The sequence below is a fragment of the Streptomyces sp. NPDC093260 genome (genome assembly GCF_040683715.1).
GTDB classification, from domain to species: Bacteria; Actinomycetota; Actinomycetes; order Streptomycetales; family Streptomycetaceae; genus Streptomyces; species Streptomyces sennicomposti.
Window position 1 is genome coordinate 55809 of record NZ_JBFBEK010000019.1, and the last position, 57076, is coordinate 112884.

The following is a 57076-nucleotide window of genomic DNA, read 5'->3' on the forward strand; positions in this document are numbered from 1 at the left end:
TGGAGCCCCTGCTGCGCCGGATCCGCAACGAGATGGGCGAGGCCGGTCTGACGGTGGAGTCCGCCAAGGGCGAGTGCAACCTCGGCCAGCACGAGATCGCCTTCCGCTACGACGAGGCGCTCACCACCTGCGACCAGCACTCCGTCTACAAGACCGGCGCCAAGCAGATCGCGGCGCAGGAGGGCGTCTCCCTCACCTTCATGGCGAAGTGGGACGAGCGCGAGGGCAACTCCTGCCACATCCACCTCTCGCTGCGCGACGAACTCGGCGGCCCCGTGTTCGCCGACGACACGGACGAGTACGGGATGTCCCGCCTGATGCGGCACTTCCTGGCAGGCCAGATCGCCGCGATGCGCGACTTCACACTGCTGTACGCGCCGAACATCAACTCCTACAAGCGGTTCCGCCCCGGTTCGTTCGCGCCGACGGCGGTCGCGTGGGGGCCGGACAACCGCACCTGCGCGCTGCGCGTCATCGGGCACGGCCTCTCCCACCGGTTCGAGAACCGTCTGCCCGGCGGCGATGTGAACCCCTACCTCGCGGTCGCCGGCATGGTCGCCGCCGGGTTGTACGGCGTGGACCACGAGCTGGAGCTGCCCGGGCCGTGCACCGGCAACGCCTACGCGGGCGACGCCCCCCACGTGCCGACGACCCTGCGGGAGGCCGCGGAGCTGTGGGAGAGGAGCCCTCTCGCCCGGGCCGCCTTCGGCGAGGAGGTCGTCGCGCACTACGCCAACATGGCGCGCGTCGAGCTGGACGCGTTCGACTCCGCCGTGACGGACTGGGAACGGTTCCGGTCCTTCGAGCGGATGTAGTCCCCGGTGCGCCGAGCCGGCGCAGGTCCCGCTCACCACGAACTCCCCTTGTCCGCGACCGCGTTCTCTTCCGGCACACCTGGAGACCCACACCTTGAGCGAGCACCACGTCCTCAACCCCGCCACCGAGGAGATCCTCGCCACCGTCCCCGCGTCGAGCGCGTCCGACGTGGACGCCGCGGTCCGGCGGGCGGTCGAGGCGCAGGAGAGCTGGGCGGGCGCCGCCCCCGGCGACCGGGCCCGGCTGCTGCACCGCTGCGCCGCCGTCATCGACGGCCATCTGGAGGAACTGGCGCGGCTGGAAGTGGCCGAAGCGGGCCACCCGATCGGGAACGCCCGCTGGGAGGCGGGCAACGCCCGTGACCTCTTCGCGTACGCGGCCGGAGGCGTCGAGCGGCTGACCGGCCTCCAGATCCCGGTCGCGGGCGGTGTGAACATCACGATGCACGAGCCGCTCGGCGTGGTCGCGGTGATCGCGCCGTGGAACTTCCCGCTGCCGATCTCCTGTTGGGGCGCGGCGCCCGCGCTCGCCGCGGGCAACGCCGTGCTGCTCAAACCCGCCGAGACGACGCCGCTGACGGCGCTCCGGCTCGCCGAACTGTGCCTGGAGGCGGGGCTGCCCGAGGGCCTGTTCCAGGTGCTGCCGGGCGCCGGGCCGGTGGCGGGCGCCGCCCTGGTCGAGCATCCCGGCGTGGCCAAGGTCGTCTTCACCGGCTCCACGGCCGTCGGCAAGCAGATCATGACCGCGTGCGCGGACCGGGTGAAGCGGGTGACGCTCGAACTCGGTGGCAAGAGCCCCAACATCGTCTTCGCCGACGCCGACCTGGACCAGGCGGCCGCCGCGGCTCCCGCATCCTTCCTCGACAACACCGGCCAGGACTGCTGCGCCCGCAGCCGCATCCTCGTCCAGCGCAGCGTGTACGACCGCTTCCTGGAACTGCTGGAGCCGGCCGTCAGGTCCTGGCGCGTCGGCGACCCGGGCGATCCGGACACCCAGATGGGCCCGCTGATCTCGGCGGCGCAGCGCGAGCGGGTGCGGTCCTACGTCCCCGACGACGCGCCGGTCGTCGTCCGCGGGGACGCGCCGAGCGGGAAGGGGTTCTGGTACCCGGCGACGGTGCTCGCCCCCGCTTCCCCCGATGTGCCGGCGGCCGTCGAGGAGATCTTCGGCCCCGTCGCCGTGGTGCTGCCGTTCGAGGACGAGGCCGACGCCGTACGGCTGGCCAACGCCACCGCGTACGGGTTGTCGGGCTCCCTCTGGACGCGTGACGTGGGGCGGGCGCTGCGCGTCTCCCGCGCCGTCGCGGCGGGGAACCTGTCGGTCAACTCGCACAGCAGCGTGCGGTACTGGACCCCGTTCGGGGGCTACAAACAGTCCGGTCTCGGCCGGGAGTTGGGCCCTGACGCGCTCACCGCCTTCACGGAGACCAAGAACGTGTTCATCAGCACCGGGGGCTGAGTCCGCAAAAGGCGCCGTCCCGGCGACGGTCGCCGTCGGTGGGCGCGTGACGTCCCAGACCCGAAGTCCCCCGCGGGAAGTCCGAACCGCGCACCCGCGTTCCGCACCTGAGAGAAAGGCCCTCGCCGTGACCGAGTCCCCCGTCTGCCGCCGCCTGGTCGGCCGCACCGCCGTCGTCACCGGAGCCGGCAGCGGCATCGGCCTCGCCACCGTCCGCCGGCTCGCCTCCGAGGGCGCCCACGTCGTCTGCGCCGACATCGACGAGGCGACGGGCAAGGCCGCGGCCGCCGAGGTCGACGGACTGTTCGTCCGGGTCGACGTCACCGACCCGGAGCAGGTCGAGGCGCTGTTCAGGACCGCCTACGACACCTACGGCTCCGTGGACGTCGCCTTCAACAACGCCGGCATCTCCCCGCCCGACGACGACTCCATCCTGGAGACCGGCCTGGAGGCCTGGAAGCGGGTCCAGGAGGTCAACCTCACCTCCGTCTACCTGTGCTGCAAGGCCGCCCTCCCCTACATGCGGCGCCAGTGCAAGGGCTCCATCGTCAACACGGCGTCCTTCGTGGCGGTGATGGGCGCCGCCACCTCGCAGATCAGCTACACCGCCTCCAAGGGCGGCGTGCTCGCGATGTCGCGCGAGCTGGGCGTGCAGTTCGCCCGCGAGGGGATCCGGGTCAACGCACTGTGCCCGGGGCCGGTCAACACCCCGCTGCTGAAGGAGCTGTTCGCCAAGGACCCCGAGCGGGCCGCGCGCCGGCTCGTGCACGTCCCGGTGGGGCGGTTCGCGGAACCGGAGGAGATCGCGGCCGCGGTCGCGTTCCTCGCCAGCGACGACTCCTCCTTCGTGAACGCCGCCGAGTTCCTCGTCGACGGCGGCATCGCCGGCGCCTACGTCACCCCGCTGTAGGCCCGCCGGCGGACCCGGGACGGACGGCGACGGGTCCGGTGTCTGCCGGGCCGAAGGCCGGGCATACGGGCTTCATCCCTTCCGGAAGGAGCCCCTCATGCTCGGTATGGTCGCGGCGGTGCTGTTCTTCGTGTCGTTCCTGATCAACGCGGCGGACCTCAGCACCAACGACGTGTTCTCCTCGACCAATGTCATGCTGCTCGGGCTGACCGCGCTGGCCCTGCACCTGGCCGGGGTCGGCACGGGCTGGTCGCCTCGCAGACGGTGAATCGCACGCCGGCGCAGGGGAATCGACCTACCGTGATTCCCCTGCGCCAGCGTGCTGCTTCCGCCCGGCGGGGGCTCAGCCGACGGCCCGCTTGACGAGCGCGCTGATGCGCTCCTCGTCGGCCGGGGTCAGTTCCCTCAGGGCGTAGGCGGTCGGCCACATGGCGCCGTCGTCCAGTGCCGCCTGGTCGCTGAAACCGAGCGTGGCGTACCGCGTCTTGAACTTGTGCGCGCTCTGGAAGTGGCAGACGACCTTGCCGTCCCTGGCGTACGCGGGCATCCCGTACCAGAGCTTGGGCGTGAGGTCCGGAGCGGCGGCCCTGACGATGTGGTGGACGCGCTCGGCGAGGACACGGTCCGCCTCCGGCAGCTCGGCGATCTTCGCGAGCACGTCCTGCTCCGCGGCCGCCTCCTTCTCCGCCCGGGACAGACCGCGCCGCGCGGCCGCCTTCTTCTGCTCCTGCGCGTGGGCCTTCATCGCGGCCCGCTCCTCGGCGGTGAACGCCTCCTGCCGCTCGGCGGTCGTGTCGGCGGTCTCGGGGGACGGCTGCGTGGGCATGGCGGGTTTCCTCTCGGACGGTGACGGTGCTGGGGCGGGTGCGAAGAGGGGTGGTGGTGCCGGAGGTCAGGAGGACACGGGAGTGTGCGAGGCGGCGGCCTCCCAGACGAATCCGTCCGGGTCGGTGAAGGGGGCGCCGGTGCTGCCGAGGACGACGCGGTGCGAGCCGGCGCCCTCGGCGGGGACGCCGAGGTCCTTGGCCAGACCGCCGCGCTTGTACAGCGCCAGCTTGACCGCGCCGGCCCCGTCGGAGGCGAACTCGGCGTACTTGCCGCCGAAGCTCCTGGCCACGGTCAGGCCCCGGTCGGCGTAGAACCGCTTGGCGGCCTTCACGTCCTGGACGCCGAGCAGGAGGACGACCTCGTCGATCTCTCCGGTGGCCGGGCCGGTGTCCTTCTTCGCCGAGGTCGCGACCTTCCAGACCGTCCCGTCGGGGGCCTGGACGACGCCGCCGTAGCCCCACAGGGACTTCGCGGCGGGCTTGAGCGGCGTGGCGCCGGCGGCCACCGCGGCGTCCACGAAGCCGTCGACCGTGGCGGGTCCGGACACCGTGAGGGCCAGGGTGAAGCCCCGGAATCCGGTGGAGTGCGCGTCGGACGCCCGCAGGCCTACGCGGTCGTCGACGCCGAAGGCCGTGTAGAAGCGGCGGGCCGCCTCGGGATCGGTCACCTCCAGCGTGACGGAGGCGAGGGACGTGGTGGACGCGGTGGACGTGGTGAGTGCCATGACCCTCACGCTAGGGGCTGCCCGGGGCCGGGGCTTCTCGATTCCTGACCGGTCTGGTGACCTGCTTGGCCACGCACGCCGGCATGCCGTCCACCGTGATCGCGACACCCGCCTCGCGCCCCGGACCCGCGGGCCCGGCGTCGTCCGCGGCCTGCGCCGCCTGACGCCGGAAGGCCCCGGGCGGCATGCCGACCAGCTCGGTGAAGCGGGTGGTGAACGTGCCCAGCGAGGCGCAGCCGACGGCGAAGCAGACGTCGGTGACGCTGAGGTCGCCGCGCCGCAGCAGCGCCGTCGCGCGCTCGATGCGCCGCGTCATCAGGTACGAGTACGGCGACTCACCGTAGGCGGCCCGGAACTGCCGGCTCAGGTGCCCGGCGGACATGTTCACGTCGCGGGCCAGCGCCTCCACGTTCAGCGGTTGCGCGTACTCCCGGTCGATCCGGTCGCGGACGCGGCGCAGCCGCGCGAGATCGGCCAGGCGCTGCGCCTGGACGCGGGCCTGGCGCCACTCGGGCCGGCACATGGGACCACTCTCCCCCTTCATCGGCTCCCTGTTCACCGGCTCTGCGCCGGCTGTTCGCTGCCGGGGCCCGGGCCCTGGAACCCGCGGCTCGGGCGTCGTACGGTTCAGCGCAGCTCCTGGATGCGCACCAGGTTGCCCGCCGGGTCCCGGAAGGCGCAGTCGCGGATGCCGTACGGCTGCTCGGTCGGCTCCTGGACGACCTCGACGTCCCCGGCCTGCACCTTCTCGAAGGTGGCGTCGAGATCGCGGGTGGCCAGCAGGATCCAGCCGTAGGTGCCCTTGGCCATCATCTCGGTGATGGTGCGGCGCTCGTCCTCGGTGATTCCGGGGTCGGCGGCCGGCGGCGCCAGGAGGATCGACGTGTCGGGCTGGCCGGCCGGTCCGACCGTGATCCAGCGCATCCTGCCCTGGCCGACGTCGCTGCGGACCTCGAAGCCGAGGACGTCGCGGTAGAAGGCGAGGGAGGCGTCCGGGTCGTCGTGCGGAAGGAAACTGGTGTGGATGGTGATGTCCATAGGAGGCAGGTTAGAGCCGGTGGCGGGGACCGCGCTTCTCGATTCGTGATCGATCGCCGCGCCGCCCCGAGCCCGTCCCGCCACGGGGCGACCGTGCCGTGCACTCAACCGGGCGGCCTCACTTCCACAAGTCGGTGAACGACCTGCCGGCACCGGCCCGGCGATCAGCGCCACGGGGACAGAGAAGCCGGCCTGGCCGACAGCGGACATCGGCGTGGCGAGCGCCTTGGCCCGTCGTACCCGGCCACGCCCGCGTCCAGCTCGTCCGGGACCCGCTCCCCGTCCGTGGCCGGCCATAGGACGGCCTTCAGATCGTGATCGTGCTGTCACCGCCCTGACGGAGGGCGAGGGAGCAATGTGACGGGGGCGGTGGTCGGCCCCGGGCCTGCCTCTCCCCTTCCCTGAGAGGCGTGTTCATGACACTGTCGTGCTTCCGCAGTACCGCCGAGAGGACGAAGATGGACTCTTCCCGCGCTCTCCACCGCCGTACCTTCATCCGCCGCGCGCTGGCCGTCGGCGCCGGCACCGTACTCGTCCCCACGCTGCTGACGGGCACCGCCCGGGCCTACGGCTGGTCGCGCACGCTGAGCCAGGGGACCAGTGGCGCGGACGTGACCGAACTGCAGATCAGGGTCGCGGGCTGGGCAGCGGACAGCCCGAGCCACAGCTTCGTCGGCGTCGACGGAAGCTTCGGCCCGGCCACCACCGCCGCGGTACGCCGGTTCCAGGCGGCCTACGGCCTGGGCGTCGACGGCGTGGCGGGCCCCGCGACACAGGCGCAGCTCAACGCCCTCGAACAGGCGGACGGCTCGACCGCGCACTTCGACTTCTCCGAGTTCACCGACCGGGTCAGCGGCACCTTCGCCGGCGGCAAGCTGAGCACCTCCGCCACCAAGGAGAACGTCCGGCGCGCGATGTACAAGCTCGAGGCGCTGCGCAAGAAGCTGGGCAACGTGCCCATCACCGTCAACTCCGGCTTCCGCAGCATCGCCCACAACGCCGAGGTCGGCGGGGCGAGTGACAGCATGCACCTCTACGGCACCGCGGCCGACCTCGACGTCCCCGGCGTGTCCAACCGGACGGTCTACCAGAAGGCCGAGACCTGCGGCTTCTCCGGCCTGGAGACGTACACGGCCGATCACCAGCACGTCGACAGCCGCGCCGACCTGGGGCGGGCCTGGTGGTGGCAGGACGGCACGATCTGACGCCCGCGCGCCGCCCACGCCCCGCCGACCCCGGCTTCCACCTGCTCCTGGACCGGAGCCCCTGGTCCGGGCCGGACCCGAGCGGCGCACCCCAGGGCGCGCCGCCGGCGCACCCCAGGGCGCGCCGGCGCTGCTCGCGGGTCCATGCGTCCCAGTCGTCCGGCGGGTGCGTCGCCTCCGAGTCGGCGAGGCCGGCCGGACCGGCCGTGGTTCACGGGTGGGCGGTGGCAGGGTCCGCGCGGGTGGGGCGGTCCCTCGTCGGGCCGCACCCCGGCCTGCGCACAGCCTGGTTCAAGCGTCGGTCAGCGTACGGCCGGAGGCCGTCCGGGGGCCGCTCCCGCCCTCCGCCGTATCGCCTGCCCGGACGCTGCCCCCGCCCCCGGCCCCGCCCGTCCGCCGTCCCGGAGTGAGCGTGGTCAGCGCCACTCCGCCCACCAGCAGCACGGCCGCGCACCACCGCAGCGGGCTCACCGCCTCGCCGAGGAAGCAGGCCGCCGAGGACATCCCGAAGACGGGCACGAGCAGCGAGAACGGCGCCACCGTGGACGCCGGATGGCGGCGCAGCAGCCAGCCCCAGGCGCCGAAGCCGAACACGGTCGCGCCCCAGGCGACGTAGAGGAGCGTGCCCGCGCCCGCCCAGTCGAAGGCGCGCAGCGCGGCGAGGTCGGCGGACGGGCCCTCGGTGAGCAGGGAGAGGAGCAGCAGCGGCAGGACCGGCACCGTCGACACCCACACCATCCAGTTCAGGGCGTCGGGCGGGGCCGCCTTGCGGGTCAGGACGTTGGACAGGCCCCAGCAGGCCGCCGCGGCGATGACGACCAGGAAGGCGCCCATCGGGCCCGACGCGCCCTCGTCGACGGCCGCCACCCCGATGCCCGAGAGCGCGATCAGCATGCCGAGGAGCCGTACGCCGGTGGGGCGTTCGCCGAGGGCGACGGCGGCGAACAGGGCGGTGAACACGGCCTGGATCTGCAGCACCAGCGAGGACAGACCGGCCGGCATCCCCGCGTCCATGCCGATGAACAGCAGCCCGAACTTGGCGACGCCGAGCGCCAGTCCCACCGACACGATCCACTTCCACGCCACCCTGGGGCGGCCCACGAAGAACACGGCGGGCAGCGCCGCCACCAGGAAGCGCAGCGCGGAGAAGAGCAGCGGCGGGAAGTGGTCGAGGCCGATGTCGATGACGGTGAAGTTCACGCCCCAGACGGCCGCGACGAGCACCGCGAGGAAGAGGTGGGAAGGTCGCATGGGTCGAGGATCACCTGTGCCGACCATGTAGCACCAGCGATGATTGCTGCATGGTTGGATGAAGCATCGCTAACTGCTGCAACCGGTGAGGAGCCCCCGTGCTCGATCTCCAGCGCCTGCGCGCCCTGCACGCCGTCTCCGTGCACGGCACCGTCGCCGCGGCCGCCGCCGCTCTGGGCTTCACGCCCTCCGCCGTGTCCCAGCAGATCGCCAAGCTGGAGCGGGAGACCCGCACCGTGCTGCTGGAGCGGGAGGGGCGCGGGGTGCGGCTCACCGACGAGGCGCACCAACTGGTGGAGACGGCGGCCGAGTTGCTGGCCCTCGTGGAGCGGGCGGAGACACGTCTGGAGGAGCGGCGCGGGGTGCCGGCGGGCCGGCTGACGGTCGCCGCCTTCGCGTCGGCGGCGCGCGGGCTGATGCCGTCCGCACTGGCGGACCTCGCGGTGCGCCACCCGGCCCTGGACACCCGGCTCAGCGAGGTCGACCCGCATCTGTCGGTGGACCTGGTGGCCAAGGGCGCCGTCGACCTGGTCGTCGCGCACGACTGGGACATCGCCCCGCTGCCCGCCCCGGCGGGTGTGGAGCAGGCCGTGATCGGCGAGGACCCGTGCGATCTGATCGTCCCCGAGGGGCATCCCTTCGCGGGGCGGACGGCCGTGCGGCGGGAGGAGCTGGGCGGGCAGCGGTGGGTGTGCCAGCCGCCCGGGCGGGTGTGCCACGACTGGCTGGTGCGCACCCTGCGCTCCGCCGGGCACGAACCGGAGATCGTCCACCAGGCCGAGGAGAATCCGACGCTCGTCGCCCTGGTCGCCGCCGGACTCGGCATCTCCCTCATCCCCCGCCTGGGCCGGGGCCCGCTGCCGCCCGGGGTGGTGGAGGTGCCGCTCGACCCGATGCCGGTGCGCCGCCTGTACGCCCTGTGGCGCGCGGGCGCGGCCCGCCGTCCGGCCATCGCCGAGACGGTCCGCACCCTGCGTGCGCACTGGCCGCGGGTCTCGCCGTACCCGGGCCCGCTCCGCGCCGTGGATCCGTGGGGCGCGTAAGGCCCTGCCGTCGTAGAGCACGCCCCCTCACCCGTACGGCCCTCCGGAGGCCGGGCGACCTCGGCGCAGCCGTGCTGCTGATCCGTCCCGACGGCTACGTCCGCTGGGCCGCGGACCGCCTCGCCGACGGCGAGAAGGACGCCCTGCTCGCCGCTGTCGCCGAGGGTCTTGCGAGGATGCCCTGAGCCCGGTGCCGGGGGCCGGGTGCCCTTGCCGGTCCGGGCAGGTCGGCCCGGTCAGGCCGAGCGGGAGATCTCCTCCGGCCGGACGGCGTGCGCGAAGGGCAGGCCGGCCGTGTAGCGGGCGAGTTCGTCGGCCGCGGCGACGGCCATCCGGTGCAGTTCCCCGCCGAGCGAGCCGGCGATGTGCGGAGTGACCAGCACGTTGGGCAGGTCGTACAACGGCGACTCGGGCGGCAGGACTTCGGGGACGGTGACGTCGAGCACCGCGTTCAACCGCCCTGTGGTCACCTCCGCGAGCAGCGCGTCCTGGTCGAGGAGGGAGCCCCGGGCGGTGTTGACCAGGGTCGCCCCGTCCCGCATCAGGGCGAGCCGCCGCCGGTCCAACAGGTGGTGGGTAGCGGGCAGTTCGGGGGCGTGGATGCTCACCACGTCGCTGGCCGCGCACAGTTCGTCCAGGCCGACCGGGCGGGCGCCGAGGCCGCGCGCCTCCTCCGGGCCGACGTAAGGGTCGTGCAGCAGCAGTTCCAGGTCGTGCGGGCGCAGCAGCTCCAGGACGCGTCGGCCGATGCGGGAGGCGCCGACGATGCCCACCGTGCGCCGGTAGTTGCCGGCGTGCGGGTAGGCGGCCTGCCAGTCGTGCGGGAGGCCGCGGCGGGTGCGGTAGTCCTCCCGGATGCGCAGCAGTTGCTTGTTCGCGAGGAGGATCACGGCCACCGTGTACTCGGCGACGGGCAGCGCGTTGGCCCAGGCCGCCGAGGTGACCTGGATGCCGCGCCGCCAGCAGGCGTCGGTGATGTGGTGCTTGACCGATCCGGCGGCGTGGATGACGGCGCGCAGCGCGGGCGCCCGGGCGAGCACGTCCTCGTCCAGGGGCGGGCAGCCCCAGCTGCTGACGATGACCTCGGTGTCGCGCAGCGCCTCGATCGCCCGCGGGTCGGTGAAGTCGTCCACGACGAGGCCCGGATCGAGGTCGGCGAGCGCGGTGAGCCGGTCCAGGGTGGCGGGGTCGATCAGCCGGGCGGCGAGATCGGCGTGCATGGCCAGCAGGGTGCGGGGCCGCCGCCGCGCGGAGGGACCCGGGTCCGGCTGCGGGGAAGGAGCCGGTTCCGGCTGGGCGGCGGGGGCGGTCGGGGGGTTGGTCACTCGGTTCTCCGGTGCGGGTGCGGCAGGGGCGGACGTCATTTGACGCTCCCTGCGGTGAGGCCGGCCTTCCAGTGGCGTTGCAGCGCGACGAAGGCGACGACCAGCGGGACGATGCCGAGCAGGGAGCCGGTGACGACCAGCGGGTAGTACTCGGGGAAGGCGTGGGTCTGGGTGTTCCAGCTGTACAGGCCGAGGCTGAGGGGGAACAGGCGGTTGTCGGACAGCATCACCAGCGGGAGGAAGAAGTTGTTCCAGATGGCGGTGAACTGGAACAGGAACACCGTGACGAATCCGGGCATCACCATCGGCAGGCCCACCGACCAGAAGGTCCGCAGCTCGCCGGCGCCGTCCATCCGGGCGGCCTCCAGGACCTCGCCGGGCACGTATCCGGCGCAGAAGACCCGCGCCAGATAGACCCCGAAGGGGTTGACGAGACTGGGGACGAACACGGCCCAGAAGGTGTTGACGACGCCCAGCTTGGAGGCCAGCAGGTACATCGGCAGGGCGAGCGCGGTGGTGGGCACCAGCACGCCGAGGAGCACCAGCCCGAAGAGCTGTTCCTTGCCGGGGAAGCGGTAGACGTGGAAGGCGTACCCGGCGCAGACGCACACCAGCGCGCACAGCAGGGCGCCGATCCCGGCGTACAGCAGGGAGTTGACGTACCAGCGGACGTAGACGCCGTCGCCGGCGGTGAACAGGGCGTGCAGATTGGCGCCGAGGTGCCAGGTCGAGGGGGTGAGGGTTCGGCCGCCGAGCAGGTCGCCGGTGTTCTTGGCGGCGGCGGTGAGCAGCCAGCCCAGCGGCAGCAGGGTGTAGGCGGTGGCCAGCACCAGGACGCCGTTGACGGCGGCCCTGGACAGTGACCAGGGGCGGCCCGCGGCGCGGCGGGAGCCGGGCCGTGCGGTGGCGGTGGTCATACGGCGCTCTCCGTTCCGGGCTTCGTCCGGCTCCCGCCCCGGCCGCGGGTGGCCCGGGTGACGACGAAGGAGAGCACGGCGGCGGCCAGCGCGAGCAGCACCGAGGAGGCGGCGGCGAGCCCGTAGTCGTGCCGTTCGAAGGCCGCGGTGTAGGCGTACATGTTCGGGGACCAGGCGGAGACGACGCTCGGCGTGGTGCCGTGCAGGATCATCGGCTCGGTGAACAGCTGGAGTGAGCCGATGACGGTGAACAGGCCCACGACCGCGAGCGAGGAGCGGATCAGGGGGATCTTGATGCTGAGCGCGGTGCGCAGCGGCCCGGCGCCGTCGACGACGGCGGCCTCCAGCACCTCGCGCGGGACGGCCTGGAGCGCGGCGAAGAAGATGACCATGTTGTAGCCGGTCCACTCCCACACCGCCATGTTGACCACGGCGGCCAGCGGATGGCCCAGCAGGTCGGACGGCGCGCCCGTCGAGTCGAGCGCGCCGATCACCGGGCTGATGCCGGGCGTGTAGAGGTACACCCAGATCAGGGCGGCGATGGTGCCGGGCACCGCGTGCGGCAGGAACAGCGCGAGCTGGAAGAAGCGGCGGGCCTTGACCAGGGCGGAGTCCAGCAGGAGGGCCAGTGCCAGGGCCAGGAGCGTCATCAGCGGGATGTACAGCAGGCAGTACTCGGCGAGGTTGACGAAGCCGCCGCGGAAGGCGGCGTCGCCCAGCGCCCTGGTGTAGTTGCCGAGTCCGGTGAAGACGGTCTCGCCGCCGCCGAAGCCGAGGCCGGAGCGGTGCTCGGCGTAGAGACTCAGGTAGACGGCGTAGCCGATCGGGACCAGTGTGGCGCCGGTGAACAGGACGAGGAACGGGGCGAGCAGTGCGGCGGGCGCCCCGTACCGCCGCCGCCGGTGCGGGGCGGTGGCGGGGCGGGCGGACGCGGCGTCCACCGGGCGGGCTGCCGTGGGGGCGGTCGGGGTCACCACGCGGAGACCTTCAGACCGCGGTTCTTGAGCTCGGCGAGGGTGTCCTTCTGCGCGGCGGCGAGGGCCTGCGCGATGGTGCCGGAGTGGTCGGCGAGCTTGCCGAAGGCGTCCTTGAGGGTGGTGTTGGTGACGCCCATGGCCGGGCCCCAGGTCCACCTCTGCCCGATGGTCCGCGCGGCGCCCTGGTAGACGGCGTAGACGTCCTGGCCGCCGTAGAACTCGGCCTTGAACGCCTTCGCGGCGACCGGCACCAGGTCGGGATCGGCCGGGTAGGTGGAGGAGTCGCCGGAGGAGATCCGGGCCCGGATGCCCTCGGCGGTGGTGGTGGCCCAGGTGGCGAACTCGACGGCGGCCTCCGCCTTGCCGCTGCCCTTGGAGACGGCGAAGGTGCTGCCGCCGAGCATGCCGCTGGCGGCGCCGTTCCAGCCGGGCAGTGGGGCGACGGCCCACTTTCCGCCCTGGTCCTCGGGCAGGGTGCCCTTGAGCACGCCGCCGCCCCAGGACGCGCCGAGGTAGCCGGCGGTCTGGCCCTTCTGGAGCGAGGCGGTCCACTGCTGGCTGAACGACGGTTCGACCCGGACCAGGTCGTCGTCGATCATCTTCTGCCAGTAGTCGGCGACCTTCCTGGTCTCGGCGCTCTGGAGGCCCACCTGCCAGGTGTCGCCGGAGGTGCCGAACCACTGCGCGTCGGCCTGCCAGGCCATCGCTTCGAAAGTGGTCGGGTCGTCGGGGAAGAAGGTGGCGATCCGGCTGCCGGGCTCCGCCTTCTTCACCTTCACGGCGTCAGTGCGGAACTCCTCCCAGGTGCTGGGGGCCGCCGTGATGCCGGCCTTGGCGAACAGGTCCTTGCGGTAGTAGAAGACCTGCGGCGCGGCGTCCAGCGGCAGCGCGTACGTGGCGCCGCCGAGCGTGGTCAGCTGCACCGCCTGCGGGAGGTACTTGGCTTTCAGGTCGGCGTCGACGTACTCGCTGACGTCCTTCACGGCGCCCTGGCTGACGAAGTCCGGCAGCTGCGGGTACTCGACGTTGAACACGTCGGGGGCGTTGCCGGCCTTGGCCGCGTTGGACAGCTTGGCGTAGCCGCCGGCCGCGCCGGAGGGTATCTCCTCGTAGCTGACGTGGATGTTCTTGTGGGAGGCGTTGAAGGCGTCCACCACCTGCCTGGTGCCCTTGGCCCAGCCCCAGAACGTGATGTCGACGGGCTTGCCCGAGCCCGCCGACCCGTTCTTGCCGTCGCTGCCGCAGGCGGTGAGGAGGGTGAGGGACAGGGCGGCGGCGGTGAGCGCGGCGGCGGCGCGCCGGGGTGTGCGACTGCGTGCGGGGGCAGCGGACATGGCTCGGCTCCTGGGGAACGGGACGATCGGATGTGCCCGGTGAGGCGCCGGCGAGGGGGCCGGCCGGACGCCGGGGACCGTGGGCCCCGGCTGGCCCACATCTTGGGAGCACCTCAGGTCGAAGTCAACACTATTGGATCGAACGATCGAACTCGATCAGACCGTAGGAGTCGTAATTACCGCATTTGCAGCACTGTTTCCTACACCCGACCCCGTACTCCGTATCATTCGATCGGATCGTATTGACGAACGATCTGACGGCTCCTAGATTCATGATTCCCTGAGCAAGGAGGCCGCCCGACATGTCGCGCATCCCCTTCCCGCCCGAGGACCGCTCCCTCAGCGCGTACACCGGCTGGGGGCGCGCCCATTGGGAGGCCGCCGCGGACGGGCTGCTCACCGCGGCGCTGCGGCACGCCGGGCCGCGGCACGCCCTGATCGCCCTGCCCGGCCCGCGCCCGAGCTGGTCCGGCGCCCGCTCGGACGGCCTGGAGGGATACGCCCGTACGTTCCTGATGGCCGCCTTCCGCATCGCGGGCGCCGGCGGGCGCGACCCGCTGGGTCTGCTCGACCGGTACGCGGAGGGCCTGGAGGCGGGGACGCGGGCCCCGGTACGGCCGCGGGAGCCGGTCGCCCACGACCCGGTCTCCTGGCCGGCCGTCACCGACCGGGGCCAGGCCATGGTGGAGGCGGCCTCGATCGCGCTCGCCCTCCGGCTGACCCGGCCCTGGCTGTGGGACCGGCTCCCCCGGACCGCCCGGGAGCGGGCCGCCGACTGGCTCGCCGGGGCGCTGGACCACACCCCCGTCGACAACAACTGGTGGCTGTTCCAGGTCGCCGTGGGCGGTTTCCTCACCGAGACGGGCCACCATGTGCGGGCCGCGGAGGAGGCCGTACGCCGCGGGCTGGACCGGATCGAGCGGTGGTACGTGGGCGGCGGCTGGTACACCGACGGCCGCCCGCGCGCCTTCGACCACTACAACGGCTGGGCCTTCCACCTCTATCCCGTCCTGCACGCCCACCTGGCCGACGACCGGCGGGCGCTGGACCGCTACGGCTCGCGCCTGGCGGAGTTCCTGGAGCAGTACGCGCACACCTTCGGCGGCGACGGCGCGCCCCTGCACCAAGGACGGTCGCTCATCTACCGGTTCGCCTCCGCCGTCCCGCTGTGGGCCGGTGCGCTGACCGGCCGCAGTCCGCTCGCGCCGGGGGCCACCCGGCGGCTGGCCTCCGGCGCCCTGCGCTACTTCCTCAACCGCGAGGAGGCGACCGCCGACGGTCTGCTCAGCCTCGGCTGGTTCGGCCCGTGCCCGCCGATGGTGCAGCCGTACTCGGGGCCCGCCTCGCCCTACTGGGCGAGCAAGGGATTCCTCGGTCTGCTGCTGCCGCCCGGACATCCGGTGTGGACCGCGGCGGAGGAGCCCGCCCCGGTCGAACGCGGCGACGCCGTGCGCCCGTTGGCCGGTCCGGGCTGGCTGCTCCAGTCCACCGCGGCGGACGGGCTGGTGCGCGTCCACAACCACGGCAGCGACGACCAGCCCGCGGACGAGGTGCTGGCGGACGATCCGTTGTACGCGAGGCTCGCCTACTCCACGGTCACCGCTCCCGTCTTCGGGGAGATCGCCGACAACCACTTCGCGTTGCTGGCCGACGGCGCGGCGAGCGAGCGCGGCCGGATCACACCGCTGGGCACGGGGGCGGACTGGGCGGCCTCCGCCCACCGGCCCCGGATCGCAGGCGCCGAACTGCCCGAGGTCCGCGTCACCTCACTGGTGTTCGCCGCCGGTGCGCTGGAGGTCCACGCACACCTGGTCACGGGAGCCGCCGTGGGAACGACGGTGCGGCACAGCGGGTGGGCCGTGGCGGGGGACGCGCTGGAGTCGTCGGCGACCGGTGCGTCGGCACGGGCACGAGTCGCCGGAGGCCCGGTCGACGGGCGTTCCACGGTCGCCGAACGCCCGCTGGTCTCCGAGGCGGTGGCCCTGCACGGCTTCTCCGGCGCGACGGTCGTCACGCCGGAGGCGGGGACCGCGTTCGGGCCGGTGGCCGCGGTGCCCGCGCTGACCGGGGCGGTCACGGCCGCGGAGTGCGTGTTCGTCTCCGTACTGCGGCTGAGCGGCGCCGAAGCCGGCACGGGCACAGACACAGAAGCCGACGAGCCGCCCACCGTCCGGGTCGCCGTGCGGCGCACGGAGGCGGGCCACCGGCTGGTCGTACACTGGCCCGGCGGCGGCCGGTCCGAGGCGGTGATCCGCGCGGGGGCGGTGGCCGTGACGGCGGGCGGGAGCTGACGGCGGCGGTGGGCGACAGCTGACCGGTGCGTGGGCGTCGCGGCGGCCCGGGGCCGACGGGCGGCCGCGGGTTCGTTGCCGTACCCGCCTGCCGGGTGTTTGGCTGCGAACAGTCGAGGTGGACGGTGGCGGGTGAGTCGGCGGCGGTCGTCCTCCCTCTTCTGCGGTTGCTCATTCGGTGCCCTCCTGCGTGGGGTCGGGAGGCCAGAAGCTAGGATCGGCACTTCGCCGCGTCAACACATATGAACCACTCGATCGAATTTCGATCACAACGACATCGGGTGACGGGCCGTGTCCGTCGGCCTGCGTGCCGGACGGGCGGCACCGCGGGATGCCCCCTGCCGTTTGGAAACCCCTTGTCCCGTCTGGGAGTTCGAGTCGGGTGGCGAGGGCGGCCGACGGGAGCGGTCGCGGTCGGGCGGGTGTCTGAGCAGTGATCAACGATGTATCGAATGATAAACTCGCGGTGAGTTCGGACCGGCCAGGAAGGGACCGTCATGTCGATCGCGGCTGACGAGCGCAGGACGCGCATCCTCGAGATCGTGCGCAAGCTCGGCACAGTGCGGGTGACCGACCTCGCGGCCCGTCTGGACCTCCCGACGGTCACCGTGCGGCGGGACGTGGCGACCCTCGCCGAGACCGGTCTCGTCCGCCGTTCCCACGGTTCCGTCTCCCGTCCCGACGCGGGCGCCGCCGCCCCGGCGGACGCCCGAACCCTGGGGCTGATCGTGCCCACGGTGAGCCACACCGTAAGCCAGTACTTCGACGAGGTGATCGCCGGGGCGCGCGCCGCGGCCGCCGACGCCGGGGCGCATCTGGTGCTCGGCATCTCCTCCTACACCCCGGGCGCCGACCGGGCCCAGGCGGAGCAACTGCTCAGGTCCGGGGCCGAGGGCCTGATGCTCACCCCCAACTGGATGACCACGAACGAGCCCGAGGACCGGCTCTGGCTCCAGGACCTGCCGGTGCCGACGGTCCTGGTGGAGCGCAGGGCCGCGGCCGGCGACCCCGCCGCGGAACTCGACTCCGTCAGCTCCGACCACCACCACGGCGTGCTGCTCGCCCTGCGCCATCTGGCCGCGCTCGGCCACGACGCCGTCGTCCTCGCCGCCCGCCGCGACACCTGGACGGCGATGAAGGTGCGCAGCGGCTACCCCGAGGCGTGCCGGGCGCTCGGGCTGACCCCGTGGCCGGTGATCGACATCGACGACCCCGCGACGGCTCCCGAATCGGTGGCCCGGCAGCTCGCCGAGGCCGTCGAGGAGGGCGTGCGGGCGGCGCTCGTGCACAACGACCAGGACGCCATCCAGCTCCCGGCGCTGCTGCGCGCGCGGGGCCTGTCCGTGCCCGAGGACCTGGCGCTGATCAGTTACGACGATGTTTTCGCGGCCCTCGGCGCACCGCCGTTGACGGCGGTGGCCCCGCCCAAGCGGGCCGTCGGCTCCGCCGCCGTGGATCTTCTGCTGCGGCGGCTGCGGCACGGTCGCACCCTGCCGGTCCACCGTCTGGAACTCCTCCCCGAGCTGAAGGTGCGCGCCTCCTGCGGCGGGACGGCGTCCGCCTGAGGCGAGCGACGGGCGGAACGCCCGCGGTCCGGCCCGGCGCGCGCCTGCCTGTCGGCCCCGTGTCCGTCGCCTGACGCCTGCCTGTTCCCCGCCCGGAGTCGGGCGTCGGCGCAGCTACCGCCCGCCACGGTGCCGATGCTCCGCCATCTGATCGAATTCCGATCGCTCGAACTCGTCACCGATCTATTGATCGTTGCGATCGGATGGTGCTACAAACGAGTCGCCTTGTCCTGCGCCCGCCGCCCGGGCCCGAGGCCCCACCACTCCTGCGGGGCGCCACCGCCCGCGACTCCCCCTCCCGGGATCGGAGAAACGCATGTCCCGTCCCCTCGACCGCCGTTCCTTCTTCCAGACCTCCGGAGTCTCCGCCGCCGCGCTCGCCCTGGTCGGCGTGCCGGACTCCGCGAAGGCCGCCCCGTCCGCCACCGCCGCCACCTCACAACTCGACAGTGCCGCGGAGGACTTCGCGGCTCTGCGCGCCACCTGGCGCACCCTGCTGCTGGGCACCGGCGTCACCCCCACCCGTGAGCCGTTCGCCACCAAGCTCGCCGCCATCGGCGACACCGCCTCCCGCTACGCGGACACCCTCTCCCCCGCCGACGGCTCCCTGTGGCCGGACGCGGTCTGGGCCGACCCCGACCCCGACACGGACAGCGAGTCCTACGCCTTCTCGGGCGCGATCCAGACCAGCTACCAGCGGCTGTACGCGATGGCCGAGGCGTGGAGCCAGCCCGGCACGGGGGTGACCGCCGACCCCGCGCTCGCGGCCACGGTCGTCGCGGGCCTGGACCACATGTACGCCCGGATCTACAACGAGCGGCAGCCCCGGTACGGCAACTGGTACAGCTGGCAGATCGGCGCCCCGCAACCGCTGCTCGACACGGCGGTGCTGCTGTACGACCGGCTGTCCGCGGAGCAGATCGCCCGCTACTGCGCGGCGGTGGACGCCTTCGTCCCCGACTCGTCGGTCGCCTCCTACAGCGGTACCTCCACCGGCGCCAACCGCATCGACCTGTGCCGGGTGCTGGCCGTCCGGGGCATCCTCGGGGAGAACGCCGCCAAGGTCGCCCTGGCGTCGAGCGCCATCTCTCCCGTCTTCCCGTACGTGACCACCGGCGACGGCCTGTACGCGGACGGCTCGATCATCCAGCACACCTATGTGCCGTACACCGGCTCGTACGGGGCGGTGCTCATCGACGGGCTCAGCAGGCTGCTCGCCCTGCTCAGTGGCTCGCCCTGGGAGGTGACGGACACCGGGAAGCAGGTCGTCCTCGACGCCGTGGAGGCCGCGTACGCGCCGTTCCTGCACAACGGCCTGTGCATGGACGGCGTCGCGGGACGCGCCGTCTCCCGCGGGCTGCCTCCGGGAGCGGCCGCGGGCCAGAACGACGACCACACGCGCGGTCACGCCGTCATGGCCTCCATCGTCGCCCTGGGACAGGCGGCCGGACCGGCCGAGAACGCCCGCTGGCGCGCCCTGGTGAAGGGCTGGATCCAGCGCGCCTCCTACCGGTCGCCGGTCACCGACCCGCAGTTGTCGGTGGCGAAGCTCGCCCTGCTGAACCAGGTCCTCGACGACGACTCGGTGACCGCCGCGGCCCAGCCCCGCGACAGCAGGATCTTCCCGGCCATGGACCGTGTGGTGCACCGCCGCACCGGCTGGGTCGCCTCGGTGTCGATGGCGTCGAAGCGCATCACCTATTACGAGAACGGCAACGGCGAGAACCTGCACGGCTGGCACACGGGTTCCGGGATGCTCTACTGGTGGGGCGAGGACTTCGCCGACGACCAGTACTCCGACCGGTTCTGGGCCACCGTCGACCCGTACCGGCTGCCCGGCACCACCGTCAGCGCCAAGCGGCTCACCGACGGCGAGGGCGGTGCGTGGGGCGCGGCCCGGCCCGACGCGGACTTCGTCGGCGGCGCGGGTGACGGCGTCTACAGCGCGCTCGGGCAGCATCTGAAGGGGCTGTCGTCCACGCTGGAGGCCCGCAAGTCCTGGTTCCTCCTGGAGGATGCGGTCATCTGCCTGGGGTCGGGCATCACCGCGTCGGACGGCGCCGCGATCGAGACGGTCGTGGAGAACCGGCACCTGGGCGCCGACGGCCGCAACACCCTCACCGTGGACGGCCGTCCGCAGCCCACCGTCCATCCGTGGTCGGGCAGCTTCCCGAGGACGCGGTGGGCTCACCTCGCCGGCCACGGCGGCTATGTCTTCCCCGAGCGGCCCACCCTCAGGGCGCTGCGCGAGGAGCGCACCGGGGCCTGGCACGACGTCAACAGCATGACCGGCCTCCCCGACCGGTTCGGCAGCCGCTACGCCGCCCTCTGGCTGGACCACGGCACCGCGCCGGAGGACGCCGGCTACGCCTATGTGCTGCTGCCGGGCGCCTCCGCCGCCGCCACCGCCCGGCGTTCGGCGTCCCTCGGCCGCTGGCTGCGTGCCTGCGTCCGGACGACCGGCGTGCACGGCGTGCACGTGCCCTCGCTGGGTTTCACCGGCGCCGCCTTCTGGTCGCCCGGCCGTTTCGAGCAGGTGAGTGCGGACGCGCCGGTCTCCGTGGTCGTACGGGAACGGCGGGACGGTACGGCGGTCGTGTGCGTCGCCGACCCCACCCGGCTGCGCGACGAGGTCACCGTCACCTGGCACCGGCCGGTGCGCTCCGTGGTCTCCCGTCCCGTGACGGTGGCGCGGGCCGGGACGGGCCGGGTGCTGCGGCTGACGTTCAGTGGTCTGTCCGCGACGGGCGGCGCCACCCAGCGGACCGTCGTCCGGCCCGCCTGAACGCGGACGGCCTCAATCCGTACCTGGGGTCGAGCCACCCGGCAGGCCGGCCACCTCGTCGACCAGGGGCTGGACCCGGTACGGGATGAGCGCGCTCAGGGCGATGACCGTCGAGCTGCGGCGGACGCCCGGCACTTCGAGGACGTGGTCGATCACCCGCTGCACATGCTGGTTGCTCCGGCCCGCGATACGGCACCAGATGTCGCCGGGGCCCGTCACGATGCGGGCCTCCAGGATCTGCGGCACGGCCCGCAGGCGCGCGGCGATGGCCTCGCGGGCCGGCTGGTCCACCTCGAACGTGGTGAACGCCTCGACCACGTGGCCCAGGGCGGCGACGTCCACGTCCGGACCATAGCCGGTCACCACGCCCGCGCCGGTCAACCGGTCGAGCCGGGCCTGCAACGTGCCGCGGGCGACGCCGAGTTGGCGGGCGATCTCCAGCAGGCCCTCCCGTGGGCGCTCCCGGAGCAGACGCAGCATCCGGCCGTCGAGGGGGTCGAGTCCCTTGCGCGCCACCACACCTGCCGATCTGTCACCCCAGAGGCACGCATGTGCCGCATTCTCTGTCAGATTAACAAGCGAGCAGGGAGTCTGTTGCGAATTCGGCTGCTCCGGACCCACGCTGTCGGTCCCCGGCCCCTGAGGAGCAGTCGTGAGACAGCACACCCATCCGTTCGTCCCGTACCGGCCCGAGCGGTACGACGAGGCCGAGACGCTCCGGCGCGGGAAGGACTTCGTGTCATTCCTCGACCGCCGGCGCAGCGTACGGTTCTTCAGCCACGAGCCGGTCCCGCGCGCGTGCGTCGACCTGGCCGTCGCCGCGGCGAACACGGCCCCGTCCGGGGCCCACTTCCAGCCGTGGAAGTTCGCGGTGATCGGCGACGCCGAGACCAAGCACCGGATCCGGGTCGCCGCCGAGGAGGAGGAGAGGGTCAACTACGAGGGCGGGCGGCTGCCGCCCGAGTGGCGTGCCGCGCTGGCGCGCCTGGAGACGACCTCGGACAAGGGCTTCCTCGAAGTGGTGCCGTGGATCGTCGTCTGTTTCGCGGAGAAGAGCACCGCGCTGCCGGACGGTTCACTGCGTAAGAACTACTACGTCAACGAGAGCGTGGGCATCGCATGCGGTTTCTTCATCGCCGCCCTGCACGCGATGGGTCTGAGCACTCTGACGCACACGCCCAACCCGATGGGCTTCCTCACCGAGATCTGCGAACGCCCCGGCAACGAAAGGCCGTACATCCTCTTCCCGGTCGGTTACGCCGCCGCCGACTGCGAGGTCCCTGACCTGACCCGCAAGTCGGTGGCGGAGGCGACCGCCGAGCCGCCGGGTCGGCTCACGATGTGAGCGCGTCGGGCCATGGTGTCCACGACCCACTCGACCCCATGCCCCCACCGGTCTGTCGCTGGAGGAGGACTGCACCCCGGCGCTGCGCCGGGCGCCCGGCGTGTGTCACGCGTGTCTCGAAGCCGTCGGTCCGTGGCAGGCCGCGTCGTGGCCACCGTCATCAGCCCTCGCGCCCTGGCCCGTGCCGGGGTGAACGTCCACGGGCTCCCCCTGGCCGGCCGGGTCGAGGCGGTGGGTCCCTGTCTGTTCCCGGAGGGCCGTGCCGGCCTCGTCGTCCGCGACCCGCCCCGGCTTCCCGCCCGTCCGAGCGGCGTCATCGAGCGTGTCCACGACGCGGACGGCGGCGTGACCGCCGATGGGACTCAGCGGTCCGGCGGGGCGAACGCCCGTCGGCAGTGGACGAGCAGTTCGCGCACCGCGGGCAGGTACGCGCTGCGCCAGATCAGCGCGAGCAGCGCCGGGGTCTCGACGTCCGCGAGGATGTGGGCGGTGAGCCGGTCGCCGTAGCCCACGGCCATCGACTCGCTGAGGACGGCGACGCCGAGGCCGCGGGCGGCGAGGTCGGCGACGGCGTCCGCGGCACTGGCCTGGAGCGCGATCACGGGCTGGAGGTTCTGTGCGGCGCAGGCCTGGTCGAACACCGCACGCAGGCCCGTGCCGGGCGGCATGCACACGATGGGGTGGGCGACGAGATCGCGCAGGGTGACCCGACGCCGCCCCGCCAGGGGGTGGCCGGCCGGGACGGCGGCGACGAGCCGTTCGCTGATGATCGTCAGCGCGTCCAGGTCGTCGGGCGTGGCGGCCGAGGCGCCGATGAGCGCCAGGTCGACGGCGCCGGTGCGCACTTGGTCGACGAGGCGGTCGGAGCTGTCCTCCAGCAGGGTGATCTCGACCCCGGGGTGCGCCTGGTGGAAGGCGGCGAGGGCGTCGAACAGCGGGGTGACGGTGCAGCCGATGACCATCCCGACGGTGAGGCGGCCCCGGATCAGGTCGGTCACCTCGCCCACCGCCTGCCCGATCGCCCCGGCGGCGGCGAGTGCGGCGCGGGCGTGTTCCAGCGCGGCCTTTCCCGCGACGGTGAGGGCGACCGTGCGGGCGGACCGGTCGAAGAGGTCGGCGCCGAGTTCCCGTTCGAGCCGGCGGATCTGGGCGCTGACGCCGGACTGGCTGATGTGCACCCGCTCGGCCGCCCGCGTGAAGTTCCGCTCCTCGGCGACCGCGACGAAGTACTCCAGCTGCCTCAGTTCCATGAGCTGTGATTCTAGTGTGCAGAAGAATCATCTGTTGGACTTCTTAAGGGTGGGCGGCGACGCTGGATACGACGGAGCCCGACGCAGGAGGAAAACCATGCCGGAGCACGAGAAGGCCATGCGGCCCGAGGACATCACCCGCCTGTTCGTCGCGCGGTCCAACGCCGGTGACGCGGCCGGGGTCGCCGCGCTCTACGAGGAGGACGCCGTGCTGGCCTACCCGCCCGGGGAGCTGACGGTGGGCCGCGAGGCGATCCGTGCGTTGTGGGAGAAGGTGCTGGCCAACCGGCCGCACTTCGAGCCGGAACAGCCGCTGCCGACGCTGGTCAGCGGCGACATCGCCCTCACCTCGACCCCGCCGGGGGACGGGGCCGGCGCGCGGGCGCAGGTCGTCAGGCGGCAGAGCGACGGGAGCTGGCTGCGCGTGCTCGACCAGCCCGAGTTCGCCCCGCCCGCCCGCTGACGGCGTGGCGGTCGCCCGGCTCCGCCGGGAGCGGGACGCGGGGCCTCTCCCTTCCTGTAGGCCGGAAGGGAGAGGCCCCGCGTCGTTCCTCACTGATCGTGTGTTACTCGATGTTGATCTTGAACGTGCTGGTCGTGTTGCGGATGTCCTGGGCGTTGCCGCTCATCCGCAGGTTGCGGAAGGTGGCCTCGCCGACGGCGGGTCCCTGACCGGGCTCGGGGAGTTCGTTGGCCCAGATGCCGAACCCGGACTTGGCGTCGAAGGCGTCGCCGCTCTTCTTGGAGTCGGTGATGGAGATGTCGGTGAAGATGGTGTCCTTCACCGGGAACTGGGGCTGGCCGCCGACGTAGTTGGTCTGGAACATCACGCCTCCGTAGGTGGAGTCGGTGATGTCGACGTCGTTGACCCGGATGCCCTGGAAGACCTTGCTGGCGGAGAACGCCCAGATGGCCGGGAAGACCTGGGAGCCCCAGAAGTGGCCGCCCGTCCGCTCCAGGGAGACGTTCTCGATGGTCGTCGGCTCGGTGCCGAAGCCGTTCATCGCGTATCCGAAGTCCAGCGAGGAGATGGTGATGCCGGAGTAGACCAGGGTGTCGGCGACGCGGATGTTGCGGAAGGTGTTGTTGTACCCGCCGTAGACCGCGATGCCGGCGGCCCGCCAGGTGAGGGTGGAGGTCAGGTTCTCGTAGAGGTTGTTCTTCTCGTCGGCCCCGCCCGCGTCGATCGCGGAGAAGAGGGCGAAGCTGTCGTCGCCCGTGGCGCGGGCGTCGTTGTTGACGACGTGGTTGTCCGTGGAGCCGTTCGTCATGTTGATGCCGTCGGCGAACGTGTCACGGATGCGGGAGTTCTTGATGGTCATGTTGTCGGTGTTGGCGCCCCAGTAGAGGCACACCATGTGCTCGACCCAGATGTCGTCGATGGTGATGTCCGAGACGTTGGCGAAGTCGAACACCTTGCCCGGCCCGTCGATACGGGACGTGTAGTTGCCGAAGTAGGCGAATCCGGTGAACGAGGATCCGTTGGCGGTGGCGTCGGCCCGGAAGCCGACGTCGGTGTTCTCCTGCGAGGAGGGCGCGTGGAAGCGGGTGAACCACGGTCCGGCGCCGACGACCTTGACCGCCTTGCCGTAGACCTGGAACTTGCTGGAGGTCTCGTAGTCCCCGGCGGGCAGGTAGACGCCGACGAGCTTGCCGGTGGTGTCCATCCGGACCTTGTCGAGGGCGTTCTGCACGTCCTGGTGGGAGAAGCCGGCCGGGACGGTGTAGGCGGCCGGGTCGGGGTTCGCGACCGCCGTCGCCTGCTCGGTGTTGACGAAGTCGATGGCGTAGGTGGAGGTGTTGGCCGCGTCCTTCTGGAGGCGGATCTTCGAGCCCGCCGGTACGGTCCTGCCGAGGAGCAGGTTCGCCTCGTCGTAGATGTGGCGCGGGGCGCCGGAGCCGGGCGAGTTGCCGGGCGCGGTCTCGTTGCCATACAGCCAGGCGTACTTGGAGGTGAGGTCGATCGCCTTCAGGAACTGGCCGTCGACGTAGACGTTGAGGGTGGTGTCGGTGCCGTCGGGGATCGAGAAGCGGGTCACCAGGGTGTTGGTGGCCGCGCGGGTGGTCCACTCGACGTACTGGCCGGTCGCGCTCAGGGTGACGGCCTTGCGTCCGCTGGCCTCGCCCGCGAGGTCGCCGACGGTCCGGTTCGGGCCGACGACCTTCGCGCCGCCGCCGAGCGTGCCGTCCTCGGCCTCGTACATGTCGTACGGCATGTCGGCGCCGCGGCCGACGAACAGGGGTTGCGTGGTGGTGTTGTTGGCGCGCTTGACGGGGAGTTCGTTGGCGTCGTCGGCGATGACGGTCTTGACGGTGTACTTGCCGTTGACGGCCGTCCACGAGCCGAGGCCGACGGGTGCGGAGGTCTGGCCGGGGGCGAGGGCGCCGCTGTAGGAGCCGGTCAGGTTCTTGACGGTGGTGCCCTTGGAGTCCTGGACCGTCAGCGTCACGCCGTGGGCGCCGGCGGCCGAGGCGGTCGTGCCCTGGTTCTTGATCGCCACGGTGAACTTGACGTCGTCGCCGGCCGACGGGCTGGACGGCGACCAGGCGACCGGTGCGGCGACGAGGTCGGAGCTGGAGACCGGCTTGACGACGAGGGCGTCGGAGCGGGTAAAGGTGTTGTTCGCCTCGTTCTGCTCGATGACCTTGTTCGACGGGTCCACCTCGGCGCCGACGGTGTAACTGCCCGCGTCCCGGGTGCCGATGCTCGCGGTGACCGTCTTCGACTCGCCCGCGGCGAGCGCGGGGACGTCGGCCGTGGCGGTCCTGGTGCCGCCGAGCGTGAAGTTCAGGTCGGTGGCCTTCGCAGCCCTGGTGCCGCTGTTGGTGACGGTCGCGGAGAGGCTGACGGGGTCCGTCTCGACGGGCGCGGCAGGCGAGTTGGTGATGCCGGTGACCTTGAGGTCCGGGTTGGCGGCCGGGGTGCCGATCACCTGGAACTCGGCGACCTGCGCGCCCGGGGCGCCGGAGTTGGCGGTGAACCTCAGCTGGACGTCGGCGGCCGCGCCGGAGACCGGGATCGTCACCGTGTTGCCGGTCGCCGGGTTGAAGGTGTAGTCCTTCGCCGCCGCGAGGCTGGTGAAGGCGGTCGCGTCCTGGTCGCGACCGAGGACCTGGATGTTCTGGGTGCGGGTGGACCAGGCGGCGTCCGGGTTGAGCTTCACGACGACCTGACTCAGGTCGGCGTTGGCGCCCAGCTTGGTGGTGAGGGTGGCCGGATAGGCGCCGCCCGCGCTCTCCCAGTAGGTGCTGGTCTGGCCGTCGTTGGCGTTGGCGGCGACGTAGGTGAAGGTGGTGGAGGACGCCTCGATGGGCTTGCCCTGCGCGAGGTCGGAGCCGGTGCCGGAGCCGGGCCGGGTGACGCTGTTGCTGGCCGCGGACACGTTGCCGGCCGCGTCCTTCGCCTTCACGTAGTAGGTGACGGTGGCCGTCGCCGACGGGGTGTCGGTGTACGTGAGGACATCGCCCGCGACGGACTTGACGAGCCGGTCGTCGGCGTAGACGTCGTAGCCCGTGACCTTGACGTTGTCGGTGGACGCCTGCCAGGTGAGCTTCACGTCGTTGCCGGACTGCGTGTAGGCGAGGTTGCCCGGGGCCGTGGGGGCCTGGGTGTCGCCGCTCGCGCCCTTGCGGGTGACGCTGTTGCTGTCGGCGGAGACGTTGCCCGCCGCATCCTTGGCCCGGACGTAGTAGGTGATGTCGCTGCCGGCAGGCTGGGTGTCGGTGTACGTCAGGACGTTCCCGGCGACGCTCGCCCGCAACTGCCCGTTGGCGTACACGTCGTAGCCGGTGACGCCGGTGTCGTCGGTGGCCGCGCTCCAGGTGAGTCTGATCTGGCCGGTGGCCGGCTCGGTGTAGCTCAGGTTCGTCGGCGCGGTGGGCGCCTGGGTGTCGCCGGTGGCCGGTCCGTAGACCTCCAGCTCGGACAACTGGCCTGCGGGCCACCCGGTGTTGGCGGTGATCAGCACGCGCACGTACCGGGTGGTGGCGGTGTCGAAGCTGATGGTCGCCGACTGGTCGTTGGAGCTGTCGAAGGTGTACGCCTTCGAGGCGGTCAGATCGGTGAAGTTCCTGTTGTCCGTCGAACCCTGGATCTTGAGGGTCTGGCTGCGGCTGGGCCAGCCGCCGGGCAGCCGCAGGGTCACCTGGTTCACCTTGAGCGACGATCCGAGGTCGACCTGGAGCCACTGCGGGAAGGCGTTGTTCGTGCTCTCCCAGTAGGTGTTGCGGTTGCCGTCACCGGCGTTGGCCGCCGGGTAGACGTCGGCGTGGCCGCTCTCCGTGAAGGTCTTGCCCTGGGCGAGGTTCGGGGTGGAGGCGGAGCTGGTGAGGACCTCGAGCTCGCCGAGCTGGGCGGTGTGGGCGGCCGAGTTGGCGCTGAAGTCGGCGCGTATGTAGCGGGCGAGGGTCGCGGGGAAGGAGATCCGGACCGTGTTGCCGTTGCCGGGACTGAAGACGTACTGCGCCGAGGACTTGAGCGTGGCGAAGCTCTTGCCGTCGGCGCTGCCCTGGAGGGCGAGGGTCTGCTTGCGGGTCTGCCAGTCGGCGGGCAGGCGCAGCACGACCTGGCGGACGCGTTCGGTCCGGCCGAGGTCGGTCTCTACCCACTGGGCGGAGGCGTTCTTGGCCTGCCAGTAGGTGGCGGCGTCGCCGTCGGTGACGTTGGCGGCTGTGTGGGCGCCGAGGGCGCTGCCGGATCTGGTCCGGGCGCCGGCGGCGGCGTCGGGACCGCCGGCGGCCTGCGCGCCGACGGCGGGCAGGCCGAGCACCATGACGGTGGAGGCGAGCGCAGCGGTCGCTGCGCGGCGTCTCCAGGATCTCGTCTTGTGTCGAGTCATGCGGGGTCACTCCCTGCGGAGGTTCGCGCGCGCCGGTGAGGCGGCGAGGACGGCTCTTTCCTGGGCAGAGCGGTGGCGTGCATCGCGATGGGGCATCCAGTTTTTGCGCTGTTTCATCGGAATATTGCAGACGCACGGGCAGGCGTCTACGGTCGCGACGACACACTTTTCACCAGGGACACCCGGGACGCGACAGGACACAGGGGTTCCTCATCGCGCAGCAGACCGCTGACCTGCGAAAACTACCCATCGAGGGGATGCGGACGCCGACGAAGGGCGACCTTGACGCAGGCAGCGCAAGCGCTCGCAAAGTACGCAAGTTCTTGCGTGAAAGTGCGTGTTCGACGACGCCGTTTTGCGTAAGTACCGCGGAGGGAGAGAGACGGAGGACGGAAGGGCGGGGGCGGAGGGCAGCGGGCCAGCGCGCGGGCTCGGTCCAGCAAACCGCCTGGTCGGCGGCGGGGCGGTCGTGAGACCATCGCGATGCTGTTTCCCCGCCGTCGTTCGGCCGCAGCGGGTTCCATGTCCTGGGAGGGTCGCCGATGTCCGAGTTCGTCCCGACGCTGCCGCCCGGCTACCGCGCCCGTCCGGCGACGGCCGACGACACCGGCGCCGTCCATGAGCTGGTCTCGGCCTGCGAGCGGGCGCTGTACGGCAGGGTGCGGACCGACCCCGGAGGCGTCGCCGCCGTCCTAGCCCGGCCAGGGCTGGTCCCGGCGCTGGACACCCTGCTGATCCACGACAGGGAGGGGCGGCTCGCCGCGCGGGCCTGGGTCAACCGGCGCTCCGAGATCGACGTCCACCCCCGGCACCGGGGCCGCGGTCTCGGCGCCGCACTCCTGGAGTGGGCGGAAGTCCGGGCCCACCGGGCGGGGAGCGAGCAGATCGTCCAGACCGTGCCGGACGACGACACGGGAGCCGTCTCGCTGCTGCGCTCGCGCGGATACGAGCCGATGGTGACCGAATGGCTGCTGGAGCTCGCCATGACCGACGAACCGGCGGTGCCCGAACCGCCCACGGGCATCACGGTCCGGCCCTTCCTCTCCGGCGACGGGCCCGAGGCGCACCGGCTCGTCCAGGACGCGTTCGACGCCTGGCAGCAGCGGCGCGAGCCCTACGAGGAGTGGGCGAAGCACACCGTCGACCGCCCCGCGTTCGCCCCGGCGATGTCCGCGATGGCGTTCGACGACGGTCGACTCGTCGGGGTCGCGCTCTCGTTGGATCTGCCGGAGGCCGACGAGGGCTACGTGGAGCAGGTCGCGGTGCGCGCCGACCACCGCAACCGCGGCATCGCCCGGCTGCTGCTGCGGCATGCCTTCCACGCCTGCCACCGGCACGGCCGGCGGATGTGCACCCTCGCCACGCACTCCGACACCGGCGCGCTCGACCTGTACCTGCGCGTGGGCATGAGCGTCCGGCACAGTTCCACGGTCCACCGCAAGCGGCTGCCGGGCGCATAGGCCGCCGGACGCGGAGAGCGCTTCCCCGCCCGCTCATCTCCAGAGGTCCTGGCTCTCGCATACGTGTGCGCCCATGTTGCGTTCCATCATGGCCAGGGCCGCCTCGGCGAGGTCCTCGTGGATGTGCGCCACGGTGTCCTTGGGGACGACCACCTCGAAGTGCCGGATATGGGCGTCGAGGGCGGAGTAGAGCACGCACTGCTCGGTGACCTGGCCGCACAGGACGAGCCGCCGGATCCCCTGCTGGTGGAGCAGATACGTCAGCGGCGTCTCGTAGAAGATCGAATGTCGGGCCTTGAGCACGAAGAGGGAGTTCTCGTCGGGTTTCAGCGGGGCGACGAGGTCCGCGTGGGGCCCCGCCAGGGCGTGGTCGAGCAGTTCGCCGTGGTGTGAGCGCCACTCGCCGAAGTTGTCGTTGACGTAGATGACCGGTACCTCGCGCTCCCGTGCGTGGTGCAGCAGGGCGGTCAGCACCGGTACGACCTTCTTCGCTGAGGGGAGCAGCAGCTCGGCGTCCTTGTGGTCGTACGTGTTGATCATGTCGATGACGATCAGCGCGGTCTTGTGCATACTGCCACGGTGACATCTGTCGGCCGGGCGGTGCCGCACGACCCTCTGGTCACGCGGCGTCTTTTCCGGGGAGGGGCGAGCCTCGGGCCGTGGTGCACGTACGCCTCGCCGCCGCCGGCCGCGCCGAGTGTTTCCCACTGTCCCGTCATCACTGCCACCGTATCGGCGTCCCTGTGTGGGCCCGGGTCCGCGCCGGTGGTCGGCGCGCGCCCGGTCTCCTGGGCGCGCGCCGACCGTCGTTCAGTTCCGGTAGCGGTAGACGATCCGGCCGCGGGTCAGGTCGTACGGGCTGAGTTCCACGAGGACGCGGTCGAACGGGAGGATCCTGATGTAGTTCTTACGGATCTTGCCGCTGATGTGGGCGAGCACGTGGTGCCCGTTGGGCAGCTCCACCTTGAAGGTGGCGTTGCGCAGGCATTCGAGGACGGTGCCCTCCAGCTCAAGGCCCTTCGCTGTCTTCGCCAAGGTGTCTCACTTCTCGATTCGATGAGTCGGGGTGGGGATGGATTGCGGTGGGGTGGGGACGGATCGGTGTGGGGTGGGACCGGTCGGTCGTGTGCTGTCGGCGGCGGTGCGTGAACCGGCTTCAGCGGCGCACCAGTTCCAGGTACCCGCCCGTCCGGCGGCCGCCGGCACCTTCGGCCAGGGCGATCGCCGCGGTGTTGGACTCGTCGATCTCGGCCCAGGCGGAGTCGATGCCGTCCCGGTGCAGCGCACCCAACGCGTGGGCCAGCAAGGCGCGTCCGATGCCGTGCCGGCGCTGACCGGCCCGGACCGCGAGCAGCCCGATCCGGGCCCGGGTGCGCACCGGTACGACCCGGACCAGACCGGCGTACTCGCCGTGGCGGACCGCCACCGCGTGCTTGGACGGGTCCACCGGCAGGACTCCGGCCGGGGCGGGAAGCACCTCGGCCGGCATGGTGCGCCAGCCGGCGCCGGCCTCGACCTCCGCGCGGATCGCACGGTCCAGGGCGCGCAGTGGGCTCTCGTCCGCCGCACCGGCGGGCAGGACCGTCACCTCGGACGGGAGCCGCAGCGCATCGAGCCCGGTGTCGCGCGGGTCGGTGGGCAGGACGTACTCCCGCTCGCGGCGGACGGGTGTGAAGCCGAGCCGCTCCCACCTCGCCGTCAGGTCCTGGTCGCCGTCGACGACCAAGGTGTGCAGCGGTTCGGGGAGTTCGGCCAGCATGGCGGCGGCGAGCCGGTCGAAGAGCGTGTCCTGCCATACGTCGATGCTGATGAAGAGCCGTCCGTCGGGCCGGTGCGCGACATCGCCGTGACCGGCGATCCGGTCGTCGGCCACGGCTTCCCACCGTGTCTTCGCGATCCGTGTGATCGTCACAGTGTCCAAGGGTGTTCGCCTTTCAGGAGTGCCCGGGTGATGAGGCGCTCCCGACGACGGCTGGATCAGCCGCACACCGTGACGGAAAGGGGGAGCACCCACCTCGATACAGCGTTCATGGGTGTCTCACCTCCTTCGGCGATGTCACGGTCCACTGCAAGGTACCAGCTGGGTCACCGCCGCGCCCATCCCTTTTCCCGGCGAGGTAGTCAGGACTCCGGTCGGGCGCAGACTGACCGGCAGCCGCCACGCGGGCGGAACACGGGAAGCACGCCGGGCCGTGGAGCACCCGTCGTGGACGGGTGACCTGGATCCCGGAAACGACCCGTCCACGCGACTCGGCATGACCCACCTCCGATGAGGCGCTGGTCGAGGCGGAGCGACGCGCCGGGCACCCGCTACGGCGAACGGCCCCCCGGGCATGAGCCGGGAGGCCGTACGGGGAAAAGGTCAGAGGGACCGTCACCGGTCCTGCTGCTGACCCCCGCCGTAGGAACGGCGCACCGCGTCGGCGGCCTTGTCGGTCTGCGCGTCGTACTTGTCGCCGGTGCGTTCGTCCACCAGCTTCTCGGCGCGCTCGACACCCCTGTCGGCCTGGTCCGGGTGGCCCTTGGCCATCTCCTTGGCCTTGGCCGCCATGTCGCCCAGCTTGCCCATGAGATCCCTCCCGGGGTTGTGCTCGTGCGGTCGTTCCCCGGGCGGGTACCCGACCGGTCCCGGCCCATGCCCCCGGGGTGCGCGGCGGAGGCCGGGGTTTTCGGACGGCAGCCGCTTTGCCGAACCGGCAACAGAACTGGCGCGACCGGGGGCCGCCGGACGACCGTGGGCCCGTGACCGACGAGAAGACAGCACAAGCACATCTGTCCGACACACCTCCGCCGTCCTCCGGGTATCCCGGGGACCCCGCGGTACAGGCCGAGTGGGACGAACGCTACGGCGACCAGGAGCGGTTGTGGAGCGGGCAGCCCAACGGCGCCCTCGTCGCCGAGGTCGCCCACCTCACTCCCGGGCGGGTGCTCGACGTCGGCTGCGGCGAGGGCGCGGACGCCGTCTGGCTGGCGCGTCGCGGCTGGGAGGTGACCGCGCTCGACGTCTCGGGCGTGGCGCTGGACCGTGCGGCCGGGCATGCCCGGGACGCCGGTGTCTCCGTGCGCTGGATGCACGCCGGGCTGGTGGAGGCCGCTCTGCCCGCGGGCTCCTTCGACCTGGTCTCGGCGCAGTACCCGGCCCTGCTGCGCACGCCCGACGCCGCGGCCGAACGGGCCCTGCTCGAAGCGGTCGCGCCCGGCGGTGTGCTGCTGCTCGTCCACCATGCCGGGATGGACGCCCGGCACGCGCACGACAGCGGTTTCGACCCGGCCGACTACGTGTGGCCCTCCATGGTCGCCGCGTCGCTCACCGACGACTGGGTGGTGGAGGTGGACGAGGTGCGGCCGCGGGTGATCCCGGACGGCGGCGCCGGCGCCCACCACGCCGACGACCTGGTGTTCCGCGCCCGCCGCCTGCGCTGAGCCCGGCCGGGACACCGCGGCAGACCCGGTCGGTCGCCTGCGCGGCGCCGGAGGTCCGGCCGGGCTGCGGCCGGACCCGTCGGCGTCGCCTCGGGGCCGTTCTCGACCATCCGCGGACCGCCGTCGGGCGGGCCTGGACGGTACGGCGCGTCCGGGCGTCCCGTGTGGGCGGGCGCCCCGACAGGACCTCGCCGGCCGGCACCCTGCCCGCGGCCGAGGCGGTGACGGGGTCCTCGTCGGTGCCGTGGTTCTCGGCGGTCATGGTTCAGGCATGCCCGAGGACGGGCGAGGCAACGGCGTGCGCCGGAAGCGGGGACGGCCGGGGGCACCGGGAGCGGGTCCGCTCCCCCGAGCCGCCCGGCGACCGCCCACCGCCTGCCACGTGACCGCCCGCGACCGCCGCCCGGCTCCACCACGACGTCACCTCACGTCACCGCCCGACTCCGCACCACGCCGCCGCACGTCACTGCCCGGTCCCGCCCGCTACGGCCACACGTGTGGGCGCGGGTGGGCCGGCCTGATCACACCGCCCGCCTCTTCCGTTCCACGACCGCGCCGCCCGGGTAGGCGGCAGTGATGACCACCCCCTCCGCGCCGACGTCCGTCGGCACTTCCCAGAGCGGGACCGCCCCGCTCAAGAAGGCCCTGACCACCCCCCTGCTCTACTTCTTCATCCTCGGCGACGTGCTCGGCGCCGGTGTCTACGTCCTCGTCGGCCAGGTCGCCGCGAAGTCGGGCGGCGCCGTGTGGGTGCCCCTGCTCCTCGCCCTGCTGCTGTCGCTGCTGACCGCCGCCTCGTACGCCGAGCTGGCCACGAAGTACCCGCGGGCGGGCGGCGCCTCCCACTACGCGACCCTCGCCTTCGGACCGTTCGCCGGGTTCCTCGCCGGGTTCTGCATGCTCGCCGCGGGCATCGTGTCCGTCGCCGCGCTGGCGCGGGGCTTCGCCGGCGACTACCTGGCCGCCTTCGTGAGCCTGCCCGTCGTGGCGGTGGCGGCCGTCTTCCTGTGCGCGCTGGCCCTGCTGAACGCCCGGGGCATCAGCGAGTCAACCCGGGCCAACGTGGCGGCGACCGTCGTCGAGGTGGGCGGTCTCCTCCTCGTCGTCGGCCTCGGGGTCTGGCTGTTCCTGCGGGGCGACGGCGATCCCGGCAGGCTGGTCCACCTCGGCACCGCCGACACCGGGGCCGCCGCCGGGGTCCTCGGCGGGACGGTGCTCGCGTACTACTCCTTCGTCGGATTCGAGACCTCCGTCAACGTCGCCGAGGAGACCCGCGACCCGCGCCGCTCCTATCCCCGCGCCCTGTTCGGCGCGCTGCTGACGGCGGGCGCCGTCTACGTCCTCGTCGGGATCGTCGCCTCGGCGGCCGTCCCCACTGCGACCCTGGCCCGCTCCAGCGGCCCGCTCCTCGAAGTGGTGCGGGAGGCGGGCGGGGTGCCGCCCAAGCTCTTCAGCGCCGTCGCCCTCGTCGCCGTCGCCAACGGCGCGCTGCTCACCGGGATCATGAGTTCCCGGCTGGCCTACGGCATGGCGCGGGACGGTCTCCTGCCCCGGTTCCTCACCCGGGTGCTGCCCGGTCGCCGTACTCCGTGGGCGTCGATCGCGGCGACCACCGTCCTCGCCTTCCTGCTGGCGCTCACCGGGGACGTGGCGACCCTCGCCTCCACCCTCGTGCTGCTCCTCCTCGTGGTGTTCCTCCTGGTCAACGTCGCCGTCCTGGTCCAGCGGCGCGACCGCGCGGAGCGCCCGCACTTCCGGGCGTTCACCGCCGTGCCCGTGCTCGGCGCGGTGTCCTGCGTGGTGCTGGCCACGCGGGTCGAGGCCGAGGTGTGGGCGCGCGGGCTGACCGTCCTCGCGGTCGGAGCCGCCCTGGGAGCCGTCGCCGTCGTGAACCGCCGCCGTGCCCGTCCCGGACGGTGACCGCGGCGGCCGGTGACCGTCGCGCCCGCGGCGCCGGCGCTTCCGAAGGAGGCGACGCGTGCCCTCAGACACCTGATCCGGTCCTCACCCGCTCGCGTGAACTCCGCTGTCTTCCCGGGCGGTGGGCGGGGTTCGGCTGGACAGTGAGGAGGGTCCTCTTCCGGGCCGGGTGGGGCGGGGCCGGTGCGGAACCGGCCGGGGGTTTCTCTCATGTCCTGAGGAGGACACATGGTCGGTACGGTGCGGCAGGGCCCCGGTGTGGAGGGCGTGGACGGCGGGGTCGGTGTGACGGCGCTGCTGGTCGCCGCGGCCCGGGCCATCGAGACGCATCGCGACGACAGCCTGGCCCGGGACGTCTACGCGGAGCACTTCGTCCGCGCCGCCTCCGCCTCCGCGGGCTGGCCCGTCCGGCCGCACCAGGTGCCCGGCGGGGAGGCGAACCCCCTGTGGGGCCGCTTCGCCCGGTACTTCGGTCTGCGCACCAGGGTCCTCGACGACTTCCTCCTCCGCTCGGTGCGGGCGGACGCGCGGCAGGTGGTGCTGTTCGGCGCGGGGCTGGACGCCCGGGCGTACCGACTGGACTGGCCCGAGGACTGCGTGGTCTTCGAGATCGACAGGGCGGGCGTGCTGGCGTTCAAGCACGAGGTGCTCGGCGGCCTGTCCGCCCGGCCGAAGGCGCGGCGCGTCCCGGTGCCGGTGGATCTGGGCGCGGACTGGGCGGGAGCGCTGGCCGAGGCGGGCTTCGACGCGGCCGTGCCGACGGCGTGGCTGGCGGAGGGGCTGCTGTTCTACCTGCCGCCCGCCGTCGAGACCCGGCTGATCGAGACGGTGGACGGGCTGAGCGCGCCCGGTAGTGCTCTGGCCTACGAGGTCAAGCTGGAACGGGATCTGCTGGAGTACCGCGACAGCCCCCTCTACACCGCGACGCGGGACCAGATCGGCATCGACCTGCTCGGCCTGTTCGACGGGGGACCGCGGCCCGACTCGGCGGGTCACCTGACGGGCCGGGGGTGGTCCACCTCCGTCTCCACACCCTTCGAGTTCACCCACCGGCACGGGCGCGGACCCCTGCCCGAGCAGAACGACGCGCTGGAGGGCAACCGGTGGGTGTTCGCGGACAAGGCGGCCAGGCCCCCGGCACCCGCGCGCTGACGGAGCGGCGCCGCGCGGCGTCTCCCCGCCTCAGTCCCCGCCCGGGATGAGGACGGGTTTGACCACGCGGCCCGCGTCGCAGTCGCGTTCGGCGTCGTTGATGCCGGCGAGCGGGTAGGTGCGGATCAGCTGGTCGAAGGGGAACCGCCCGGCCCGCCACAGCGCCGTCAGCTTCGGGACGAGCAGGCCGGGGACGGCGTCCCCCTCGCAGATGTGGGAGATCGTCCGGCCCCGGTCCAGTCCCCCCGGTCCCAGCGGGAGCGCGGTGTGCAGCCGGGCCACCAGACCGAGCCGGCCCCTCGGGCGCAGGGCGTGCAACGCGTCGTTGATCAGCCGGGCGGAGGCCGTGGTGTCCAGCGCGTACGCCGCGCCACCGTCCGTGAGCCGCCGGATGCGGCCGGGCAGGTCGGGCGAGGAGGCGTACAGCGGGACGGCGTGGAAGCGTTCGGCGAGGGCCAGCCGTTCGGGGTACCGGTCGACGGCCACGGCCACCGCTCCGGCGGCGGCGGCCGCCATCACCGCGGCCAGGCCCACCGCTCCCGCGCCGAGGACGACGACGCTGTCACCGGGTCCGGCGCCGAAGGAGTTCAGGACCGCCCCGGCCCCGGTGAGGAAGCCGCAGCCGAGCGGCCCCAGCAGTTCCAGGGGCAGGGACGGATCGACGCGGACGGCGTTGCGGGCCGGGACCGTCGCATACTCGGCGAACGACGACTGCCCGAACCAGCGGGGAGCCAGCGCGTTCCCGGCCGTGTCGGTGAACCGCGCCGCGTCCTCCTCCCGCCCGCCGAACAGGTTGAGCGAGGGGAAGGAGTCGCAGTAGGCGGGGGCTCCGCCCAGGCAGTTGGGGCAGTGACCGCAGGAGTCGAAGCTGAGGACCACATGGTCGCCGACACTCAGCCCCGTGCCCGGCCCGCCGGTCTCCACCACCACCCCGGACCCCTCGTGGCCGAGGACCGCAGGCAGCGGCGAGCGGCCTCCGGAACGCCGGACGGCGAGATCGGTGCGGCACATGCCGCAGCCCGCGACCCGGACCAGGACCTCGCCGTCGGCCGGCCCCGCGTCCAGGACGACCTCCTCCAGGGTGAAAGGGCTGTCGTACGAGCGCAGGACCGCCGCGCCGAACTTCATGCTCACGCCTCCAGCGGCCGGTGGACGACGAACGGTCTGAGGTTGCCGTAGAGGCCCCAGGGGCCGCCCGCGACACCGACACCGCTCTCCTTGGTGCCGGCGAAGGGCTGGGCGAGGGACAGTTCGGCGTGGTGGTTGAGCCACGCCGTCCCGCACTCCAGCCGGTCGGCCACCGCCTCGGCCCGGTCGAGGTCGGTCCCCCACACCGACCCGCCGAGCCCGAAGCCGGTGGCGTTGGCGGCCTCGACCGCCTCCTCCACGGTGTCGTACGGCAGCACCGGCAGGACCGGGCCGAACTGTTCCTCGGTCACCACCGGGCTGTCGGCGGGCACATCGGCCAGGATCGTGGGGGCGAAGAAGTAGCCCGGCCGGTCCAGCCGGTGGCCGCCGGCCGCGGCGCGGGCGCCGTCGGCCACGGCCCGGTCGGTGTAGTGCTCGATGCGGGCCAGCTGGTCGGCGTTGCTGACCGGCCCCAGCTGGGTGCCGGGGTCCAGTCCGGGCCCGACGACGGTGTTCTTCGCGCGCTGTGCGAGCGCCTCGACCACGTCGGAGTGGAGCCGGGCCGGGGCGTAGACGCGTTTGACCGCCATGCAGATCTGCCCGCAGTTGCGGAACGCCGACCAGAACAGCCGGTCCGCGATCGCCTCCACGTCCACGTCGTCCAGGACGATCGCGGCGTCGTTGCCGCCGAGTTCCAGGGTGACCCGGGCCAGCGAGGCCGCCGCCCGCTCGGCGACGGCGCGCCCGGTGGGGAGGGAGCCGGTGAAGGTCACATGGCGGATGCCAGGGTGGGAGGCGAGGCCGGCGCCCAGGGGTTCGCGGCCGGTGACGACGGTCAGGACGTCCTCGGGGAGCACGGCCTCGAGGACGGACGCGAGCCGCAGGGTGGCCAGGGGGGTGTGCGGGGAGGGTTTGAGCACCAGCGTGTTGCCCGCGGCGAGCGCGGGCGCGAACTTCGCCGACGCCAGTTGCAGCGGGAAGTTCCACGGGACGATCGCGGCGACGGGCCCGAGGGAGCGCCAGCGGACCTCGCTGCGCACCGGGCGGCCGTCCGCGATCGGCTGGGGTGCGTGGTCCAGGGCGGCGAAGTAGCGCAGCCTGGCGGCCGTGCGGGCGACCTCCGCGTACGCCTCGGTCAGGGGCTTGCCCTGTTCGCGGGTGAGCAGTGGGGCGAGGACGTCGCCGGCCGCCTCGACGGCGTCGGCCGCTGCGAGCAGCGCCGCCGTACGGGCGGCCGGGTCGGCCCGCCAGCCGCGCCAGGCGGCGTGGGCGCGGCCGACGACGGCGTCGAGTTCGTCCGGCCGCCGGTCGGGGGCCTCGTCGAAGGCCTCGCCCGTCGCCGGGTCGACCACGGCGAAGCGGCCGTGTCGGGTCGCGGGTGCGGGGCCGTGGCGGGGTGTGGGAGCGGGACTGCCGTGGGGCTGCCGGGCCGGCATACGGCGGTCAGCTCGCGGCGGCGACGGCCGCGCCGCGCCCGCCGTGCTGCTGCACGCACCGGTCCATCTCCGCGCGGAAGGCGGCGACCAGTTCGGGCCGGATGCGGCCGGCGTTGCGGTCGCCGCCCTCGCAGACCGCCCCGCGCACCCCCACGATGTCGGTGCCCATCCGGGCCAGCTCCGCCAGGTCGCCGGCTTTGACGCTGCCCGCGAGGGCGGCGAGCAGTCCGGCCTCGCGGGCCAGCCGTACGAACTCGGCGCACACCTCGGGCGGGGTGTGGTCGAACAGCCGGGTGCCGTCCTTGACGGCGGTGTCGAGCATCGCCCCGTCGGAGCCGGAGCGGCGTGCGATGTCGGGCAGGGCGAGCGGGTTGACGCAGCCGATGCGGTGGGCGTCCGCGTACCCCGAGGCGACGACCAACGCGTCCGGCCGGAAGTCCTTCACCGCCCGGACGACGCCCCGCATGACCTCGACGGCCTGGTCGGGCGTCGTGCACCCGTAGAGGCCGACCTTGATGTACGTCGCTCCGGACACCGTCGCGCCGAGCGCCGCCTGGGCGACCGTGCCGGGCTTGTAGGGTACGTCTCCCACGGTGGCGGAGACCGGCTTGTCCGCCGGGACCGCGTCGCGGACGGCCCTGATGACCCACGGGTGGTTCGCCCCGAGGGAGCCCTCGTCGGGCTTCTTCACGTCGACGATGTCCAGGTGCTGCGCCGCCTTCGCGCATTCGAGGGCCTCTTCGACGCTGTCCGGGGAGATGAGAAGCAACAAAGTGGGCTCCTTCCGCCGCGTGTCCGGCCGCCGGGAGAGCGGGGATGCACGCTGACCACGATCGCTCGCGGCCAGCTCATCATCACCACCGCTCCCGGCCGGCCGGTAGAGCGTGCGGGCTCCCGGCGGGCCGCCGCCGTGCCGCGCACACCCCCTCAGTGCGCCGCCCACGCCGGTCGACGACCGGCCATGGGCGCGCGACGGGTCGGCCGTGCGGGACGGCGTCGGCCCTGCCGCACCACGTCATCTCTCTGCGGGACCGCGTCAGCTCCGCGGGACGGGTGTGTCGGCCCGCGTGCGCCGGGCGGCGCCCCGGCAGGCGCTGATGCCGGGGGTGAGCAGCCAGTGGCTGGAGAGCGCGCCCATCAGCGCGGTGGTGCCCCAGCCGTTGGCCCCGGCAGCGCGCGGGGGTGTTGCCGAAGAGCAGGGACGGCACGAAGGCGAGGCCGATTCCCCCGGGAGTCGCGCGGAGCGGGTCCGCGTCGGTTCGGTGACGGTGCGGTGCCGGAACCGGGCCCCGGCCCGGCTTCGGGCTCGGCGCCGGTCCGATGCCGGTTCGGTTCCGGGTTCGGCCCGGCTCCGGGCTCGGTGGCGGTTCGGTGCGCTGAACCCCGGGCCCGGCGCCGCGTGTCGCTGGCCTGGACACCGTAACGGGGGAGTCCCTGCCGACACCCCTGCGGCCCCCGTGCCGCGCTCGCCCGATCGGGTCGGCGTACGGCCGGGACGACGGGCGGCGGCGCGTGTGATTTGACAGGGGCTCCGTTCCCTCACCACCCTAGGATCATGACATTCATTTTCATCTGAGGAGCCGTCATGCGCGTTGCCTTCGTGGGCAAGGGCGGTAGTGGGAAGACCACCCTGTCCGCCCTGTTCTCCCGCCGTCTGGCGCACTCCGGTGCGCCGGTCCTCGCCATCGACGGCGACATCAACCAGCACCTCGCCCACGCGCTCGGCCTGGCGGAGGACGCGTCCTTCGACGCCCCTGCGCTCAGCGCGCGCACCGGCGAGATCAAGGACTACCTGCGGGGCACGAACCCGCGCATCCCGTCCCGTGACGCCATGGTCAAGACCACCCCGCCCGGTCGGGGCTCCCGGCTGCTGCGGCTGCTCGGCGACGACGAGATCCACGCCCACCACGTCCGCGAGGTCGGCGGGGTACCGCTGATGGTGACCGGCGCCTTCGGCGAGGAGGACCTCGGCGTCGCCTGCTACCACTCCAAGCTCGGCGCGGTCGAGCTGTACCTCAACCATCTCGTGGACGGGCCCGGCGAGTACGTCGTCATCGACATGACGGCCGGCGCCGACGCCTTCGCCTCCGGTCTGTTCACCCGCTTCGACATGACGTTCCTGGTGGTGGAGCCGACCCTCAAGAGCGTCTCCGTGTACCACCAGTACCGCGACCACGCGGCCGGTTTCGGCGTGCCCGTCGCCGTGGTCGGCAACAAGATCACCGACGAGGACGACTTGCTCTTCCTCAAGGAGCACGTCGGCGACGACCTCCTCGCCCACTGCGCGCACTCCTCCTTCGTGCGGGCGCGGGAGCAGGGCCGCGCACACGACGGTCTGGAGTCCCACAACGTCGCCGCGCTGCACCGGCTGCGCGAGGCCGTCGACGCCCGCACCAAGAACTGGGACGCCTTCCAGCGGCACGCCGTCGCCTTCCACCTGCGCAACGCCGACGCCTGGGCGAACGCCGCCACCGGCCGGGACCTCGCCGGCCAGGTCGATCCCGGCTTCCGGCACGGCCCAGCCGCGCTGAAGGCCAGGGCCTGACCTACGCACCCGACACACATCCGGACAACAGACAGGACACCCTCATGTCGCTCGACGTCTCCCCGCAGCTGCTCTCCGAGGCCGAGAAGGGGGAGGTGCGGGAGGAGGACTTCGTGGCCACGGTCCGCGCCTCGCTGCCGTACGCCTACGACCTCATCGCCCGTCTGGCGGAGGAACTGCGGTCCGGCGCCGCCGAGTTCGCCGACAACCAGACGCCCCCGCCGTCCGAGAAGGAGCGCGGTCAGCTGCTGCGGGCGCTCTCCAGCGACGCCATCCGGGGCAGTCTGGAGCGGCACTTCGGCATCGCGCTGGCCTTCCAGAACTGCCACCGGGTCGCGGCGTTCCGCCCCGAGGACCGGAGCGGGGCGACCCACACCCGGTTCACCTCGCCGCGCGCGCAGATCCTCAACCAGTCGCCGGAGTTCCGCGACTGCTGACCGAGCCGCTCATCGGCTCCCTGACAGCCCCTCGAAGTCGCCGACCGGTCCGTCCCCTACCGGGCCGGTCGGCAACGGACCGGTCGGGACACGACGCATGACCGCGGGCTCCCGCCCCGCACCGGTGCCGACTCCGGCGAGGGGCGGCCGACATCACCCCGTGTGCTCGGCCGCCCGCTGCACCGGCTGGGGCCGCAGCTGCCGCCGGGCCACCGTTCCGGCGACCCGGCCCTGGTCGAGCACCAGCGCCACCTCCCCGTCGGCCGCCGCCCAGGCGGTCACGGCCGGGGCGGTGAGTGCGAGTCCGCGGCCCAGCTTCGGCCCGACGCGGCGGGCGGTCCCGGCGACGGTCGCGGCCCCGCGCAGCCGGGCGGGCGTGGTCCAGCCGATGACGTCGGAGGGGTGCGGTGCCAGGACGCGCGCGTCGCGCGGGTGCACCACCAGCACCACGTCGTCGTCCGCGACGCCGGCGGTGGCCAGCCGTCGTACGGCCTCGGCGACGGCCTCGCCCCGCTCCACGTACGGGGCCGGGGTCGCGTACGCGCCGACGGTCGGCCCGCCCGCCCCGGCACCGGCGGTCGGCTCGTCGGCTCCGGCGGCGTTCGCGGCCGTCCGGGCCGGGGCCGTCGGGGCGGTGAAGCCGTTGGCCGTGAGCCAGGCGTCGTCGAAGTACGTCGAGAGGTAGCTGCGGCCCGAGTCCGGCAGCAGGACGACGACGGTGTCGTCCTCGGTGAGGTGCTCGGCGAGCCGGAAGGCCGCCGCCAGCGCGACCCCCGAGGAACCGCCCGCGAGGATGCCCTCGGTGCGGGCCAGCCACCGGACGGCGTCGATCGCGCTCTGGTCGTCCACGGGCGCGTAGTCGTCGATCACAGTGGTGTCGAGGGACTGCGGCCACAGGTCCTGGGCCGTCTCGGGGTGGACGAAGTGCCCGGCGCCCTCGATGTACTTCTGGCTGCCGTCGCCGCCGGAGTAGGCCGAGGTGAGCGGGTCGGCGCCGATCACCCGGACCCGGCCGCCGCTGACCTCCTTGAGGTAGCGGCCGGTGCCGGAGACGGTGCCGCCCGTGCCGACCGTGGCCACGAAGTGGGTGACCGTGCCCTCGGTGTCGGTCCAGATCTCGGGGCCGGTGGTCGCGTAATGGGCCGCCGGGTTGGCCGGGTTGTCGTACTGGTGGGCGAACCAGGCTCCGGGCGTCTCCTCCACGAACCGACGCCCCTGCGCGTGCACGCTGTCGGGGTGGTCCTTGGGGACGAAGGCGTCCACCAGGCGCAGCTCCGCCCCGTAGGCCGCGAGCTGGGCGCGCTTTTCCTGGGCGATCGTGGAGCTGGTGAAGACGACCGCCCGGTAGCCGAGGTGCGCCGCGGCCAGCGCCAGGCCGATCCCGGTGTTGCCGCTGGTCACCTCCACGACCGTACCGCCGGGCCGGAGTTCTCCCTCGGCCTCGGCCCGGCGCAGCATCGACAGGGCGGCCCGGTCCTTCACGCTGCCGCCCGGGTTCTGCCACTCCGGTTTGACGTAGATGCGCGGGCACAGCCCCGCGGCCGAACGGGTCAGGCGGAGCAGGGGCGTCGCTCCGACGGAGTCGAGGACCGACTCGTAGCTGGCCATGGGATCTCCTCACGTCGTCGGGCCGGCCGGCGGGAGGCGGCTCACAGGACCCGGTGGGTAACGCGTCGTACGGGTCGATCATGGCGCGGAAACCGGCGGACCGGTCGCGTGAGCGGCCGAGGGCGGGTCCACGCCCCCGGACCCGTCAACTCCGTCGGCCGTGCCGCGCGTCCGCCGTCCGGTCCGCGGGGTCGGACGAAGCGGCGGTGTCCGGGCGGGCGGTGTGGTCGGGGTGGCCCGCGGTGCGGCGCTGCTCCTTCAGCTCGGCCTCGAACAAGTGATCCTTGCCGTCGGCGAGTTCGCGGCGCGCCTGTGCCTCAACGCCGCGGAACGGCTCGTAGTAGGTGGCGTTGTATGCCTCGACGATCTGGAAGGTCCAGTGGCCGGGGATCACGTTGCGGCCCAGGATCTCCCGCTGGACCCGCTCGGCCCACTCGTGGTGGCCGGCCTCCCGCAACAGGGCGACGGCCCGGTCGAGTTCGAAGTCGGCGCCGCCGGTGAGCTGGTGAAAGGAGTACAGGTGGCCGCGGGCGCGTTCGGTCGTCTCCAGCGCCTTCGACAGGGCCCCCAGGGCCTGGACGGTGGTGTCCGAGACACCCGGCGGGCGCCGGTGCGCGCTGTCCGGGCCGTCGTGGTGAGTGCTCATGCCCCTACGGATCCCCGGCCCGGCGGCCCGTCCACCACGGTTCCGCTGGCCGGGCAGCCACGGCCACCCGACCGGCGGACACGGAGGGACCGGCTTCTGCGGCGCCCCCGTCAGCCGCGGGTCCGCTTCACCTCGCGGGTGAGCGCCCAGGCGTCGGCGACCGCGCACATCGGCGGCGAGCAGGTCCCGCAAGCCAGGGACGTCGCCCTCGTGCAGGGCGTCGAAGAACCGGGTGGCCAGCTCCTGCCGCTCCCGTCTGCGCCGGCGGCGTCCGCGTGCGAGGGCGCCACGGCTCTCGGCTCCGGCCGCGGTACGGCTCTCGGCGGGGGACATGGGAGGCCCGGAACGCACTGCCCGGATATCAGGAAGGGTTTCCCTGGCCACCCACGGGCTCTCCTTCGGGGCGCCCGTGAAAAGACCCGAAACCTGTCCCCTCACCCAGGAAGCAGGGGATCACCCACGGTCACGGCCGTCGTCGCGCACTTGGTAAAGCCCCAGAAACTGTCAGGCAGTCGACCCGGTCAGCACGTTTCCGAGCAGGCGTGATCCGTGCCGTTCACCTGTCTCGCGCATCGGGCCGGGTGTGAGAGGTTGCCGCTGCGGAATCCCGTTCCGCCGCCGTTTCGGGACGCAGATCACGAGAGCTGGTGCATGCGCGATGAGAAGTTCCCTGAAGTCGGCGACCGAGCTCACCGCCCTGCTCGCCCTGGCCGTCACGGGCTGCTCCCCGGGCTCCGGCACCACTGCGGACGCGGCGCCCACGACCGCCGCTGCCGCCGCCCCCGCGCCCACCGCCCCGACGGCCGGGGCGGGCACGTCGTACGCCCCCTACGTCAGCGCCACGACCGCGTACGGCACCGACTCGGCGGGCTCGCCGACGGCGTACAACCTCGCCTTCGTCATCTCCGACACCACCGGCTGCACCCCGAAGTGGGGCGGCGACCGGGCCGTGGACGACACCGCGGTGGCGAACCGGATCGGGGCGCTGAAGAAGTCCGGGGCCGCGGTGCGGGTGTCCTTCGGCGGGGCCTCGGGCAAGGAGCTGGCGACGGTCTGCGACAGCGCGTCCGCGCTCGCCGAGGCGTACGGGCGGGCGCTGGACGCGGCGGGTGCCGCCCTGGCCGACTTCGACGTCGAGGGCGACACGCTGGGCGACGCCGCCTCCGTGGCCCGGCGGTCGCAGGCGATCGCACTGCTCCAGAAGGAACGGCCCGGTCTGGAGGTCACGTTCACGCTGCCCGTGATGCCCGACGGGCTGGACGCCGACGGCCTGGCGCTGCTGGCGTCCGCGAACCGGTACGACGTCCAGGTCTCCACCGTCAACCTGATGACCATGAACTACGGCGAGTCCTACACCGGCGACATGGGCGACTACGCCGTCACCGCGGCCACGGCCGCGCACGCCCAGCTGGAGAAGGTGTTCGGCCTCTCGGGCACGGCGGCCTGGCGGGGCATGGCGCTCACCTCGATGATCGGCGTCAACGACATCGCCGGGGAGACGTTCACCCTCGCCGACGCGGCGCGGTTGCGGTCCTTCGCCGAGACGAAGGAGATCGCCTGGGTGTCCATGTGGTCCGCCTTCCGGGACAGGCAGTGCGCGACGGGCGACGCCTCCGGGAGCGACGCGGCCACCGACTGCAGCGGCGTGCCCCAGGAGGTGGGCGCGTTCGGGCGGGCGCTGGCGGGATGAGCGCCGGACCGGGGAGGGGCGCGGACGGCGCGGGCGGCTGTCGCGGGACGGGCGCACCGGTTCACGGTGGCGCTGGACCGTGCCGTCAGCGCCTGTTGAGCTGGTCCAGGATCTCCTGCCAGCGCCGCTCGTCGTCCAGGGCGCCCTCGGCCAGGTGGTAGAAGCTGCGCTCGCACATGTCGATCAGTTCGGCCTGGGTGAGCTCCGGGCGGGCCAGCCAGCCGAGCACCGCCTCCTCCATGAAGGCGAGCCAGGCGTTCACCGTCAGCCGCAGGGCGGGGGTGAGGTCCACGCCGACGCTCTCGATGCCCTCGGTGATCCAGCCGCCGATGACCCCGCGCGCGCTGCTGTGCAGTTCGCGCACGTCGTTGCCCCGGCTGAGGCGGGTGACGGCGAGGTAGATGGTGGGGAACCGCGACACGTAGTCCACGAACGTCTCGACGCCCGCGCGCAGTTGCTCGGCGATGCTGAGCTCCGGGTCCGGGCGGACGTGGGAGAGCAGTTCCTCGGCGGCCATCTGGAGCACCGCGTAGCGGAACTTGCGCTGGGAGCCGAAGTAGTGGAAGAGCAGCCCCGGGGAGACCCCGGCCTCGCCGGCCACCGCCTCGACCGAGATCTCGTCGATGGACCTGTGCTCCAGCATGCGCCGGGCCGCCGCGAGGATCTGGGTCCTGCGGTCGGTCGGCAGCATGCGGGAGCGGGCGGCGGAGGCGCGGGTCATGGGGTCCAGTCTATTGACAGAAGCTCAACAAGTCCTACTGTTGAGTAATCCTCAATAAGAGGGACGCGGCGGCACGGTCGCCGCTGCCTTTGGCCGTGGTCCTCCGCAGCCGTGGTCCTGCTCGGCCAGACCTTCGTCACCGGCCGGTCCGAGCCGCCCGATCCGTCCGTTCCGCCTTCGCCCCGCCCCGAAGGAGCCGCCGTGAGCAAGGAAGCCGCCGTGCACAAGAAGCCGGAGGAGCACGACGACCTGGTCCTCACCCCGCGCGACGTGCACTTCGACTGGGCGCGGCTGCCCATGCACTGGGTGCCGGGCGAGCCCACCGCCACCCATGTGATCAACGTGCTGCACTTGCTGCTGCCCGAGGGCGAGCGCTGGTTCGTCCGGGTCTTCCAGCAGACGATGCCGCTGATCACCGACGAGGAGCTGCGCGAGCGGGTGCTCGGCTTCACCGGCCAGGAGGCCATGCACGCCGAGGCGCACCAGGGGGTGCTCGACCACTTCCAGGCCAAGGGCCTGGACATCTCCCCGTACGTCACCCAGGTCGAGTACCTCTTCCACGAGCTGCTCGGCGACAAGCCCGGTCTGTCCCCGCGCCGGGAGCGCGAGTACCTGATCGAGCGGGTCGCGATCATCGCCGGGATCGAGCACTTCACCGCGTTCCTCGGCGACTGGATCCTCAACGCGGGGGCCCTGGACCGGGCCGGCGCCGACGAGGTCATGCTGGACCTGCTGCGCTGGCACGGCGCCGAGGAGGTCGAGCACCGCAGCGTCGCCTACGACCTGCTGTGCCATCTCGACCCGAGCTATCTGCGCCGGGCCCGCACCATGCTCCTGGCCGCCTCCGCGCTGACCCACCTGTGGGTGCGCGGCACCCGTTTCCTGCTGAGCGTCGATCCCGAACTCGTCGGCTCGGTCCGGCCCGCCTGGCGCGAGGCGTACCGGGCCTCGCGGCGCGGACTGCTGCCCAGCCCGGGCCGGGCGCTGCGGTCGGCCTCCCGCTACTTCAGCCGCCACTACCACCCCACCCAGGAGGGTTCGACGCGGCAGGCCATCGCCTATCTCGGCGCCTCCCCCGCGGCCCGCGCCGCCGCTCACTGAGACCATCCGCCGCCCGCCGAGACCGAGGACCGCGTCATGAGCCGCCCGCACCCCGCCCCGATCCCACCGGACCTGTACGGCCGCCCGCGCGCCGACCGGTACTTCCGCTTCATGGAGCGGCTGATGGGCGTCTACCTGCCGCTCACCACAGCCCGCGACGGCTACGGCCGGCGGCCCGGCGGCTGCGCCGGGAGCTGGTCGCGGAGGGCGTGCAGGACTTCTTCCACGTGCCGTTCGCCTGGTTCGGCGACCGCACCGCGTTCCGGCACTTCCGCACCCCGCTCCAGTTCTTCGCCACCGGACGCCCGCTGACCGAGGGCATGTCGTACGTCCTGGACTGCGCGCCCGTGGTCGACGGCTACACCGCGGACATCGGCTACGCGGGCAAGGTCGGCGACAACCCGATCTGGGACCGGATCGCCGAGGACCTGCTGGAGTACCGGGAGCTGATCGTGCGGCTGGTGCGCGAGCGGCGCACCCTCGACGAGGTGTACGCGGCGGTGGACGCGAAGATCGCCGAGCACGGCTACGACAACCGGCACCAGGTGTACCCGGGCCGCGTCATCGGCCACCAGGTGACCCGGATGCGCGCACCGCGGCTGCCCGCCGGGGTGAACCTGTTCGGCTTCGGCGTGCGCACCCTCCAGACACTCGGGCGGGAACTGGTCAGCGAGCGGCTGCACGGCCGGTCCCCGCTGTGGGCCGACGGACGCGCCTCCCGGCACGCGCCGACCCCGGGCCTGTGGGCGGTCGAACCGCACGTCGGCTTCCGTGACGTGGGCCTGAAGTTCGAGGAGCTGCTGGTGGTCACCGAGGACGACGCCTACTGGCTCGACGACGACCTGCCGCACGTCCACCGGGGCCGCGCCCTGGCGGCCGCCCGGTGAGCGGCGGGGACCGGACCGGGACCGAGGGGAACAAGAGGAGTCACGTGCGCGAGAGCAGTGCGAAGAAGTCCGACGGCGGTGCGGGCGAGCGGCGCGGCGGCCGGGAGGCGGAGACGGGCGCGGTGCGCGCACGCCGGGTGCGCTCCGGCGCGCTCTCCCTGGCCGTCTACGAACAGGGCGACCCGGCCGGCCCGACGGTCCTGCTCGTCCACGGCTACCCGGACACCCATGCCGTCTGGGACGACGTGGCCGCCGACCTCGCCGTCGACCACCACGTGGTGCGCTACGACGTCCGCGGCGCCGGGGCCTCCAACTCGCCCCGGACGACGGAGGAGTACCGCCTCGAACTGCTCGCCGAGGACCTGTACGCGGTGGCCGAAGCGACCTCGCCGGACCGGCCGGTGCACGTCGTCGCGCACGACTGGGGCTCGATCCAGGCGTGGGAGGCCGTCACCGACCCCCGCTCCGCGGAGCGCATCGCCTCCTACACCAGCCTGTCCGGGCCGTGCCTGGACCACATGGGGTTCTGGCTGCGCCGCCGGATGCGCCGGCCCACGCCCCGGCACCTCAAGCAGCTCGCCGCGCAGGGCGTGCACTCCTGGTACATCTACCTGTTCCATCTGCCGGTGCTCGCGCCGGCGGCCTGGCGGCTCGGGCTCGCCCGGGCCTGGCCGCGCCTGCTGCGCGACCTGGAGCGGGTCACGCCGCGCGAGGGCCATCCGCAGCGCACGCTCGCCGGGGACGCCGCCCGTGGCGTACGGCTCTACCGGGCCAACATGCTGCCCCGGCTGCTGCACCCCACGCCCCGGCCCACCGCCGTGCCGGTGCAGGTCATCACGCTCACCGACGACCACTACGTCAGCCCGGCGCTCTCGGAGGGCCTGGAGGAATGGGCCCCGCGCCTGTGGCGGCGGGAACTGCCCGCCACCCACTGGTCGGCGCTGCTGGAGAAGGGAACCACCGTGGCCCGTATGATCCGCGAGTTCACCGCGCACCAGGAGGGCGCGCCCGCGACGGACGCCCTCGCCAAGGCCCAGACCGGCCGGGCGGACCGGCCCGCCGGGGAGGCCGCCGAGTTCGCGGGCAAGCTGGTGGTGGTGACCGGTGCCGGCAGCGGCATCGGTCGGGCCACCGCGCTCGCCTTCGCCGAGCGGGGCGCCGACCTCGCCCTGTGCGACCTGAACACGGAGGGGCTCGAGCGCACCGCCGAACTCGCCCGGCTGCTCGGCGCGAAGACCGGGACGCACCACGTCGACGTGTCCGACGGCCGCGCGGTGGAGGCCTTCGCGGCCGCCGTCGCCGCCGCCCAGGGCGTGCCCGACATCGTCGTGAACAACGCGGGCATCGGCCACTCCGGCACCTTCCTGGAGACCACCGAGGAGGAGTGGCGGCGCGTCCTCGACGTCAACCTGTGGGGCGTCATCCACGGCTGCCGGGCCTTCGGCGCGCTGATGAAGGAGCGGGGCGCGGGCGGGCACATCGTCAACCTCTCCTCGGCCGCCGCCTACCTGCCCTCGAAGATGCTCGCCGCGTACGCCACCAGCAAGGCCGCGGTGTTCATGCTCTCCGACTGCCTGCGCGCGGAGCTGGCCCGGGACAGGATCGGCGTGAGCACGATCTGCCCCGGCATCGTGAACACCAACATCACCCGCACCACCACCTTCTCCGGGGTGGACGCGGCCGAACAGGAGCGACGGCAGAAGAAGTTCTCCGGCCTCTACGCCCGGCGCGGCTTCCCGCCCGAGAAGGTCGCCGCCGAGATCCTCGACGCGGTGCGCACCGGGCGGGCCGTGGTACCGGTCACGGTGGAGTCGAAGGCGGCCCGTATGCTCAGCCGTCTCTCCCCGGGCGCGCTGCGCCTGGCGGCACGGCTGAGGGTCGGCTGACCCCCGCTTTCGGCCGTGTTCGCGCCGGGGAGCCTGCCCGGCACTCCTGCCGGGTGTGCGCTCCCCGGCGCCGCCCGGGGCTCGTCAGCCGACCAGCCGGCGGCGCCAGTCCAGCGGAGTGACGTGGACGGCCCGCTCCGGGTCGCCGTCCCAGACGGTGGACAGCCCGACGGCGTCGAGGGCGGACACCACCTCGCGGCCGACCGCCGCGGTGGTCTCCGCCGACCCGTCGAAGCCGCCGTACAGGAGCATCAGGCCCCGGCCGGCGGCCGCGGAGTCGGTGCCCTGGCTGTGGAAGTAGACGAAGCCGCGGGCGTCGGGCGCGCCCTCGGCGCCGATCTCCGCGGTGCCGCAGGTCCGGCAGCAGGTGAAGTTCTCGCGGGCGGTGATGCCGGCGGCCTCCAGCGCGGCGAAGGCGCGGGCGAGCCGTTCGGGGTCGGTCTCGCCCCGCCACGCGGCCTGTTCCGCGACACGCTCCAGCCACATCCGGTCGGCCAGCGCCCGCGCCTGTGCACGCGAGACGGGCCGGCGGTCCCCGGTGACCAGGTACTCCTCGGCCAGCTCCGCCAGTTCGTCGCGGGAGGCGTAGCCGCCGGCCAGGACCTCGCGGACGCGGCGCGTCAGTTCGTCGCGCTCGGCCTCCGGCAGGTCGAGCGGGGGAGCCTCGCGGACGGGACCCAGGTCCAGCAGCGACCACCCAAGGCCCGCGCCCCAGCCCGCCTCGCTGCGGGCCCAGCCGGTCATCGCCGCGATCACCGGCTCGGGCCGCTCGACGAGCACCTGGAAGTGCCGGTCGGCGGCGCCGTCGCGGTGCTCCAGCGTGTAGTCGCCGCCGGCCTCGTGCCAGACCTGGACGAAGACGTCGGGCAGGTCGGGTATCCGCTGGACCACCAGGAACCGGTCGCCGTCGCCGCCGATGCGCCGGACCAGCCCGGCCAGCCGGTCGGCGGACACGCGCACGTGCCGCTCCCCGTTCTCCGTCTTCACCACGATCTCGAGCATGTGCGCACTCTGGCACACCCCACTGACAACACCCCCTGACCGGCGTCGGCGCCTCCACTCCCGGCGCTGTGGAAGCCGGTGCCGGCGGCCGGGGAGAGGGCCGGTCCGCCGCGCGCCACCCCGGCCACGGCCGGGAAACCGGACGGCGCCGCGTACTGTTCCAGCGGCCCGCGCCTCGTACCCCCGGCCGCCGGGCGACGCGCCCGGACCCGCTGCCGCCCGGGCGCCCAGGCCGGTGGGCGGGGTCCGGAGCGGTTCCATGGGTGTTCCGGACCCCGCCGGGGCGGGTCAGCCGTCGCCGCTGTCGTCGCCGTGCGGCATGCCGGCGATCATCTCCGCCAGTACGGTCCGCCGCTCCTCCCCCGGCCTCGGCCGCAGCGCTCCGGCCAGGCGTGCGCCGGCGTAGTGCCAGCGGTGGTCGAGGTCCCGGGGGACCTCGTCGGTCTCGCGGAACTCGGCCCGCGTGCCGAGCAGTCGTGTCAGGTCGCCGGCCAGGTCGCGCCAGGACACATGACCGCTGCACGCGTTGGCGACTCCGTGCACGGGCCGGTCCAGGCACTCGGCCACGGCACGGGCCAGGGCCGCGGCGTGCACCCAGGCGGCCCCGTACCAGGCGTGCCCGGCGGCGCCGGGCCGCGGCAGTTCGATCGGCCCGCCCCGGCGGGCGGCCTGGTAGAGGCCGCCGACGGCGCCCCAGCGCAGTTGTTCGCGCAGCCGGTCGTGCGCGCCCCAGACGATCGGGGACCGCACGGCGCTCGCGCCCCCGCGCCCCTGTGTCCCGGCCGCCCGCAGCACCCTCGCCTCGCAGTCCAGCTTGGCCCTCCCGTACGGGCTGACCGGCTCGTGCGGCGGCAACTCCTCGGGCACCTGGTCCACTTCAGGATGTCCGTAGGCGTCGACGCTGCTCACGAAGACGAACGGCCCTCGCCGCCAGCCGTCGACCATCGCCTCCGTCGCCGCCACGTCCACGGCGTGCCGGGTGAAGGTGCAGGCGGCGTGCACGACCGCGTCCGCGCTCGCGACGGCCTCCCGCAGCCCGGCCAGGTCGGTGAGATCGCCCTCGACCACGTCCACGCCCTCGGTGGTGATCAGATGGACGGACTCCGGGCGGGCCAGGGCCAGCACGGGGCGACCCCGGGCGGCCAGCTCCCGCAGGACGAAGGCACCCACGCCGCCCGTCGCCCCGGTGACGAGCACCGAGCCCGGACGGACGGACCGTGACCGGACCGGCCCGCGGGCGGCCCGTGCCGCGGACTGCCGGGCCGCGCGGTCGTCCAGGAGCGCGGTCAGCGCCCGGGGCGTACGGGCCTGGAGCACATCGAGGCCCGTGAGCGGCAACTCCAGACCTGTGCGCAGCCGTTCGGCGAGGCGTACGGCGACCAGCGAGTGACCGCCGAGCACGAAGAAGTCGTCGTCGGGGGCCGCGGCGACGCCGAGGAGGGCGGTGAAGGCCTCGGTGACGGCCGCGGCCCGAGGACCTTGCGGCGCGCTCGGCGCGGGCGCGCCGGGGAGCCGGGCGCGGTCGATTGCGCCGGTGGCCGTGCGCGGCAGCGCGTCGAGCGGTGTGACCGTGGCGGGCACGGCCTCGGACGGAAGCGATCGGCGCAGCAGGGCGAGCAGTTCGTGCCGGGCCGGGCCGACGCTGTCGCGCAGGACGGCGTAGGCGACGGCCGGGCCCTGAGCGGGCTCGACCACCACGGCGTCGGCGACCTGGGGGTGGGCGCGGAGGGTGGCTTCGACGGGGTGACGGGTGCTGCCGGGGCTCCGCCGTGCTTCCGGATCGGGCTCCGTGTCGCCGGCGCCCGGTCCGAAGCCGGTGTGGTGGCTCGTGCCGGAGCCGGTGCCGCGGCCGGTACCGGTGTGGGTGTCGACGCCGGTGCGGGTGTCGGGACCGAGCACCTCGCTCGGGTGGCGTTCCGGGTCGGCCGCCGCCGCGGTCAGCAGGGCCGCGAAGTCCCGTGCGGTGGCCGTCGCCACGGCGTCGTCCAGAGCGTCGCGGTCGTACCGGACGAGGGCCGCGGGCTGTGCGGGACCGGCCAGTTCCAGTCCGTAGGACAGGGTGAACTTCGCTCCGCCGGTGGGGACTTCGACGTGCTCGGCCGTGGTGCCGGGCAGGCGCAGCACCGTGGGTTCGCCGAGGACGTCGGCGGTGACACGGACCAGCGCCGTGCCGTCCGCGCCGCGCGCCGCGCCGCCGAGGCGTTCCAGGACGAGGTCGAAGGGGATGTGCCGGTGCCGCTGCGCTTCCAGGAGCGCGTCGCGCACCCGCCCCAGCAGCTGGGCGAAGGACGGGTCGCCGGCGGCGCTGACCCGTACGGGCAGGGTGTTGACGCACAGGCCGACCAGGCCCCGCATGGCCGTGCCGCCGCGGTGGGTGCCCGCCACGCCGATGACGAGGTCGTCGTCGCCGGTCAGACGGTGCAGGGCGGCGAAGGCCGCGGTGAGCGACACCGCGAAGAGCGTGGCGCGCCGCTCGGTGCCCAGCGCCCGCAGCGCCTCGGGCAACCCGGCCGCGAGGGGCACGGCGTGCACGGCCGCCGACCCGGCGGCGGGGCGCGGTGCGCTGTCGGTTGATCCGGTCGTCGAGTGCGCTGCCCGGCTCGTCGTCCCGGCCGCCGCGCGCGGCGCGCCCTCCACCGTTCCAGCCGCGTCACGCGGCACGCTCCCCGCCGGCCGGGGCAGGCGGGGCGGGGCGGCGTCGGCCAGCAGGCCGCTCCAGCGGTCCAGCGCCGCCCGGAGGCCGGGAACGCCGTCGTGCTCGCGGCACGCGTGGTCGGCGTACTGCGGCGCGGCGGGCAGCGGTGGCTGGCCCGTTCCGGCGACGGCCGCCGTGTACAGGGCGCCGAGTTCGGCAGCGGCGGTCGCCAGCGAGTCGCCGTCGACAGCGATGTGATGGAACGTCAGCAGCACCGTGTGGTCCAGCGGGCCGTGGCGCAGGACGAGGGCCCGTACGGCCTCCCCGGCGGCGAGGTCGAACGGCCGGGCCGCCTCGCGCCGCAGCAGCGCGGGAGCGTCGGCCAGGTCGGTGTCGGCGACCGGCACCGGGACGGTGTGCGGGGCCGGGAGCACGGTCTGGCAGGGTTCGCCGTCGTGTTCGACGTAGCGGGTGCGCAGGATGCCGTGCCGTGCGACCAGCGCGGTGAGGGCGTCGGCGAACGCGTCCGGGTCGAACGGGCCGCGCACCCGGGTGGCGAACGGCACGTGGTAGGCGTCGCCCGCGCCGCCGAGCCGTTCCATCAGCCACATGCGGCGCTGGGCGCGAGAGAGCGGAAGGCGGGCGTCGCGCGCGACCGTGGTCCGCGCGGCGGGAGAGTCGGCGGCCGGGATCCGGCGGGCGGCCGCGGAACGGGCCCTCAGCAGCAGGTCCCGCTGGAGCTGGAGCTGCCGGTCCGGCGCTGTGGGGTCGGCGTCAGTGGTCATCGCTGTGCTCCGGGGTCTCGGGGTGGAGGTCGCTGTGGGCGGCCAGCAGGGCGCGTTCGACCAGGTCGGCCTGTGCGGCGACGGTCGGCGCGGCGAAGAAGTCGGCGAGGGCGAGTTCGACGCCGAGGTCCTCGCGCAGGTCGTCGGTGACGGCGAGGGCGAGCAGGGAGTGCCCGCCGAGGGCGAGGAAGTCGGCGTCGGCGCGGGTGACTTCACTGCCGAGGGCGCGGCTCCACACCTCGGCGACGGCCTGCTCCAGCGGGGTCATCGCGGCGGCGGGCGGCTCGGCGGCGTCGCCGCCCGCCGTGTGGGCGCGGTCGGCGAGGGCGCGCCGGTCGACCTTGCCGGACGGGGTGAGCGGCAGCCGCTCCACGGTGGCGATGGCGTCGGGCACCAGATGGGCGGGCAGGAGGGCGGCCAGCCGCTCGCGCAGCGCCGCCGCGGGGGCCACGGGGCCGGGCGCGGGGACGGCGAAGGCGACGAGGCGCGCCTCGGCGGTGCCCGCGCGGTCCACGGTGACGGCGGCGTCGGCCACGCCGGGCTGGCGGCGCAGGGCGTGTTCGACCTCCGCCGGTTCGATGCGGAAGCCGCGGACCTTGACCTGGTCGTCGTCGCGGCCGTGGTAGTCGAGGGCGCCGTCGGGCCGGACGGAGACGATGTCGCCGGTGCGGTAGAGCCGGCCGGCGGCGGGGTGGTCGGCGAAGCGCTCGGCGGTGAGTTCGGGCAGGCCGGTGTAGCCGTGGGCGAGCCGGCTGCCGCCGATCCACAGTTCGCCCCGCTCGCCGTCCCGTACCGGGTGACCGTCGGCGTCCAGGACGTGCGCGGTGGCCCCGGCGATGGGCCTGCCGATCGGGATCGGCCCGTCGCCGTCGCGGGCGGTGACGCGGTGGGCGGTGGCGAAGGTGGTGGCCTCGGTGGGTCCGTAGCCGTTGACCAGTTCCAGCCAGGGGAAGGCGGTGAGCACCGCGCGGGCCGGTTCGGCGGCCATGGCCTCGCCGCCGACGACGACCGACCGAAGCTGCGCGAAGAGGCGGGAGCGGCGGGCGGCGAGCTGGTGGAAGAGGGCCGTGGTGAAGAACGCGACCGTCACACCGTGGCGTTCGACGTGCCGGGCCAGGTCCTCCAGGGAGGGCCGCTGCTCGGTGCAGACGACGACCGCGGCGCCGTTGGCGAGCGCCGCCCACACCTCGAAGGTGGAGGCGTCGAAGGTCATGGGCGAGTGGAACAGCACGCGGTCGCGGGCGGTGACGGTGACGTAGTCGGGCGCGGTGACCAGCTCGGCGACGGCGCGGTGCGGGACGGCGACGCCCTTGGGGCGGCCGGTGGAGCCGGAGGTGAACATGATGAACGCGGCGCGGTCCGGGTCGGACGCGTCCGTCTCGTCCGCTGCGTCCGTGAGCGCGCCGCCGGGCAGCGGCTGTTCGGACAGCGGTTCCTCGGAGAGGGCGAGGACGGGGCCGGTGAGCGCGGCGGAGTCCAGCAGTTCGGCGTCGCCGACGGTGAGCGCCACCTCCGCGTCGGCGATCATCGCCTCGGTGCGGGGCCGGGGCTGCGCGGGGTCGAGCGGCACGCACACGGCCCCCGCCCACCACAGGGCGAGCTGGGCGACGACCGTACGGGCCGACCGGCTGGTCAGCAGCGCCACCCGGTCGCCGGGGGCCACCCGGCGGGCGCGGTTCGCGCGCAGGCGCGCGGCGAGGGCGCGGGACTCCTGGACGAGGCGGCCGTAGGTGAGGGTGGTGTCGCCGTCCACGACGGCCAGGGCGTCGGGGGCTTGTTCGGCGTGCCGTACGGCGAGGGCGGTCAGGGCCGTGGCCGGCCGCGGGGGCGCGGGCCGCGCAGGGGTGGCCCGCGAAGGGACGGGCTGCCGTCGGGTCGTGGCTGTCATGTCATGCTCCTGCCGGGCGCGGGGTCCGGCGCTGGTCGAGGAGGGTGTCGATGCGGGCGGCGAAGGCGCGCAGGTCGGTGCTGCGCAGCAGTTCGTGGGCGCGCGGGCGTACGCCCGTCTCGCGTTCGACGGCCGCCAGCAGCCGGGCGGCGACCACCGAAGTGCCGCCGGCGTCGGTGAAGTTGTCGCCGAGGGTGGTGGCGGGCCGGCCGAGGAGGTCGCGTACCGCCGTCAGGACGAGCCGTTCGCCCGGGGTGGCACCGGTGAGGTCGTCCGCGACGGTGCCCGTGGGCGCGGAGCCCTCGGCCGCGAGGGCGGCCCGGTCGACTTTGCCGTTGGCGTCGAGGGGGTAGCCGTCGACCAGTCGTACGGCGCCGGGAACGGCCTGCTCGGGCAGCCAGGTGCGGACCGCGGCCAGCAGCTCGGCGGACTCGGGGCGGGCGCCTTGGGCGGGCCGGACGTGCGCGACGAGCCGGGCGTGCCCGGCGGGGTCGCGCTGCACCGTGACGACGGCGCTGCGCACCCGCGCGTCCTGCTCGAACGCGGCCTCCACCTCGGCCGGTTCGATCCGCACCCCGCTGATCTTGACCTGGTCGTCCAGGCGGCCCAGGAACTCCAGGACGCCGTCGGCGGTCATCCGCACCCGGTCGCCGGTGCGGTACAGGCGCTCGACGCCGGGCAGTTCCGCGTCCTCGGGCGGGGCGGTGAACCGCCGCGCGGTCAGCTCGGGGTCGAGATAGCCGAGGGCCAGGCAGTGGCCGCCGATGCGCAGTTCACCGTCCTGTCCGCGGGCGACGGCGCGGCCGTCCTCGTCCGTCACGACGAC

47 protein-coding genes and 2 pseudogenes (2 of these 49 only partly in view) are annotated in these 57076 nt (G+C 73.4%); 21 read left to right on the forward strand and 28 right to left on the reverse strand.

The features are described from left to right. From AB0N63_RS23595 to AB0N63_RS23610, 4 genes are all read left to right on the forward strand, one after another. On the forward strand, window positions 1–815 hold the 3' portion of the coding sequence (locus AB0N63_RS23595) for a glutamine synthetase family protein (protein WP_365531158.1). It extends 553 nt beyond the left edge of the window; the window shows 815 of its 1368 coding nt (coding positions 554–1368); the start codon falls outside the window, past its left edge; the stop codon is at window positions 813–815. 94 nt (window positions 816–909) lie between these two features. Next, window positions 910–2274: an aldehyde dehydrogenase family protein gene (locus tag AB0N63_RS23600; RefSeq protein WP_365531160.1), complete on the forward strand. Its 1365-nt coding sequence runs from the start codon at window positions 910–912 to the stop codon at window positions 2272–2274. A gap of 127 nt (window positions 2275–2401) precedes the next feature. Next, window positions 2402–3184: a 3-oxoacyl-ACP reductase gene (locus AB0N63_RS23605; RefSeq protein WP_365531162.1), complete on the forward strand. Its 783-nt coding sequence runs from the start codon at window positions 2402–2404 to the stop codon at window positions 3182–3184. 97 nt (window positions 3185–3281) lie between these two features. Further along, window positions 3282–3452, forward strand: coding sequence for a hypothetical protein (locus tag AB0N63_RS23610; RefSeq protein ID WP_009192007.1), 171 nt, complete (start codon window positions 3282–3284; stop codon window positions 3450–3452). Between the two features lie 75 nt (window positions 3453–3527). On the opposite strand, the gene AB0N63_RS23615 is transcribed toward AB0N63_RS23610, so the two are convergent. The 4 genes from AB0N63_RS23615 to AB0N63_RS23630 all read right to left on the reverse strand — a co-directional run bounded on the left by AB0N63_RS23615 (window position 3528) and on the right by AB0N63_RS23630 (window position 5774). Beyond that, a complete protein-coding gene (locus AB0N63_RS23615; RefSeq protein ID WP_365531164.1) occupies window positions 3528–4010 on the reverse strand; it encodes a DUF1801 domain-containing protein in 483 nt (160 codons plus the stop codon). Between the two features lie 66 nt (window positions 4011–4076). Further along, window positions 4077–4736, reverse strand: a complete 660-nt coding sequence (locus tag AB0N63_RS23620; RefSeq protein WP_365531166.1) for a glyoxalase — start codon at window positions 4734–4736, stop codon at window positions 4077–4079. A gap of 10 nt (window positions 4737–4746) precedes the next feature. Then, on the reverse strand, window positions 4747–5259 hold the full coding sequence (locus AB0N63_RS23625; RefSeq protein ID WP_365531168.1) for a helix-turn-helix transcriptional regulator: 513 nt from the start codon (window positions 5257–5259) through the stop codon (window positions 4747–4749). 104 nt (window positions 5260–5363) lie between these two features. Further along, the gene (locus tag AB0N63_RS23630) at window positions 5364–5774 is read right to left on the reverse strand and encodes a VOC family protein (RefSeq protein ID WP_365531170.1); all 411 of its coding nucleotides are present in this window, start codon (window positions 5772–5774) and stop codon (window positions 5364–5366) included. 458 nt (window positions 5775–6232) lie between these two features. Here AB0N63_RS23630 and AB0N63_RS23635 point away from each other — a divergent pair, with 458 nt between their 5' ends. Further along, a complete protein-coding gene (locus AB0N63_RS23635) occupies window positions 6233–6979 on the forward strand; it encodes a D-Ala-D-Ala carboxypeptidase family metallohydrolase (protein ID WP_365531172.1) in 747 nt (248 codons plus the stop codon). 291 nt (window positions 6980–7270) lie between these two features. Here the strand turns inward: AB0N63_RS23635 and AB0N63_RS23640 are convergent, their stop codons facing one another. Then, window positions 7271–8230, reverse strand: coding sequence for an EamA family transporter (locus AB0N63_RS23640; RefSeq protein WP_365531174.1), 960 nt, complete (start codon window positions 8228–8230; stop codon window positions 7271–7273). 98 nt (window positions 8231–8328) lie between these two features. On the opposite strand from AB0N63_RS23640, the gene AB0N63_RS23645 reads away from it, so the two are divergent. Next, a complete protein-coding gene (locus tag AB0N63_RS23645; RefSeq protein ID WP_365531176.1) occupies window positions 8329–9273 on the forward strand; it encodes a LysR family transcriptional regulator in 945 nt (314 codons plus the stop codon). A 236-nt stretch (window positions 9274–9509) separates the two neighbouring features. On the opposite strand, the gene AB0N63_RS23650 is transcribed toward AB0N63_RS23645, so the two are convergent. The 4 genes from AB0N63_RS23650 to AB0N63_RS23665 all read right to left on the reverse strand — a co-directional run bounded on the left by AB0N63_RS23650 (window position 9510) and on the right by AB0N63_RS23665 (window position 13826). Next, a complete protein-coding gene (locus AB0N63_RS23650; RefSeq protein WP_365531309.1) occupies window positions 9510–10493 on the reverse strand; it encodes a hydroxyacid dehydrogenase in 984 nt (327 codons plus the stop codon). Window positions 10494–10633: 140 nt separating this feature from the next. Beyond that, window positions 10634–11515, reverse strand: coding sequence for a carbohydrate ABC transporter permease (locus AB0N63_RS23655; RefSeq protein WP_365531178.1), 882 nt, complete (start codon window positions 11513–11515; stop codon window positions 10634–10636). Continuing rightward, a complete protein-coding gene (locus tag AB0N63_RS23660; protein WP_365531311.1) occupies window positions 11512–12387 on the reverse strand; it encodes a sugar ABC transporter permease in 876 nt (291 codons plus the stop codon). The genes AB0N63_RS23655 and AB0N63_RS23660 overlap by 4 nt, the downstream gene beginning before the upstream one ends. 98 nt (window positions 12388–12485) lie before the next feature. Further along, window positions 12486–13826: a sugar ABC transporter substrate-binding protein gene (locus AB0N63_RS23665; RefSeq protein ID WP_365531180.1), complete on the reverse strand. Its 1341-nt coding sequence runs from the start codon at window positions 13824–13826 to the stop codon at window positions 12486–12488. A gap of 302 nt (window positions 13827–14128) precedes the next feature. On the opposite strand from AB0N63_RS23665, the gene AB0N63_RS23670 reads away from it, so the two are divergent. The 3 genes from AB0N63_RS23670 to AB0N63_RS23680 all read left to right on the forward strand — a co-directional run bounded on the left by AB0N63_RS23670 (window position 14129) and on the right by AB0N63_RS23680 (window position 20467). Continuing rightward, window positions 14129–16117 carry a DUF2264 domain-containing protein gene (locus AB0N63_RS23670; protein WP_365531182.1) on the forward strand — a complete coding sequence of 663 codons (1989 nt, stop codon included), beginning with the start codon at window positions 14129–14131 and terminating at the stop codon, window positions 16115–16117. 497 nt (window positions 16118–16614) lie between these two features. Continuing rightward, the gene (locus AB0N63_RS23675; RefSeq protein ID WP_365531184.1) at window positions 16615–17682 is read left to right on the forward strand and encodes a substrate-binding domain-containing protein; all 1068 of its coding nucleotides are present in this window, start codon (window positions 16615–16617) and stop codon (window positions 17680–17682) included. A gap of 316 nt (window positions 17683–17998) precedes the next feature. Beyond that, window positions 17999–20467, forward strand: a complete 2469-nt coding sequence (locus AB0N63_RS23680) for a polysaccharide lyase 8 family protein (protein ID WP_365531186.1) — start codon at window positions 17999–18001, stop codon at window positions 20465–20467. Window positions 20468–20479: 12 nt separating this feature from the next. Here the strand turns inward: AB0N63_RS23680 and AB0N63_RS23685 are convergent, their stop codons facing one another. Beyond that, entirely contained in the window at window positions 20480–20983 is a 504-nt protein-coding gene (locus tag AB0N63_RS23685) for an Lrp/AsnC family transcriptional regulator (protein WP_365531188.1), read from the reverse strand. 136 nt (window positions 20984–21119) lie between these two features. Between AB0N63_RS23685 and AB0N63_RS23690 the strand changes: the two genes are divergently transcribed. Beyond that, the gene (locus AB0N63_RS23690; protein ID WP_365531190.1) at window positions 21120–21812 is read left to right on the forward strand and encodes a nitroreductase family protein; all 693 of its coding nucleotides are present in this window, start codon (window positions 21120–21122) and stop codon (window positions 21810–21812) included. A 362-nt stretch (window positions 21813–22174) separates the two neighbouring features. Here AB0N63_RS23690 and AB0N63_RS23695 read toward each other — a convergent pair whose 3' ends face one another. Continuing rightward, window positions 22175–23062, reverse strand: coding sequence for a LysR substrate-binding domain-containing protein (locus AB0N63_RS23695; RefSeq protein ID WP_365531192.1), 888 nt, complete (start codon window positions 23060–23062; stop codon window positions 22175–22177). A 97-nt stretch (window positions 23063–23159) separates the two neighbouring features. On the opposite strand from AB0N63_RS23695, the gene AB0N63_RS23700 reads away from it, so the two are divergent. Next, window positions 23160–23525 (forward strand): nuclear transport factor 2 family protein, encoded by a 366-nt coding sequence (locus tag AB0N63_RS23700; protein WP_365531193.1) that lies wholly within the window; start codon window positions 23160–23162, stop codon window positions 23523–23525. Window positions 23526–23628: 103 nt separating this feature from the next. On the opposite strand, the gene AB0N63_RS23705 is transcribed toward AB0N63_RS23700, so the two are convergent. Beyond that, on the reverse strand, window positions 23629–27900 hold the full coding sequence (locus AB0N63_RS23705; protein WP_365531195.1) for a discoidin domain-containing protein: 4272 nt from the start codon (window positions 27898–27900) through the stop codon (window positions 23629–23631). A 542-nt stretch (window positions 27901–28442) separates the two neighbouring features. On the opposite strand from AB0N63_RS23705, the gene AB0N63_RS23710 reads away from it, so the two are divergent. Next, window positions 28443–29360: a GNAT family N-acetyltransferase gene (locus AB0N63_RS23710; protein WP_365531197.1), complete on the forward strand. Its 918-nt coding sequence runs from the start codon at window positions 28443–28445 to the stop codon at window positions 29358–29360. A gap of 33 nt (window positions 29361–29393) precedes the next feature. Here the strand turns inward: AB0N63_RS23710 and AB0N63_RS23715 are convergent, their stop codons facing one another. The 4 genes from AB0N63_RS23715 to AB0N63_RS23730 form a co-directional block, all read right to left on the reverse strand. Continuing rightward, window positions 29394–29930 (reverse strand): isochorismatase family cysteine hydrolase, encoded by a 537-nt coding sequence (locus AB0N63_RS23715; protein ID WP_365531199.1) that lies wholly within the window; start codon window positions 29928–29930, stop codon window positions 29394–29396. Window positions 29931–30170: 240 nt separating this feature from the next. Further along, window positions 30171–30395 (reverse strand): translation initiation factor IF-1, encoded by a 225-nt coding sequence (infA, locus tag AB0N63_RS23720; RefSeq protein WP_009192035.1) that lies wholly within the window; start codon window positions 30393–30395, stop codon window positions 30171–30173. Between the two features lie 121 nt (window positions 30396–30516). Beyond that, window positions 30517–31281, reverse strand: coding sequence for a GNAT family N-acetyltransferase (locus tag AB0N63_RS23725; protein WP_365531201.1), 765 nt, complete (start codon window positions 31279–31281; stop codon window positions 30517–30519). A 453-nt stretch (window positions 31282–31734) separates the two neighbouring features. Continuing rightward, window positions 31735–31929: an antitoxin gene (locus AB0N63_RS23730; protein WP_365531203.1), complete on the reverse strand. Its 195-nt coding sequence runs from the start codon at window positions 31927–31929 to the stop codon at window positions 31735–31737. A gap of 203 nt (window positions 31930–32132) precedes the next feature. On the opposite strand from AB0N63_RS23730, the gene AB0N63_RS23735 reads away from it, so the two are divergent. The 3 genes from AB0N63_RS23735 to AB0N63_RS23745 all read left to right on the forward strand — a co-directional run bounded on the left by AB0N63_RS23735 (window position 32133) and on the right by AB0N63_RS23745 (window position 35855). Continuing rightward, entirely contained in the window at window positions 32133–32783 is a 651-nt protein-coding gene (locus tag AB0N63_RS23735; protein WP_365531313.1) for a class I SAM-dependent methyltransferase, read from the forward strand. A gap of 576 nt (window positions 32784–33359) precedes the next feature. Then, window positions 33360–34703, forward strand: coding sequence for an APC family permease (locus AB0N63_RS23740; protein ID WP_365531205.1), 1344 nt, complete (start codon window positions 33360–33362; stop codon window positions 34701–34703). Window positions 34704–34931: 228 nt separating this feature from the next. Next, window positions 34932–35855: a class I SAM-dependent methyltransferase gene (locus AB0N63_RS23745; protein WP_365531207.1), complete on the forward strand. Its 924-nt coding sequence runs from the start codon at window positions 34932–34934 to the stop codon at window positions 35853–35855. A 30-nt stretch (window positions 35856–35885) separates the two neighbouring features. Here the strand turns inward: AB0N63_RS23745 and AB0N63_RS23750 are convergent, their stop codons facing one another. The 4 genes and pseudogenes from AB0N63_RS23750 to AB0N63_RS23765 form a co-directional block, all read right to left on the reverse strand. After that, window positions 35886–36983: an alcohol dehydrogenase catalytic domain-containing protein gene (locus tag AB0N63_RS23750; RefSeq protein ID WP_365531315.1), complete on the reverse strand. Its 1098-nt coding sequence runs from the start codon at window positions 36981–36983 to the stop codon at window positions 35886–35888. Window positions 36984–36985: 2 nt separating this feature from the next. Beyond that, complete coding sequence (locus AB0N63_RS23755; RefSeq protein ID WP_365531209.1) at window positions 36986–38335, reverse strand: aldehyde dehydrogenase family protein; 1350 nt, start codon at window positions 38333–38335, stop codon at window positions 36986–36988. Window positions 38336–38426: 91 nt separating this feature from the next. Then, entirely contained in the window at window positions 38427–39191 is a 765-nt protein-coding gene (locus tag AB0N63_RS23760; protein ID WP_365531211.1) for a (5-formylfuran-3-yl)methyl phosphate synthase, read from the reverse strand. A 264-nt stretch (window positions 39192–39455) separates the two neighbouring features. Continuing rightward, window positions 39456–39645, reverse strand: a pseudogene (locus AB0N63_RS23765) (hypothetical protein); the annotation flags it as partial. A gap of 359 nt (window positions 39646–40004) precedes the next feature. On the opposite strand from AB0N63_RS23765, the gene AB0N63_RS23770 reads away from it, so the two are divergent. Both AB0N63_RS23770 and AB0N63_RS23775 read left to right on the forward strand, forming a co-directional pair. Further along, window positions 40005–40964, forward strand: coding sequence for an ATP-binding protein (locus AB0N63_RS23770; protein WP_365531213.1), 960 nt, complete (start codon window positions 40005–40007; stop codon window positions 40962–40964). A gap of 44 nt (window positions 40965–41008) precedes the next feature. Further along, window positions 41009–41401: an SCO5389 family protein gene (locus AB0N63_RS23775; RefSeq protein WP_365531215.1), complete on the forward strand. Its 393-nt coding sequence runs from the start codon at window positions 41009–41011 to the stop codon at window positions 41399–41401. 153 nt (window positions 41402–41554) lie between these two features. Here the strand turns inward: AB0N63_RS23775 and AB0N63_RS23780 are convergent, their stop codons facing one another. The 3 genes and pseudogenes from AB0N63_RS23780 to AB0N63_RS23790 form a co-directional block, all read right to left on the reverse strand. After that, complete coding sequence (locus AB0N63_RS23780; protein WP_365531217.1) at window positions 41555–43009, reverse strand: cysteine synthase family protein; 1455 nt, start codon at window positions 43007–43009, stop codon at window positions 41555–41557. A gap of 145 nt (window positions 43010–43154) precedes the next feature. Beyond that, on the reverse strand, window positions 43155–43655 hold the full coding sequence (locus AB0N63_RS23785; protein WP_365531317.1) for a hypothetical protein: 501 nt from the start codon (window positions 43653–43655) through the stop codon (window positions 43155–43157). Between the two features lie 165 nt (window positions 43656–43820). Next, window positions 43821–43913 (reverse strand): annotated as a pseudogene (locus tag AB0N63_RS23790) (RNA polymerase subunit sigma-24); the annotation flags it as partial. Window positions 43914–44313: 400 nt separating this feature from the next. Between AB0N63_RS23790 and AB0N63_RS23795 the strand changes: the two are divergent. After that, window positions 44314–45345, forward strand: coding sequence for a chitinase (locus AB0N63_RS23795; protein ID WP_365531219.1), 1032 nt, complete (start codon window positions 44314–44316; stop codon window positions 45343–45345). Window positions 45346–45430: 85 nt separating this feature from the next. Here AB0N63_RS23795 and AB0N63_RS23800 read toward each other — a convergent pair whose 3' ends face one another. Continuing rightward, the gene (locus tag AB0N63_RS23800) at window positions 45431–46066 is read right to left on the reverse strand and encodes a TetR/AcrR family transcriptional regulator (RefSeq protein ID WP_365531221.1); all 636 of its coding nucleotides are present in this window, start codon (window positions 46064–46066) and stop codon (window positions 45431–45433) included. A gap of 201 nt (window positions 46067–46267) precedes the next feature. On the opposite strand from AB0N63_RS23800, the gene AB0N63_RS23805 reads away from it, so the two are divergent. The 3 genes from AB0N63_RS23805 to AB0N63_RS23815 all read left to right on the forward strand — a co-directional run bounded on the left by AB0N63_RS23805 (window position 46268) and on the right by AB0N63_RS23815 (window position 49940). Next, a complete protein-coding gene (locus AB0N63_RS23805) occupies window positions 46268–47167 on the forward strand; it encodes a metal-dependent hydrolase (RefSeq protein ID WP_365531223.1) in 900 nt (299 codons plus the stop codon). A 209-nt stretch (window positions 47168–47376) separates the two neighbouring features. Continuing rightward, the gene (locus tag AB0N63_RS23810; protein WP_365531224.1) at window positions 47377–48054 is read left to right on the forward strand and encodes a M24 family metallopeptidase; all 678 of its coding nucleotides are present in this window, start codon (window positions 47377–47379) and stop codon (window positions 48052–48054) included. A gap of 122 nt (window positions 48055–48176) precedes the next feature. Beyond that, window positions 48177–49940, forward strand: coding sequence for an SDR family oxidoreductase (locus AB0N63_RS23815; RefSeq protein ID WP_365531318.1), 1764 nt, complete (start codon window positions 48177–48179; stop codon window positions 49938–49940). An 84-nt stretch (window positions 49941–50024) separates the two neighbouring features. On the opposite strand, the gene AB0N63_RS23820 is transcribed toward AB0N63_RS23815, so the two are convergent. From AB0N63_RS23820 to AB0N63_RS23835, 4 genes are all read right to left on the reverse strand, one after another. Next, window positions 50025–50942, reverse strand: a complete 918-nt coding sequence (locus tag AB0N63_RS23820) for a hypothetical protein (RefSeq protein ID WP_365531226.1) — start codon at window positions 50940–50942, stop codon at window positions 50025–50027. 288 nt (window positions 50943–51230) lie between these two features. After that, window positions 51231–54362 (reverse strand): condensation domain-containing protein, encoded by a 3132-nt coding sequence (locus AB0N63_RS23825; RefSeq protein WP_365531228.1) that lies wholly within the window; start codon window positions 54360–54362, stop codon window positions 51231–51233. Then, window positions 54352–56250 carry a non-ribosomal peptide synthetase gene (locus AB0N63_RS23830; RefSeq protein ID WP_365531229.1) on the reverse strand — a complete coding sequence of 633 codons (1899 nt, stop codon included), beginning with the start codon at window positions 56248–56250 and terminating at the stop codon, window positions 54352–54354. Before AB0N63_RS23830 ends, AB0N63_RS23825 begins: the two co-directional genes overlap by 11 nt. Before the next feature lies 1 nt (window position 56251). After that, window positions 56252–57076, reverse strand: partial view of a non-ribosomal peptide synthetase gene (locus AB0N63_RS23835; protein ID WP_365531231.1) — the end only. Its footprint extends 1056 nt past the window's final position; the window shows 825 of its 1881 coding nt (coding positions 1057–1881); its start codon lies off the right edge, out of view; its stop codon occupies window positions 56252–56254.

Bases quoted from the DNA above. Each gene is read 5' to 3' on its own strand.
- AB0N63_RS23700 (WP_365531193.1), top strand. From the start codon at position 23,160: ATGCCGGAGCACGAGAAGGCCATGCGGCCCGAGGACATCACCCGCCTG.
- AB0N63_RS23750 (WP_365531315.1), bottom strand. From the start codon at position 36,983: ATGAAGTTCGGCGCGGCGGTCCTGCGCTCGTACGACAGCCCTTTCACC.
- AB0N63_RS23825 (WP_365531228.1), bottom strand. From the start codon at position 54,362: ATGACCACTGACGCCGACCCCACAGCGCCGGACCGGCAGCTCCAGCTC.
- AB0N63_RS23820 (WP_365531226.1), bottom strand. From the start codon at position 50,942: ATGCTCGAGATCGTGGTGAAGACGGAGAACGGGGAGCGGCACGTGCGC.
- AB0N63_RS23670 (WP_365531182.1), top strand. From the start codon at position 14,129: ATGTCGCGCATCCCCTTCCCGCCCGAGGACCGCTCCCTCAGCGCGTAC.
- AB0N63_RS23785 (WP_365531317.1), bottom strand. From the start codon at position 43,655: ATGAGCACTCACCACGACGGCCCGGACAGCGCGCACCGGCGCCCGCCG.
- AB0N63_RS23740 (WP_365531205.1), top strand. From the start codon at position 33,360: ATGACCACCCCCTCCGCGCCGACGTCCGTCGGCACTTCCCAGAGCGGG.
- AB0N63_RS23715 (WP_365531199.1), bottom strand. From the start codon at position 29,930: ATGCACAAGACCGCGCTGATCGTCATCGACATGATCAACACGTACGAC.
- AB0N63_RS23610 (WP_009192007.1), top strand. From the start codon at position 3,282: ATGCTCGGTATGGTCGCGGCGGTGCTGTTCTTCGTGTCGTTCCTGATC.
- AB0N63_RS23830 (WP_365531229.1), bottom strand. From the start codon at position 56,250: ATGACAGCCACGACCCGACGGCAGCCCGTCCCTTCGCGGGCCACCCCT.
- AB0N63_RS23620 (WP_365531166.1), bottom strand. From the start codon at position 4,736: ATGGCACTCACCACGTCCACCGCGTCCACCACGTCCCTCGCCTCCGTC.
- AB0N63_RS23675 (WP_365531184.1), top strand. From the start codon at position 16,615: ATGTCGATCGCGGCTGACGAGCGCAGGACGCGCATCCTCGAGATCGTG.
- AB0N63_RS23705 (WP_365531195.1), bottom strand. From the start codon at position 27,900: ATGACTCGACACAAGACGAGATCCTGGAGACGCCGCGCAGCGACCGCT.
- AB0N63_RS23615 (WP_365531164.1), bottom strand. From the start codon at position 4,010: ATGCCCACGCAGCCGTCCCCCGAGACCGCCGACACGACCGCCGAGCGG.
- AB0N63_RS23730 (WP_365531203.1), bottom strand. From the start codon at position 31,929: ATGGGCAAGCTGGGCGACATGGCGGCCAAGGCCAAGGAGATGGCCAAG.
- AB0N63_RS23630 (WP_365531170.1), bottom strand. From the start codon at position 5,774: ATGGACATCACCATCCACACCAGTTTCCTTCCGCACGACGACCCGGAC.
- AB0N63_RS23695 (WP_365531192.1), bottom strand. From the start codon at position 23,062: ATGGAACTGAGGCAGCTGGAGTACTTCGTCGCGGTCGCCGAGGAGCGG.
- AB0N63_RS23745 (WP_365531207.1), top strand. From the start codon at position 34,932: ATGGTCGGTACGGTGCGGCAGGGCCCCGGTGTGGAGGGCGTGGACGGC.
- AB0N63_RS23775 (WP_365531215.1), top strand. From the start codon at position 41,009: ATGTCGCTCGACGTCTCCCCGCAGCTGCTCTCCGAGGCCGAGAAGGGG.
- AB0N63_RS23795 (WP_365531219.1), top strand. From the start codon at position 44,314: ATGAGAAGTTCCCTGAAGTCGGCGACCGAGCTCACCGCCCTGCTCGCC.
- AB0N63_RS23650 (WP_365531309.1), bottom strand. From the start codon at position 10,493: ATGCACGCCGATCTCGCCGCCCGGCTGATCGACCCCGCCACCCTGGAC.
- AB0N63_RS23665 (WP_365531180.1), bottom strand. From the start codon at position 13,826: ATGTCCGCTGCCCCCGCACGCAGTCGCACACCCCGGCGCGCCGCCGCC.
- AB0N63_RS23635 (WP_365531172.1), top strand. From the start codon at position 6,233: ATGGACTCTTCCCGCGCTCTCCACCGCCGTACCTTCATCCGCCGCGCG.
- AB0N63_RS23710 (WP_365531197.1), top strand. From the start codon at position 28,443: ATGTCCGAGTTCGTCCCGACGCTGCCGCCCGGCTACCGCGCCCGTCCG.
- AB0N63_RS23640 (WP_365531174.1), bottom strand. From the start codon at position 8,230: ATGCGACCTTCCCACCTCTTCCTCGCGGTGCTCGTCGCGGCCGTCTGG.
- AB0N63_RS23770 (WP_365531213.1), top strand. From the start codon at position 40,005: ATGCGCGTTGCCTTCGTGGGCAAGGGCGGTAGTGGGAAGACCACCCTG.
- AB0N63_RS23625 (WP_365531168.1), bottom strand. From the start codon at position 5,259: ATGTGCCGGCCCGAGTGGCGCCAGGCCCGCGTCCAGGCGCAGCGCCTG.
- AB0N63_RS23800 (WP_365531221.1), bottom strand. From the start codon at position 46,066: ATGACCCGCGCCTCCGCCGCCCGCTCCCGCATGCTGCCGACCGACCGC.
- AB0N63_RS23655 (WP_365531178.1), bottom strand. From the start codon at position 11,515: ATGACCACCGCCACCGCACGGCCCGGCTCCCGCCGCGCCGCGGGCCGC.
- AB0N63_RS23780 (WP_365531217.1), bottom strand. From the start codon at position 43,009: ATGGCCAGCTACGAGTCGGTCCTCGACTCCGTCGGAGCGACGCCCCTG.
- AB0N63_RS23680 (WP_365531186.1), top strand. From the start codon at position 17,999: ATGTCCCGTCCCCTCGACCGCCGTTCCTTCTTCCAGACCTCCGGAGTC.